This window comes from Streptococcus equinus, assembly GCF_049393735.1.
Classification (GTDB): domain Bacteria; phylum Bacillota; class Bacilli; order Lactobacillales; family Streptococcaceae; genus Streptococcus; species Streptococcus equinus_G.
In genome coordinates, this window is record NZ_CP185946.1 from 749,729 (window position 1) to 807,399 (window position 57,671).

Below are 57,671 nucleotides of genomic sequence, written 5' to 3' on the forward strand. Positions count from 1 at the left end.
ATTAGGCGAAGTTGTCGCTGTGACGGGAGACGGAGTCAACGATGCTCCTGCTCTTAAAAAAGCAGATATTGGTGTTGCTATGGGGATTACAGGTACGGATGTCGCAAAAGAATCTGCTGATATGATTTTAGCCGATGACCATTTTGCATCGATTGTTAAAGCAGTTGAAGAAGGTCGTGCAGTTTACCATAACATCAAGAAATTCTTGACTTACATTTTCAACTCAAACACTCCAGAAGCAGTACCGTCAGCTTTCTTCCTATTTTCTCGTGGTTTTATCCCACTTCCTTTGACTGTCATGCAAATTCTTGCAGTCGATTTGGGGACAGATATGATTCCAGCACTTGGTTTGGGGGTTGAACCACCTGAACCAGGTGTGATGAATCGACCACCTCGTAAATTAGCTGACCGTTTACTTGACAAAAGACTACTTATCAAAGCCTTTCTTTGGTATGGTTTGATTGAATCAGCTCTTGCTATGGGTGCATTCTTTATGACTTACCTTTTGCATAATGGCAATTTAGCAGTGCTTGAAAGTTCAGGTCAATTATACCAAGAAGCAACAACCATGACCTTGGGAGCTATCATTTTCTGTCAAATCGGTATGGTCATGAACAGCAGAACCTCAGACCAATCCATTCGTAAGTTACAATTATTCGGAAATCCTTTGATTAATATCGGGTTAGTTGTTGAATTAATTATTTTTGTGATTTTGGTTTATGTGCCAGTTTTTCATGATTTGTTCAACACAGCAAGCCTTGGTGTTTGGCACTGGCTTTACCTTATGCTCTGCCCATTTGTTATCGTAGGGCTTGAAGAATGGCGCAAGAGAGTTATGCGAAAATGAACCTTGCTTGTGTCTGTCTTTTCCTTGACACTTTCTGAAAATCTCTGTAAAATTCAAAAGAGTTAGGGGAGAATTATGGCGACAATTAATGACTATTTAGATTACAACAAAAATCGTTCTTTTGAAGAATTTGCCTTTAATGAAGCAGATATTCTGTGCTTGAATGAGCTCGGTTATTTCTGCTTTGAAGAGCTAGATGCGACAATTGATTTTTCAAAAGAAGTGAATCTTCATGAGGTCTTAATGCCTTATGTAACAGGTGAAAAAGTCTTTAATCCTAGTTTTTTGGTGACAAAAGCCCGAGTGGATTTGCTAAAAAGTGTTGTCACTTCACAGCGTTTTAAAAATCTTGTGCTGTCAGATTATATCAACGATGTAGATTCAGAGTACGAAAGACAATTTTCAGCAATGGTTTTTAGCTTACCTGAGCTTAATTACCGTCAGATTGTTTTTCGTGGGACAGATGATACCTTGATTGGCTGGAAAGAGGATTTCAAACTGACTTATGTTCAAGAAATTCCTGCTCACCGAGCAGCGGTAGCTTATCTTGAATCATATCTTGAAAAATACGCTGGTAAAGTGACCGTCAGTGGACATTCTAAAGGTGGCAATTTGGCGCTCTATGCTGTAGCACATGTTAATGACTTACTTCGTGCTCAGATAGAGAAAGTTTACATGCTAGATGCGCCAGGCTTGCAAGAAAAAGGACTAGATAGTGACGGTTATAAAACAATTCGTGAGCGAGTGACCGTCATTCGACCAGAAGAATCAATCGTCGGTATCATGCTCTATAATGACATTGCTCCAATAGTTGTTAAGAGTAACGCCACAGGTATCATGCAACATGCCATGACCTCGTGGCAACTTAATGAAGAAACTGGTGAGCTTATTTTAGCGGAATGTCAGACAGCTTTAAGTCAGAACCTTGAGAAGACGTTCAAGCAGTGGATAGCAGAATTATCTAGCCAAGAATTAAAAGTACTTTTTGATACTCTTTTTGATACCCTGATGTCAAGCGGTATTAATAGCATTAATGACGTGACCATTGATAGAAAATTTGCTGCAAAATTAGCCAAAAGTATCGCCTCATTCTACTCAGTCGGGACAGAAAAGAAAATGCTCCTTGCAAAATCCGCAAAGCTCTTCGTTGAAGCGTTTGTCGGACACAGTAAGTTTGGCAGTTTTGGAAAAGATAGTATTGCCTTTAGCTTACCAGACTTTAATAGTTTGCTAGCTAATTTGAATAATAGAAAATCAAAATAAAACATTTTGAGGTACCTGATTAAATAGTGATTTGAAATCAGGTATCTTTTTAAATATTAAAGGGAGGATAGATGTGTTAAGCCAAATTCGCTACTTTCAATCTGTTGTTGAAGAAAAATCATTTACTAAAGCAGCTGAATTACATTTTATCTCGCAATCAGCAATTTCTCAACAGATTAAGAACTTGGAAGAAAAACTTGGTGTGACACTGCTAGTTCGCAAAAATCGTGGTTTTGAATTGACAGCGGCAGGGCGTTATTTTTATGAAAAATCGTTAGCACTGGTTGCTGATTTTGATAAACTTTGTCAGGAAACGCAGTCGATTGCCAATCAGCAGTCAGCCAAGTTATCAATTGGTTATTTGTATTCTTATGAAGGCAGTGAGATTCAAGAAGCAATTTCAGGATTTGCAAGTCAGTTTCCTGATGTGGAGTTAACGGTTAAGACAGGAACACACGATCAGCTTTATGATGATTTACGGTTTGGCAGAATTGATTTAGTGGTTAACGATCAGAGAAGAGCTTTTTCAGATGACTATATGAATCTTGTTTTAGCCGATTTACCACTCGGTCTTGAGCTGGCAACGTTTAATTCCTTGGTTCAATCTGATAAGGTAACATTAGATGATATAGTAGAAAAACCTTTGATTTTGGTGGCTGATAGCCAGCAAGAAGAAACCGAACGTGCTTATTATCATGATTATTTAGGTTTTTCGAATGACTTGCATTTTGTCGCTAATCCGACAGATGCTAGGATGCTTGTTGTTGGTAATCGTGGCTACTTACCGATTGAAGTTGGTAAAGGGGTTAGCTTTCCGCCGACAGTGACATATAAATTACTCGATAAGCAAGATCAAAGAATCTTACGACGCATGTGTGCATTTTGGAAGAAAGATAATTCGGGTTATTATGTCGAAACAATGGCAGAGTTTCTAGTCAAAGCTTTTCAAGATAAATAGAAACAAAGAGGTATTTCAGATAAGTTTTACTTATCCGAAGTGCCTCTTTTTAAAATTGTTAAGCAAGAAGTGAGGCTTTATAATGGAGTCATAAGAAAGGTCAGAGTGAGTTAATTGAGATTTGCTCTGGGTGAATAATGATGAAAAATGATGTCATGTTGGTTGTCGGAGCAGGACAAATTTCAATGGCGATTGCACGTCGCATGGGATATGGTAAAAAAATTATTCTTGGTGACCGATTGCTTGATAATGCTAAGGCTATTGCTAAAACATTGACTGAAGCTGGATTTGATATCGAAACATTTGAGATGGATTTGTCATCACGTCAGTCAATTAAAGAAATGGTTACCTATGCGCAAACTTTTGGTGATATTAAGTATTTGGTTAATGGTGCAGGCGTTTCGCCATCGCAAGCTTCGATTGAAACAGTACTTAAAGTTGATCTTTATGGAACTGCAGTTTTACTGGAAGAAGTTGGCAAAGTCATCACAAAAGGCGGTGTTGGTGTTACTATTTCTAGCCAATCAGGTCATCGTATGCCTGCATTGACTACCGAGCAGGATCGAGCACTTGCTATGACGTCAACCGAAGAATTGTTGAAACTTGATTTTCTTCAAGAAGATAAGATTAAAAATACTCTTCATGCTTATCAACTTGCCAAACGTGCTAATGAAAAACGTACCATGTACGAAGCTGTTCGTTGGGGAGAACACGGCGCGAGATTGAATGCCATTGCACCAGGAATTATCGTAACACCTCTTGCGATTGATGAATTCAATGGCATTCGGGGAGATTTTTACAAAAATATGTTTGCCAAATCCCCAGCTGGTCGTCCAGGAACAGCAGACGAAGTGGCTGATGTTGCTGAATTACTCATGAGTGAACGTGCGCAGTTTATCACAGGTTCAACATTTTTGATTGACGGTGGCGCAACAGCTTCTTACTTTTATGGACCACTTAATCCAAATACAGAAACAGGTATGGCAGAAGGGAGAGGTTAAATGACAGAAAAAATCCTAAAACAACTATATCGTCAAGTTAACGATGCCATGGTTGCAAAAGATACAAAAAAACTAGCAGAACTTTTGGAACCAGATACCGTACTAATACATATGACAGGTTATGTTCAGCCAGTTACTGAGTGGTTAGAACAGATTGATACTGGAGACATGATTTACTATTCTTGGCAGGAAGATGCGATAAAAAATATCAAAATAAATGGAAATACAGCCAGTCTTGTCGGACAAAGTCGTGTTAAAGCACGAATTTGGGGAGCAGGTCCATCGACTTGGCGTCTGCAAATTAAAATGGAATTTGAAAATGTTGATGGTAAGTGGAAAATCATCAAACAGACAGCAAGCACTTATTAGAAAGAAGGAATTTTTATGACAAATGTAGCAATTATTGGAGCAACAGGCTCACTCGGAAGAAGTTTACGTGAGGAACTGAAAAACAACAAAAATTATAACGTGACTTTATTTTCACGTCACGTTGATAGATTATCACTTTATAGCAATGAAAAAGCTATCTCTGGCTCAGCGACGTCAAGCACAGACTTAGATCAGGCTCTTGCTAATCAAGATATTGTTTTTGTTGCTCTGTCAGGTGACTTACCAAAAATGGCATTTGAAATTGTGTCGAGTATGACATATAACAACGTTAAACGACTCATTTTTGTAACATCTATGGGAATTTATGGTGAAGTAGACGGCGAACCCAAAGGAGTTGTTGCGCCAATTTTACGTCCGTACCGTGAAGCAGCTGATATAGTTGAAAACTCAAATCTAGACTACACGATTTTACGTCCTGGCTGGTTTGATAATGGGCAGGATACAACTTGTCAAATTACACAAAAAGGTGAAACGTTCTATGGTCATGATGTTTCCCGCAAAGCCATTGTAACGCTTGTTAAACAAATCATTGATCAACCTGAGATGTACGTCAATACAAGTCTAGGACTGTATCGATAACGACAAAATCTCATTTCTTAATATCTTTTTTCTTGACTTAGAGTTAACTTCAAGGTATATACTGAAGTAAAGTTAGAAAGGAGATGACTTATGAATATCAAAAAAGTTAGTGAACAGACTGGTGTTTCTGCAGATACGATTCGCTACTATGAACGGATTGGATTGCTGCCGCGTGTACGTCGAAATAAATCAGGAATTCGTGATTTTTCTGAACAAGACATTGCAACACTTGAGTTTATTCGCTGTTTCAGACGAGCTGGAATGAGTGTTGAATCCTTGATTGAGTACATGAATTTGGTTGAACAAGGTGAAGGCACTGAAGAAGCTCGTATGCACCTCTTGCAAGAACAACGTGATAAACTGGACGCTCGTATTGATGAATTACTAGCAACTAGAAAACGCATGGATTATAAGATTAAAAATTATCAAAACATATTACTGGAAAAGGAAAATGTCCTTTTTGATGAGAAATCAGAGGAGTAAGGAGAGGAAAAATGGAATATAAAACACTTTCAAATGGAGTCAAAATGCCTATTTTAGGGTTTGGTGTCTACCAAGTGCCAGATTTAGCTGAGTGTGAACGTGTTGTGAGTGACGCCATTTCAGTTGGTTACCGCTCAATTGACACTGCGCAAGCTTATATGAACGAAGAAGCAGTTGGAAATGCTATTCGAAAATCTGGAATTGCGCGTGAGGAGTTTTTCATCACTACTAAGATCTGGATTAGCAATTATGGCTATGAAAAAGCTAAAGCCTCTCTTGATGCTTCTCTAGAGAAACTGCAAACAGATTATATTGATTTGGTGCTTCTTCATCAACCGTTTGGCGATTACTATGGTGCCTATCGTGCTATGGAAGAATATTATAAAGCAGGAAAAATTAAAGCGATTGGTATCAGTAATTTTGCTCCAGACCGTGTAGCAGATTTGGCTATTTTTTCTGATGTCACTCCAATGGTAAATCAAGTTGAAACGCATGTTTTCAATCAGCAAGTAAATGCTCGTAAAACCATGGATGAATACGGTGTTCAAATTGAATCTTGGGGACCATTTGCAGAAGGAAGTAATCATTTATTTACTAATGAAACTTTAGTTGCTATCGGTTCAAAATATCATAAAACAGCAGCACAAGTTGCTCTTCGTTACCTTATTCAACGTGATGTAGTTGTCATTCCTAAAACAGTTCACAAAAATCGTATGGAACAAAATTTTGATGTTTTCGATTTTGTTTTAACAGATGATGATATGGCAGAAATTTTGAAACTTGATACAGGAAAGAGTCTATTCTTCTCGCATACTGACCCTGAAACAGTTAAAGCATTAAGTTCTTTTAAAATTTAAGTATGCTCAAAAAGCATAACACTATATTTAAAATGAGTATTTGTTATTTTACTTAAGCAGGATTACAATAGCTTTAGAAAGAATTCTAGGTGTTGAAAGGAGTCAAAAATGACAATTAAACAAACTGCAGGTCGTGACCAATTGGGTGAATTTGCCCCTGATTTTGCGCATTTTAATGATGATATTCTCTTTGGTGAAAACTGGAACAATACTGACATTGATGTCAAAACTCGTTGCATTATCACCGTTGTTGCCCTCATGTCACAAGGCATCACAGATAGTTCACTTGTGTATCATTTGCAAAATGCCAAAGCTAACGGTGTTAGCAAAGAAGAAATTTCAGCTATCGTGACACACGTAGCATTTTACGCAGGATGGCCAAAAGCTTGGGCAGTATTTAACCTTGCAAAAGATGTTTGGAGCGAAGATTAAGCATACGAAAGAGAGGATAAAAGATGGTAGATAAAGAACTTTTTGATAAAGAAAATGTATTCGGACAAGGTCAGCCCAATGACGCTTTTGCCCAATATTTTGATGGGCAATCCTTCCTAAATCCTCTTGTCGGATCAGATTCAACACTATTTTTAGCAAATGTGACTTTTGAACCAGGTTGTCGTAATCATTGGCACGTTCACAATGCTAGCAAAGGTGGTGGACAAATTTTGATTTGTACAGCTGGTCAAGGTTGGTATCAAGAAGAAGGTAAAGAAGCAGTTAGTCTTGAACCAGGTAAAGTTATCGTGATTCCAGCAAATGTCAAACACTGGCACGGTGCTAAGAAAGATTCATGGTTTAGCCACATCTCAGTAGAAGTGCCAGGTGAAAATACTTCAAATACTTGGCTAGAAGCAGTTAGCGAAGTTGACTACAACGCACTTTAAGACATTTTTATTGTCATATATTTAAACAAAATTAATCTCTCATTCATTAGATACCCAGTAAAATCTGGGTATTTTTTGTGTCGTGACAATTTTATTTTGCCATGTTAAACTAGAAACTATGACGCAAGAAAAACATATTAGGCTAGTTAAGGCTGGGCCATTTCTTAATCTTTTTAAAAAAGATGCTCAGTATGCAACTCCGATTTTTAGAATAGACCAGAAACGAAAAAATTTACAATTTGTTATTGTTTTTAAATTGGATGAGTCGGCTGATTTTTATGTGCTTAATCGCTCGGAAAAAGGTTATAGCAAGGAATTAAAACGTATTAAGGTATTTACAACATCACAGCTTTATAATGCGATGGCAAAAGTCCCCATCAAAGCGCGTGAGACGATTCAGATTTTGCAAGTGCCAAGTGATAAAAAGCAGCTGAAAGATTTCATCACTTATTATGACAAAGCAAGCATTGATTGGTTGAGTTATGGTAAGACAGCAGTTCTTGACGATGTCTACAACCCTTTTCGTGATGCGCATTCATCGCTTTTTAACACAGATACCACTGACGGTGCGGTATCTTACGATGATTATCAAGGGATTCAAGACTTTCATCCTTTTTCTGTTTTGGACAATCAAGCGCAAGCTCTGTCATGTCGTTATCAAGACCCGATAAGGCAGAAGACAGTTTCGCTGCAACTGATGGGCTGGTATTTTCTTGGACAACAGTTGAAAATCAGTTGGAAACCCGACATTCAATACAATGCACGCTGGCGTTCGTCTGTTGTGGCGATTGACCGAAAGACTCGCCGTTATTTCTTTCAAGGAAATATTTATCAAGAAAAAGGAACTGACCCCGTCTTTTTAGAGAATCTTTCATTTGATAGTGATTTGAAAAATAGCAGAGCAGCAAAAGCAGAATTTGGCAGATTTATCCAAGAGATAAAAGAACAAGAGCGCGTGGCTTTGTTAAAGCTGCGCTGACAATCAAAGAGGATTTTGAGTCCTCTTTTTATTTGTGCTATAATATTTTCTGACTGAAAACAATATTAGAAAGTATGAAAATGACAGATATTGACATTGAACGTTATCATGAACTAGCTCAACAAAAACAAAAAGAACACCGCAAATTTTTAGCAACACTCAAGAAAAAAGCTCCTAAAAACCTTGATAAAATCACTCAAGAAATTCACACAGAAGTTTTTAACGAGATTGATTGCACAAAGTGTGCTAACTGCTGTAAAAGCTTGGGTCCTTTGTTTACAGAAGCAGACATTACACGCATTTCAAAAGTATTTCGCATGAAACTTGGCGTATTTGAAGACATGTACCTTCGTGTCGATGAAGATGGTGACAAAGTCTTTCAATCAATGCCTTGTCCATTTTTGGGCGATGACAACCTTTGTACCATTTACGACGTCCGACCAAAAGCATGCCGTGAATTTCCGCACACAGATCGCAAAAAAATTTATCAAATCAATAACCTAACCATCAAAAACACTCTTTTCTGCCCCGCAGCCTACCTCTTTGTCGAAAAACTCAAAGAACGATTGGAAGGGAAATAGAGAAGTTGTCTCCCCTCATTTTGAGGGGAGTTTTTCTATCTCTTGCTGTGCTTGCGTTTTCGTGAAAGCGGTAAAATTTGCAATCAAATAAATGTACTTTGTATGAAAATCATAGTAAGCTTACAGTAATCGAAATAGAGGAGGGCACTTATGTTTTTAGCCTGGAATGAAATAAAATACTCGAAGTTACGTTATGGATTGGTAGTAGGAGTAATCTTTTTAATTGCTTATCTAGTATTTTTCCTGACAAGTTTAGCTAATGGATTAGCACAGACTAATCGTTCAGCGGTTGATTCTTGGAAATCTGATGTCGTCATTTTAAATGAGCAAGCTAATAAAAATCTGCGCATGTCACGCTTTTCAATTGATTTAAAAAATGATGTTAAAGCTGATAAAGTAGCAGAATTGACACAAGCATCCGCAACAATTAAGGATGACGAAAAAAATAAAATTAATGTCAATTTATTCGCGATTAAGCAGGATGAATTTCTACGTCCGAAGTTGAGTGAAGGAAGGCTTTTCTCAAAAACAGGAGAAGTTGTCGCTGATAGTAGCTTAAAAAAATCCTATCAATTAAAGATTGGTGACAAAATTACTCTTGGAGATAGTACTAAAAAGCTGACTATTACTGGTTTTACGGATAATGCGAGCTTTAATGTTCAGCCAGTTCTTTATCTGACAAAAGAAACATTGGCAAGCGTCCTTGAGGACAATGCTCAAGCAAATACAATCAGTGCTCTGGTGATTCGTGGCAAAGTAAGTCAGGTTCCAAAAGGTCTTGAGAGTATGACAACATCAACGTTTATTGAAAATCTTCCAGGTTATAAGGCTCAGAATCTGACTTTTTCCTTTATGATTGGTTTTTTGATTGTGATAGCAGCGATTGTAATCGGAATTTTTATCTATATTTTGACTTTGCAGAAAAAAGCGATTTTTGGTGTTTTAAAAGCACAAGGAATTTCAAACTTTTATTTGTCAAAAATGGTTTTCTCACAAACCTTCATTTTAGCCATTTTAGCGGTTAGTCTTGGTTTAGCGTTAACCCTGCTCAGTGCCGTTTTTCTACCAACATCAGTTCCATTTCAGGTAAATCCACTCTTTTTTGCAGGAATCAGTGTGATAATGGTTCTTATCGCAGTCTTTGGCGCACTGTTCTCAGTGATTAGTATCGTTAAAGTTGACCCGCTGAAAGCAATCGGTTAGGAGAATTTATGACAGCAATTGAGTTAATAAAAATCAAAAAATATTTTAAAGATGGACCCGAACAAATTGAAGCTCTGAAAGAAACCAATTTGACTATTAATAAGGGAGAATTCGTAGCAGTTATTGGGCCATCTGGTTCTGGGAAAAGTACCTTTTTGACCATTATCGGTGGGCTACAATCACCCTCACAAGGTGAAGTCAGACTTAATGGTCAATCATTTAGCCAGAAAAAAGAAAAAGAACGCGCTAAAATGCGTTTTGACCAGATTGGTTTTATCCTGCAAGCTTCAAACTTAGTGCCATTTTTAAAAATCAAAGACCAGTTACGTTTGGTTGATAAGGTGGATAAGAAAAAGAAACGTGAATCGATTGATAGCCTTTTTGCTCAGCTTGGCATCGCTGATATCGCAGATAAATATCCTGAAGAGATTTCGGGTGGTCAAAGACAGCGTGTTGCTATCGCTAGGGCCTTGTACAATGACCCGACTATTATTCTTGCTGACGAGCCGACAGCAAGCTTAGATACTGAAAAAGCAATGGAAGTTGTCAAAATCTTAGCTGATGAAGCTAAAGAAAAAAATAAAGCGGTCTTGATGGTAACGCATGATAGACGTTTGGTTGCTTATTGTGACCGACTGTTAGTCATGGAAGATGGTGTTTTGCGTGAAGAGGAGATTAGTACATTCCAGCAATAAGACTCTGTGTGTGATATAATGAAGTCAAAACTGACTGAGTTTAAAACGGGTCGTTAGTAAAGGAGACGTCATGATTACTTTTTTCTTGCAAATGCGTCGGACCATTCGTGTCTTGTGGTCACTTCTAAAAGATGAAGAGACTCGAGGAATAGCAGGGGTTACTGCTGTAGTGCTTTTAAGCGGCACTCTCTTTTACGCCAATGTCGAGCATTTTTCTTATCTAGATGCTTTGTACTTTTCCTTTACGACCCTAACAACGATTGGCTATGGGGACATTTACCCAGTGACGGCAGTTGGTAAGATTTTCACCATGGCTTACTCTGTCATTGGTCTTGGAATCATGGCAAGCTTCTTGGCTGTTGTGGTTAAGAAATTCGAGAAAATGAGATTTAAAAAGTAGTCATATTTTTTGACAAACAAAAAGCCGAAAGTACTAAACTTTCGGTCTTTTAATATTCAATTTTACGGTCTTCTGCGATGAGTTTTGCCATTTGTTTTGGATTTGTGATGTGAATTTGGTGACCGCATTTATCAATCATATCTTCAGCGCGCAAAGCCTTAACCATTCGTGCAATGGTTACAGAGTGCATGCCAAGGTAGCAGGCAATTTCTTGATAAGTAAAGAAAGTGTCTAAGACAAGATCGCCTTTATCGCTTGCTTCGGCTTGATCGAGCAAGAAACGACAGAATTGAACCAAAGCAGGCTCATTTTTACTGCTGTGAAAATGCTCCATCAGATAAATATGATTTTCGGTCAAGGTATTCAACATCAGGCTAACAACTGATGGAAATCCAAGTAATTCTTGAAATTGTCGACTTGATATACGATAAGCAATACATGGTGTTTTAGCCACGATTGAAAATGATTTTTTCCCGTAGTAGTTCAAATGAACAGTGTTCATCAAAGGAACAAATCCAACGAATTGTTGTTTTTTAAAATAAAGGTAGGTTGTCTCTCTACCGTCAGAAGAAATAGAAGAAAGAGCACATATGCCTGAGCATAGGATATAAATATCACCGCTTGTTTCTCCAGCGACGGACTGCGCTAAATTTTCACCCTTTTGAAAAGCTACACGTTCGCCGTATTGATAAAGTTCTGTAATATCTAGTGTAGATTGCATAATTGCCCTTTCTAAAAATTAACATAGGCTATATAACTATATAGTTTACGAAAAAAAAGCGTTTTTATCAAGTTGATTTTTTAGAAAATTACTAAGAATGGAAAAATATTTTTATCTGAAAAGTTGATTTACAATACTTGCCTAGCACGATATAATGGGGAGCGTGAAAAGGAGTAATTATATTTTATGAAATCAATTCAAAATAAAGCAGCAGGAGTTGTTTTATGTGCTATTCTGGCACTGCCTGCATGGATTTTGGGACAATATTTTCCGCTAGTTGGCGCACCAGTTTTTGCCATTTTGTTAGGAATGATTGTCGGAAGTTTTTATCACAACCGCACGAAAACAGCAGCAGGTATTGCCTTTACTTCAAAATACATTTTGCAAACAGCAGTTGTTTTACTTGGTTTTGGACTTAATTTGATGCAAGTTGTCAAAGTTGGTGTACAGTCGTTGCCGATTATCATCTCGACAATCGCGACGTCTTTGATTGTAGCCTTTTGCTTGCAAAAATGGTTGAAGTTAGACGCTAATACAGCAACCTTGGTCGGTGTTGGCTCTTCTATCTGCGGTGGTTCAGCTATTGCGGCAACAGCACCAGTTATCAAAGCAAAAGACGAAGAAGTAGCTAAGAGTATCTCAGTTATCTTTCTTTTTAACATTCTTGCAGCACTGATTTTCCCAACTTTGGGAGACATGCTTGGCTTGACAAACCATGGTTTTGCCCTCTTTGCAGGAACTGCGGTTAACGATACTTCATCTGTAACGGCAACAGCAGCGGCTTGGGACGCGATTCATCATTCAAATACGCTTGATGGCGCAACAATCGTTAAATTGACTCGAACACTAGCGATTATCCCGATTACACTTGTTTTGTCATTTTACACAGCTTTCAAGGAAAGTAAAAATGGCGGAGCTTCTGAGAAGACATTCAATCTCAAAAAAGCATTTCCAATGTTTGTTTTGTACTTCTTGTTAGCTTCAATCGTGACAACAATCGTTAGTGGTTTAGGGATGTCTGTGGAACTCTTTGAACAACTCAAAGTTCTCTCAAAATTCTTCATTGTCATGGCAATGGGAGCGATTGGTCTGAATACAAATCCTATCAAGTTAGTCAAAACTGGCGGCCAAGCAATCGGTGTCGGTGCAGCTTGCTGGATTGCAATCACCTGCGTCAGCCTCTTGATGCAACACGTTTTGGGTATTTGGTAGGAAAAATTTAGACTAAAAATTCCTTAGAGAAATCTAGGGAATTTTTATTTGTAAACGTTATCAAAAAAATGGTATAATAGACTGGGTAAACTGAACGGTCATTTATTTCACGATTAACCCGCTCTCCTTTTATTAAAATCTTATACGAAAAAGTCGTCTACTGAGCTCTTAGACGGCTTTTTGATGCCCAAATCTCACATCAAGCAAAGCAAATTTCTTTTTGCTATAATAAAAACATGAATGAACTGATTAAACACAAATTGGAATTGCTTCCAGATAGCCCTGGTTGCTATATCCATAAAGATAAAAACGGCAAAATTATCTATGTCGGAAAGGCTAAGAATCTCAAAAATCGTGTGCGCAGCTATTTTCATGGTAGCCACAATACCAAGACGGAACTCTTGGTTTCTGAGATTGAAGATTTTGAATACATTGTCACTGGGTCAAATACAGAAGCTCTTCTTCTTGAAATCAATCTGATTCAGGAAAATATGCCAAAGTATAACATCAAGCTAAAAGATGACAAGTCTTACCCATTTATCAAAATCACGGTGAATGAACAGTACCCACGCTTGATGATTACCCGCCAAATCAAAAAAGATGGTGCCATGTATTTTGGACCTTACCCAGATTCTGGTGCTGCGACAGAAATCAAACGTCTGCTAGACCGTATTTTCCCATTTAAAAAATGTACAAATCCTGCTAACAAGGTTTGTTTTTATTACCATTTGGGGCAATGTAAAGCCCACACAATCTGTCATGTTGACCATGATTATTTTGTTGAAATGGCGCAAGATGTCAAGAATTTCCTTGATGGTAAGGACAATAAAATCGTCGATGGCTTGAAAGACAAAATGCAAAAAGCATCTGACATGATGGAATTTGAACGTGCGGCAGAATACCGTGACCTATTGCAAGCTATCTCAACACTTCGTACTAAACAACGTGTCATGAACCAAGATATGATGGACCGTGATATTTTTGGTTATTATGTCGACAAAGGTTGGATGTGTGTACAGGTCTTCTTTGTTCGCCAAGGAAAACTCATTCAACGTGATGTCAATATGTTCCCGTATTACAATGACCCAGAGGAGGATTTCCTGACCTATGTCGGACAATTTTACCGCGACAGCAAGCATTTTGTGCCAAAAGAAATCTTTATTCCTCAGGACATTGACGAAGAATTAGTTAAAGCAGTTGTTGATACCAAAGTCATCAAACCACAACGTGGTGAGAAGAAGCAGCTGGTAAATCTTGCGACAAAAAATGCGCGTGTCAGCCTGCAACAAAAATTTGACTTGCTAGAAAAAGATATCCGCAAAACACATGGTGCCATTGAAAATATCGGTGAATTGCTCAACATTCCAAAACCAGTGCGCATTGAGGCATTTGATAACTCAAATATTCAAGGAACAAGTCCAGTTGCGGGGATGGTTGTCTTTGTAAATGGAAAACCAAGTAAGAAAGATTACCGTAAATTCAAGATTAAAACTGTGGTTGGACCAGATGACTATGCCAGCATGCGTGAGGTCATTTATCGTAGATACAGTCGCGTGATGAAAGACGGATTGACTCCGCCAGATTTGATTATCATCGATGGTGGTCAAGGTCAGGTTAATGTTGCGCGTGATGTCATTGAAAATAAACTTGGACTTGATATTCCAATTGCCGGTCTGCAAAAAAATGACAAGCACCAAACACACGAGTTGCTTTTTGGTGACCCATTAGAAGTGGTCGAATTACCACGAAACTCTGAAGAATTCTTCCTCTTACAGCGTATTCAAGATGAAGTTCACCGATTTGCCATTACTTTCCACCGTCAACTACGGTCTAAAAATTCGTTCTCATCAAAACTCGATGGCATTGCTGGGCTTGGTCCAAAGCGCAAGCAATTACTCATGAAACACTTCAAGAGCTTGCCAAATATTCAAAAAGCTGACGTGGACGACATCGTCAACTGTGGCGTTCCACGAAACGTTGCCATTGCTGTGAAAGAAAAACTAGTTGAGGAGAAAGCAGATGTTAACCATTAAACCGATTACTGAAGAATTTGCAATCTGCCAAGTTGAGGATTATTCGCAAGTTAATCTGGAAAATCCATTTATTTTTACTGGGGCAACAGATGAGGAAAAATCACTTCGATTACGCTTATCCCTGAAAATGCTTTGGCAGTTGATAAACATTGCTCAGCTTTTCGTATTGAGGGTGTCTTAGACTTTTCTTTGATTGGCATTTTATCGAAAATATCAAGTCTTTTAGCAGAACATAATATTGGTATTTTCGCTATTTCAACTTATAACACAGACTACATTTTAACGAAAACAGCAGATTTTCAAAGAGCGTTGCAAGTGTTAAAAGAGGCAAAATACACGATTTTAGAGTCATAAATAGGGAATTTAAGGAGAGAAAAAATGAAAATTTTAGTTGTCGGTCTGGGAGTGATTGGGACAACGTATGCTTATCTTTTTGAGAAAGCTGGTCATGAAGTAGAACATTTTATCCGAGAAGGTAGTGATAAGAATAGTATTGAAATGTTAGATGTTGACTTACTTGATGGACGAACGGATAAGTACGGAAATCAAGTTAGAGATACTTATGATGTCAAGCGTAGTTCTCAAAAGGTTTATGATTTTATTTTTGTTAGTGTACCATCTGGTAGGATAGAGGATGTTATTGAAAGCCTTGATAATTCACAGATTAAAGGGACAATTATTCTTGCCTGTGGTATTTGGGAAAATAGAGAATCACTTGACACTCTTATGAGCGGACATGATTACCTGTTAGGTTATCCTGTTGCTGGTGGTAAGTGTTCTTCGACACATTTAGAAGCTTGTGTTTTTGACCATTTTATGATTGAAAAAGAGGAAAAAACTGAAATTCCGAATTATTCTGATATTGAAACATTATTTTCAGATTGTCAGATTTCATTAGAAAAGCCATATGATATGTTGGAATGGATTTGGCTTCACATGGCAATTAATGCAGCTGTAGTCTCTGTTGCAGGAAAATATGGAAATATTAATCAGCCAAGTGCTTCTGCGGAAAATTTAATGAATTCATCCGCTATTTTGAAACAAGCAGTGGTGGCTATTCGTGAAACGTCAGGCATTATCGCTGCACGTGGAGTTGCTTTAAAACACTATCGAAATGAATTATTAGCCTATTGGTTACCGACCTTTATCTCTGTTCCTTTAATGAAAAAAATGTTTGCCAAGAATGTTTTAACACGCAAAATAATGACACTACATGGAAATACAGAGGATTTATTATTTGTCTGTAAATCTGTTTATGATTGTGGACAAATAAGTCATGTAGAAGCTCCTATATTCTACGACTGTTATAATGCATTGCTACCAAAAATAGATTAATTAGTAATTAAATCGCAAATGCATGAACTGAAAACTTTCATGAAACTTTCTTTTTCTGATTGTAATCTATTTTAAACTGTGCTAACATGGATAGGGATTTTTAAGGAGATACGCATGTTTAAAAAAATGAAGCAAGGCCTCTCTCAGTTAAGTCAAAAGAGCACTTGGCTTCCAAGCATTGTGATTGTTTTGGTCGCCGTGTTACTCTTGCTTCCCCAATTAACGTCTCGTGGAGTGATTGCGGGTAGTGATTTCCTATTTCACTACAATCGTTTTTATGAGACGGCTATGCAAATTAAGACGGGTAACTTTAGTTATTTTATGTCACTGTATGGCTTTTACAGTTCAGGTCGAATTGTTAATGCTTTATATGGCCCGTATTTTGCTTATTTTCAAGGAATTTTGGTACTCATCAGCAAAAACTGGTATACCTATCAACTTTTGTCACGTTTCTTGTTGAGTGTGATTGCTGGCTTTTCGATGTATCGTTTGAATCGCAGAGCTTCTGTCAAACCGAAAATAGCTCTTGGAGTAGCAGTCTTTTACATGATGACCTTCTCGGTTCAATACTGGACGTTTAGACAAGGCTTTTCAAGCTGGGGCGCCGCTTTTATGCCGTGGTGCTTGATTCCAGCAGTTGATTTTGTCAGAACAAAAAGAGTTGGAGTACTTCGCCTAGCAGTATCGGTTGCTGTTATGATGCAAGTCCACATGCTTAGCTGTTTCTTGTTAATTTTGGCTTACTTGCCATTTTACTTGTACGGCTTTTTCAAATCTGATGAGAAAAAAGAAGTCTTTTTCAAAGGTGTTCAAGCAGTCTTGCTAAGCCTTTTATTAACAGCAAATGTCTGGGCAGCTTTGGTTGATGTCGGTAGAAGTAATAACCTGGTTGAACCTTTTGTCAATTCAAAACTTTACATTATGACGGTTAACCAGCGTAGCATTGAATGGCTACTAACGCCAAAAGCATTGGTTTTTGTAGTCTTGTATCAATTGTACTTCTCATTTAGACACTGGCGCCATTACGACACACTCTTGCGAGTAGTGACAGGGGCATTCTTTATCTTCTTGGTGTTATCAAGTAGCATTTTCCCATGGTACACGGTCAATAAATTGAATCTTCCTTTGGTAAATCTAATTCAATTTCCATTTAGATTCTTTGTGCCCGCAACGGTGCTATTGTTGTTAGCGGCAGCTATGATTTTAGACAAATACTTCGATAAAAAATGGTCAAAATTTGTAGCTATTGGGCTAATCTTGGTGAACATCTTGAGCTTTGTGCAGTTGTCGAAATTGCAAGAAGAAAAGATTGATGATTATTACAACACGAAACATCCTATTCAACGTAAAAAACATACTTTTATCTGGGGAGACCCTGCAGATGTCAGAGCAAGTTTTTATGATTCAGATAAATTCAAGCTACTAGATATCGTTTCAAAATCAACCCCAGATTATTTACCCACTGATAAGTCTAATAAAGATAATAAGTATGTCTTGTATGAGGAGTTTGTCCTTGGACACACGGATGCTTACAAAAAGACACAAGGCGACAACGAGCTGATATATACTTGGACAGCTGATGCGAGTGGTTGGGCAATCATTCCAGTTGCAAAATACGCTGATACTGAGCTGACGCTTAATGGTAAGAAACTTAGTCAAAAGGATTACACTTTATCAGGGATTGGCACGCCTACAGTTCAGCAAAAAGCTGGAAAAAATACCTTGAAAATTACTTATCGTATTCGTACTTGGTTTAAAGTTTTGATGGTGATTAACATCTTATCATGGCTTTCAGTTGTAATTTATCTTGGAATTAGAAAAATAAGTAGAGAAGACTAGGGAAAAAACCTAGTTTTTTCTTTTTGAACATTTGTGTATGCGTTTTCGTAGCAAATAGCTGTAAAGTCTTTTGAAAAATGATAAAATAAAAGAGCATAAAAATTTAAAAAGGAGGGTCGCTTAATGAAATTTCTAGAATTGAACAAAAAGCGCCATGCCGTCAAAACATTCAATAGTAAACCTGTAGAATATAAAGATTTACGCACTGCAATTGAAATTGCTACTTTAGCACCTAGTGCTAATAACATTCAACCATGGAAATTTGTCATCGTCGAAGATAAAAAAGCAGAACTTGCTAAAGATCTTCCAAGTTTGAACAAAAAACAAGTTGAAGAAGCTCAGTACGTTGTTGCACTTTTTACAGATACAGATTTGGTTCAACGTTCTCGTAAGATTGCTCGTATTGGTGTTAAATCATTAGATAATTCTAAACTTGGCTACTATATGGAAACATTGCCTGCTAGATATGCAGAATACGACGACAAGCGTAAAGGCGAATATCTTGCTTTAAACGCAGGACTTGTTGCGATGAATCTTGTTTTAGCCTTGACTGACCAAGATATTTCATCAAATATCATTCTTGGATTTGACAAGTCTTTGACAAATGATATTCTAGACATTGATAAACGTTTTCGTCCAGAGCTCTTGATTACTGTTGGCTACAGTGATGATAAACCTGAACCAAGTTATCGTTTACCAGTCGACGAAATCATTGAGCGACGTTAAGAGACTTTAGACGTTTATGCACCAAACTTAGTTAAGAATTTTCGCAAAACTAGGTTTACAAATCTTAAAATATGAGTTACTATGGGTTAGTTGACTCAAATGATAAACAATATAGTAGCTTTTCTGGTAAGGAAAGCTACCTTTATGGAGGAGTTATAAGAAATGACAGTAGACTTTAAAGCAGAAGTTGAAAAACGTAAAGATGCCATGATGGAAGATCTCTTTGCACTTTTACGTATCAACTCTGAACGTGATGACAGCAAAGCTGACAAAGAGCACCCATTTGGACCTGGCCCAGCAAAAGCTTTGGAACACTTCCTTGCAATGGCTGAGCGCGATGGTTACAAAGCACGTAACATCGACAACTACGCTGGTGATTTTGAATTTGGTGAAGGTGACGAAGTGCTTGGTATCTTTGCTCACTTAGACGTTGTACCAGCTGGTAGCGGTTGGGATACAGATCCTTACGAACCAGTTATCAAAGATGGACGTCTTTATGCGCGTGGATCATCAGATGATAAAGGTCCTACAATGGCATGTTACTACGCCCTAAAAATCATCAAAGAACTTGGACTTCCAGTATCTAAACGTGTTCGTTTCATCGTTGGTACTGACGAAGAATCAGGTTGGGGCGATATGGAATACTATTTCGCACACAACGGTTTGAAAGATCCTGATTTCGGATTCGCTCCAGATGCTGAATTCCCAATCATCAATGGTGAAAAAGGTAACATCACTGAATACCTTCACTTCGCAGGTGAAAACAACGGTGCATTCACTTTGAACACTTTCGAAGCTGGTCTTCGTGACAACATGGTTCCAGAATCAGCAACAGCAGTATTTACAGCAGAAAGCACATTAGCTGAACTTCAAGAAAAACTTGCTACATTTGCAGCTGCTGAAAACCTTAAAGCTGAGCTTGTTCAAGAAGGTGATGCTTTCCGTGCAACAGTTATCGGTAAATCAGCTCACGGTTCAACTCCAGAACTTGGACTTAACGCTGCAACATACCTTGCTAAATTCTTAGATCAATTTGCATTTGATGGTGCAGCCAAAGTTTACCTTGATACAACAGCTAACGTTCTTCACGAAGATTTCGCTGGTGAAAATCTTGGTGTTGCATACACTGATGCGAAAATGGGTGCACTTAGCATGAACGCTGGTGTCTTCAAATTTGACCGCAACTCAGATGACAACACAATCACACTTAACTTCCGTTACCCACAAGGTACTGATTCTCAAACAATCAAAGCTGAACTTGAAAAACTTAATGGTGTAACTCAAGTGACTCTTTCAGATCACGAACACACACCTCACTATGTTCCAGCTGATGATCCATTGGTATCAACACTTCTTTCAGTTTACGAAAAACAAACTGGTTTGAAAGGTTACGAACAAGTTATCGGTGGTGGTACATTCGGTCGTCTTCTTAAACGTGGTGTTGCCTTTGGTGCTATGTTCCCAGATTACGTGAACACAATGCACCAAGCAAATGAGTTCGCTGATGTTGAAGACCTTTACCGTGCAGCTGCTATCTATGCTGAAGCACTTTACGAATTGATCAAATAATAAATAATTAACCTTTGAAAAGAAGAGAATTTTTTGCGATTAATGTAAAAAATTCTTCTTTTTTTATACTTTTAAAAAAGATAATTTTAGGAGATTCTATGGCAAAAGCGAATTATTTACGCGTTGAGAAGATTTTACAATCAACCTTAATGCCAAATGAAGAGTTGGTAAGTTTGTATCAGAGTAGAAAGAGTAAGTCTGTCTATGCTTGTGTGTTAACTGATGAGATTTTTTATAAAGTCATTAGGGTTGGAGACCACAGAGCAATTACACCTTATTTTAGTCAGCCAACTTTTGATGTTTTTAAAAGTGATGCCGAACTAAAATCAGAAATCAGAGAATTCCTTTTTAAAAATTGCTGGTACAAATTTGACTATAAGGATTATTTTGCGCTGAAAGCAATCCAAGAGTCAGCAACAGTTAATTGCCATTTTTTCTTGGCAGACGATTACAAAATAACTAGAAAGAAAGCTAATTTTTATTTGTTGAAAGATAATGTTGCTAAAATCGATGCTGTTCAGTTGTCACCTGATTTTAATAAGGTTTTACGTAAGCTTTTTTCAGGTGGCTTGATTAGTATCTATCGTGAAAGTGAATTTGATAAATCCTTGTATGTATCGAGCTTTGCTATCCAATTATTAAAACGATTGGCAGAACTATTTGAGTTAGAGTGGCAAAGTGATTGTAAAAACATTAATTGGTACCATTTTGATTTGCCACAGCGCTATTTGCCAAAACATGATAAGGATGGTGCCGAGATTGAACGTGTTAGATTGTTTTACCGCCAGTCTGCCTTTCAGTCGGACATTGATTATCCGCTATATCCAGATCCAAGCTTTTATCAAAAAGCAAAACAACCACAGTCAGGTCTTAAAAAGCTTTTCTATAGTTTTTCAAAATGGCTGCGCAGCTTATTTTCAAAAATGAAAAAAACACAAGTGGTTGCTCCTTATCAAGAGGTAGAGCAGAAGGCAGGGGGAGTTACCAAGGAGAAAACAGCGCAAAAATGGTCAGCTAAGGAAAAACCAGACTTCAAGCCACAGCGCAGCAATGTGAAAATATCTGGAGTGGTCAATGAAGATACCTTGTCAGCACTTATGTCTTTAAAAGATGAACTTCCTAAAGGTTAAAATTATTTTCAGTATTAAAAAAGCTCGCTAGTATTACCAGCGGGCTTTTAGTTATTAATGATTTATTTTCCAAGACAGAATTGGGTGAAGAGTTGATTGATGAGTTCGTCTGGCGCAGCATCACCAGTGATTTCACCAAGAATTTCCCAACAACGTGTCAAATCAATTTGAAGAAGGTCAACAGGCATTCCCATTTCAAGCCCTTCATTAACTGATTGCAAGCTTTGAACAGCTTTTTCAATCAATGAAATGTGACGAGCATTTGAAAGGTAAGTTGCATCTTTTTCAACAATTCCTGCATTATCAAAGAAGAGTTGGTTGATACGTTCTTCAATCAAATCAATGTTTTCATTTTTAAGAACAGAAATGCGAATCACATCGTCAGGCAATTGATCAGCTTCAATTTTTTCTGACAAATCTGTTTTGTTAAGTAAAATAATGCGGTTGCTGTCTTTGCTGAGTTCAAGAAGTGCACGGTCTTGGTCAGTCAAAGGTTCAGAGCTATTGAGAACAAGAAGTACTAAATCAGCTTCCTCAAGGGCTTTTTTAGAGCGTTCAACACCGATTTTTTCAACCACATCATCAGTTTCACGGATACCAGCTGTATCGACTAGTTTTAAAGGCACACCTTTGATGTTGACGTATTCTTCGATAACGTCACGTGTTGTTCCTTCGATATCAGTAACGATAGCTTTATCTTCGCGAAGCAGATTATTCAAAAGACTTGATTTACCAACGTTTGGACGACCAATGATAGCAGTAGAAAGCCCTTCACGTAGGATTTTTCCACGACGTGCTGTGCGCAAGAGATTTTCCAAAAGTGATTGGAATTCTTGTGTTTTTTCACGAATTAGCGCTGTTGTCATTTCTTCGACATCGTCGTACTCTGGGTAATCAATGTTAACCTCAACTTGTGCAAGAGTGTTTAGGATTTCTTGGCGCGTGTCATTGATAAGTTTTGAAAGTGAACCATCAAGCTGTTTAACAGCGATGTTCATGGCTTTATCAGTTTTAGCACGGATAATATCCATGACAGCTTCAGCTTGAGTCAAGTCAACACGACCATTCAAGAAAGCACGTTTTGTAAATTCACCTGGCTCAGCAAGACGAGCACCATGTCGCAAGACAAGCTGCAAAATCTCGTTAGTGACAGCCACACCACCGTGTGTATTGATTTCGATGACATCTTCACGGGTAAATGTCTTTGGTGAAAGCATGACAGATACCATAACTTCGTCAAGAATTTCATCGTTGTCAGGGTCAACAATATGACCATAGTTGATAGTGTGAGAGTCGACTTTACTTAGGTCTTTACCGCGATAGACTTTTTTGGCAATAGCTAGCGCGTCAGTACCAGAGAGTCGGACAATTCCGATTGCCCCTTCACCAAGCGGTGTTGAAATTGCGGCAATCGTATCGAATTCTTTAGTAATCATTCGTATTCATTCCAATCTATTTCTTTAAGTATTATTTTCAAAAAATATCTTATTTAATTGTAACGCAAATAGAACATTCAAGCAATAGAAGAGGGTTGAAAGACGCCTGAAACTCTATAAATTTTGAGTAATTCAATCTAGCTAAAACACCCCAAGTCATGGTATAATGGTTAGTTGGAAATAGGTATATTTGTTTTACATATAAATTTAGGTGAGGTTGTTATGGAAAAACTTAAAAAAATGGCTGGGGTGACTGCTGCCCAGTATGTTAAAGATGGCATGGTTGTTGGACTTGGAACAGGTTCAACTGCATATTTCTTCGTTGAAGAAATCGGACGCCGTATGAAAGAAGAAGGGCTTAAAGTTGTTGGTGTCACAACTTCAAGTCAAACAACTGCTCAAGCAGAAGGACTTGGTATTCCTTTGAAAGCTGTCGATGACATCGATGTTATCGATGTAACTGTTGACGGTGCTGACGAAGTAGATAGCAACTTCAACGGTATCAAAGGTGGCGGCGGTGCCCTTCTTATGGAAAAAATCGTTGCTACACCAAGTAAAGAGTACATCTGGGTTGTTGACGAATCAAAACTAGTCGACAAGTTAGGTGCTTTCAAATTGCCAGTAGAAGTTGTACAATATGGTGCTGACCGCATTTTCCGTGAATTCGAGAAAAAAGGTTACAAACCATCATACCGTATGGCAGATGGCGAACGCTTTGTTACTGATATGAAAAACTACATCATCGACCTTGACCTTGGCGTGATTGAAAATCCAGTTGAATTTGGTAAAGAATTGAAAGCTATGGTTGGTGTCGTTGAACACGGCCTTTTCAACGGTATGGTTAACAAAGTTATCGTTGCTGGCAAAGACGGCGTTAAAATTCTAGAAGCTAAATAAGACAGTTTACAGGAGATGTTTTGACTGGTTCAGCCGATAGTCTCCTGTTTGCATGTTATCGTCATTATTATTTCTAATCGATTTGATTAGGAGGTTTTGGGTGCCAACCGTAACCACCCTAGAGTAGGAAAACTATGTCAACATTTAATCGTATTCATCTTGTCGTACTTGATTCTGTAGGAATCGGTGCTGCACCAGATGCTAACAACTTTGTCAACGCTGGTGTGCCAGACGGTGCATCAGACACACTTGGTCACATTTCAAAAACTGTAGGGCTTAACGTTCCAAATATGGCTAAAGTTGGTCTTGGAAATATTCCTCGTGAAACTCCTCTAAAAACAGTTCCAGCTGAAGCTCAACCAACAGGTTATGCAACTAAACTTGAAGAAGTTTCTCTTGGTAAAGACACAATGACTGGTCACTGGGAAATTATGGGTCTTAACATCACAGAACCATTTGATACATTCCTTGGTGGATTCCCAGAAGAAATCTTGACTAAAATCGAAGAATTTTCAGGACGTAAAGTCATTCGTGAAGCTAACAAACCTTACTCAGGTACAGCAGTTATCGATGACTTCGGCCCACGTCAAATGGAAACTGGTGAGTTAATCATCTACACATCAGCTGACCCAGTACTTCAAATCGCTGCTCACGAAGATGTTATCCCAGTAGAAGAACTTTACAAAATCTGCGAATACGCTCGTTCAATCACACTAGAGCGTCCAGCTCTTCTTGGTCGTATCATTGCACGTCCATACGTTGGTGATCCAGGTAACTTCACACGTACAGCAAACCGTCGTGACTATGCCTTGTCACCATTTGGTCCAACAGTTTTGAATAAATTGGCTGATGCTGGTATTCCAACATACGGTGTTGGTAAAATCAATGATATCTTCAATGGTTCAGGTATCACAAACGACATGGGACACAACAAATCAAACATGCATGGTGTTGATACTCTTCTTAAAACAATGCAATTGCCTGAATTCACAAAAGGCTTGTCATTTACAAACTTAGTTGACTTTGATGCCATGTACGGTCACCGTCGTAACGCTCAAGGTTACCGCGATTGCCTTGAAGACTTCGACAAACGTATGCCTGAAATCATGGAAAGCATGAAAGAAGATGACCTTCTTCTAATCACTGCTGACCACGGTAATGACCCAACTTACACTGGTACAGACCACACTCGTGAATACATTCCATTGTTGGCATACAGCCCAGCATTTAAAGGAAATGGTGTCTTGCCAGTTGGTCATTTCGCAGATATCTCAGCAACAATCGCTGAAAACTTTGGTGTTGAAAAAGCAATGATTGGTGAATCATTCTTAGATAAATTAGTATAAGAGGTAACTATGTCTACAATTATTGAAAAAATTGAAGAAGCACGTCAGTTCTTAGTGTCACAAGCGTGTGACGCTCCAGAATTTGGACTTATTCTTGGTTCAGGTCTTGGTGAATTGGCTGAAGAAATCGAAAACGCTGTTGTTATTCCTTACGAAAAAATCCCAAACTGGGGTAAATCAACAGTTGCTGGTCACGCAGGCCAATTGGTTTATGGTGACCTTGGTGGCCACAAAGTTCTTGCCCTTCAAGGACGTTTCCATTTCTACGAAGGAAATCCAATGGAATTAGTGACTTTCCCAGTGCGCGTGATGAAAGCTCTTGGTTGTAAAGGTCTTATCGTGACAAATGCTGCTGGTGGTATTGGCTTTGGTCCTGGTACATTGATGGCAATTTCTGACCACATCAACATGACTGGTCAAAACCCATTGATTGGTGCTAACCTTGATGACTTCGGACCTCGCTTCCCAGATATGTCAGATGCTTACACTGCTGAATACCGTGCTATCGCTCACAAAGTTGCTGAAAAAATTGGTATCAAACTTGACGAAGGTGTTTACCTTGGTGTGTCAGGTCCATGTTACGAAACACCTGCTGAAATTCGTGCCTTCCAAACTCTTGGCGCAGATGCTGTAGGTATGTCAACTGTTCCAGAAGTTATCGTTGCAGCTCACTCAGGCTTGAAAGTTCTTGGAATCTCAGCTATTACAAACCACGCTGCAGGTTTCCAAAGCTCACTTAACCACGAAGAAGTTGTCGCAGTTACACAACAAATCAAAGAAGACTTTAAAACACTTGTCAAATCAGTTTTGGCAGAACTATAATCTAGGAAAATTAACACTAAAACGTATTTAAAAAGTATTTTTTAGATGCATTTACAAAATAATCGATTTAAACATTTTAGCTATTGTTTACGTTTTGGAGGAGTGCTGATTTTAACAGCTTTAATAGCTGGTTTAGGTGGCATCTTACTTCATGAATTTTTAGACCTAATTGAGTACCTGGTTTTTGGTCATGGTGAGGCATCGGTCGCTCAAGCAGTTTCGACTAAGCAGTTCATTTTGATTGTCCTTGCTGGGATTATCTCGGCGATTATCTGGTATTTTTTACAACGAAAAAATCGTCAGATTATTTCTGTTAAATCTCAGATGAAAGCTGAAAATCCAGCATCGAGACAACCAATACTTTGGATTCATTTGACCAATATTTTCTTGCAAGTGGCCTCTGTCGGTGCAGGCTCACCAATCGGAAAAGAAGGAGCGCCCCGAGAACTTGGTGCGTTGGGAGCCGGACGTGTATCGGATTACTTGAAACTAACCTTACAAGATGGAAAGCTCGCAATCGCCTGTGGAGCCTCAGCTGGTCTTGCAGCAGTTTACCAAGTGCCAATTGCTAGCATCTTTTTTGCCTTTGAAACGCTTGGACTTGGTCTTTCAGTTCTTAATCTGATTTCTGTCTCAGTAACGACGATTTTGGCAAGCCTCGTAGCTGGAGTAATCATTTCAGATGCGCCACTTTATGAGGCTGTACAAGTAACATTGGATGTAAAGACTGCTCTTTTGGCAATTGTTCTTGCAGTTCTCATCTCACCAATAGCGCAGCTATTTCGCAGACTTACCCAAAAAGCACAAGCACAAAAAGTGACTGATTACACCATTTTATGGCGCTTACCACTGACTTTTCTACTATTAGCCAGTTTATCGCTTGTTTTTCCTGAGATTTTGGGAAATGGCGGAGCTATGGCGCAAGGTGTATTTGATGGTATGACTGTTCAGTATGCTGCTATGATTGTTGTCGTCAAGGCGTTTGTGGTCTTGCTGACGCTAAAAAACGGCGCTTACGGTGGAACCTTGACTCCCTCATTTTCAATGGGAGCAGTTCTGGGATTCCTTGGTGCTGCGCTTTGTAGCCAAATCTTTCCAACTATTTCACTAGCCTCAGCTATGCTAATCGGATCAAGTGTGTTCTTAGCTATTACCATGAATGCACCGCTCACAGCGGTTGGCTTAGTCGTCTCATTTACAGGTCAAAAACTTCAAGCTCTTCCAATTTTATTGATTGCAGTAGCGGTAGCTATTTTTATAAAACAACTCATTGAAAGGAATTCTTATGTCAATCCATATCGAAGCCAAACAAGGCGAAATCGCAGATAAAATCTTACTTCCAGGAGATCCACTCCGTGCAAAATTCATCGCAGAAAACTTCTTAGAAGATGCTGTATGTTTTAACAACGTTCGCGGAATGCTTGGTTTCACAGGAACTTACAAAGGTCACCGTGTCAGTGTTATGGGAACAGGTATGGGAATGCCTTCAATCTCAATCTACGCAACTGAACTTATCCAATCTTACGGCGTTAAAAAACTAATCCGTGTTGGTACAGCTGGTTCACTTAACAAAGACGTTCACGTGCGTGAACTTGTTCTTGCTCAAGCAGCAGCAACAACTTCAAGCATGATTAAAAACGAATGGCCACAATACGATTTCCCACAAATCGCTGACTTCACATTGCTTGATAAAGCTTACCATATTGCCCAAGATCTTGGTATGACAACTCACGTTGGTAGCGTTTTGTCAATCGATGCATTCTACTCAGACTTTGCTGAAAACAACATCAAACTTGGTCAACTTGGTATTAAAGCCGTTGAAATGGAAGCAGCAGCGCTTTACTATCTTGCTGCAAAATACGGTGTACAAGCGCTTGGTATCATGACAATTTCTGACAGCCTTGTTGCTGACGAAGACACAACAGCACAAGAACGCCAAACAACTTTCACAGACATGATGAAAGTCGGACTAGAAACACTTATCGCAGAATAATACAAAAAGGAACTGAAATATTTCAGTTCCTTTTTTGCTAATCTATTAATCAAATTGTACTTCTTCAAGGAGATAGTCGATGAAACGTTCTCCCATTTTTGAAAGGTTTGCTTTTTCATGGCGAATATAGATGATATCAATCATATCTTCGACATCAAGTGGAATTGAAACGATACCGTCTCCATTTAAGTTACTATTTAGGATACCAGTTGCAATTGTGTAACCATCAAGTCCAATCAAAAGATTGAAAAGCGTTGCGCGGTCGCTGACGACGATAGACTTTTTGTGAGGAATTTGTGAAAAAATCTCTTCAGAGAAGTAAAAGGAGTTGTGAATCCCTTGGTCGTAGCTTAGATAAGGAAAGTCCTCCAAATCTTCCATAGTTACCATTTTTTTCTTGGCTAATGGGTTATTTTTGCTGACAAAGATGTGTGGACGAGTTTTGAAAAGACTTGTATAGGTCAAATGATTGTCGTCGAACATCTTAGTCAAGACATCACGGTTATAGCTGTTTAAGAACAAAACGCCAATCTCAGAACGAAAATTTTTCACGTCATCAATGATTTCGTATGTTCGGGTTTCGCGAAGGAAAAGCTCATAACGTGTCATATCAGTCCCTTTTAATAAAGACACGAAAGCATTCACCACGAAAGCATAGTGTTGCGCTGAGACACTAAAAAGTTCACGGTTGGTGTTTTTGCTTTTATAGCGCTCTTCAAGAAGGGCTGTTTGCTCCAAAATCTGGCGAGCATAAGATAGAAATTCTACACCGTCTTTAGTTAATGTGATGCCTTTGGGGTTACGGATAAAAATCTCGATTCCCATTTCTCGCTCCAAATCTCGAACGGCATTAGATAGACTAGGTTGTGTGATAAAAAGCTGTTTTGCAGCTTCGTTCATGCTCCCTGTTTCAACGATTTTAACGATATAATGTAACTGTTGTATTCTCATAGCCTTAGTTTAGCCTAAAAAAGAAAATCCCGCAAGTAGCGGCTTTATTACAGATGTGAAAGCGATAAAAAAGTGAACATTACTTATCTAGTATCATTAAAAAAATCTAATGAATTTCGTTACACCACTTTAATACTTCTAAAAAAATCGTTTGGGAAATAATGTTAAAAATGGACAAAATATCGAAAAATGTACAAAAACGAGAGCAAAAAACGAATGATTTCGAAAATGAGACAATTTTACAGTTTTGTAACTGAAACGTAACTGTTATTTTAAAATGGCTTATTCTAGCGGAATAAAACGTTATCAACGATGTGTTTTATTAAAAGTAAACGAATTACTTTGTAAAGTTTCAGAAAAGTTTAGAATTGCATTACATTTTACAAAGTGATAAAATAGGAACGTTAACAAATTGTTTAGGAAGCGGAGATTTATTAAAATGCCGACTCATTCACATCATCATGGTAGTGAAATGCATCATCACCACCATCATCATCGTCACAGTCATCATGGTGGACATCACAAGAGTTCACGGCGGCGTTCTCGGTTTGCAGGACTAACCTATGTAAACTACGCACTCTTGGTTCTGTATGCTTTGCTTGCTGGAATTACGATGTACACAATGTATGCGCATCAGATTTTGGCATTCAGACATCTGAACGTCGTGTATACGATTGTATTAGTAGCTGTTTTTGCAGTTTGCTTGGCATTGGCGCTTCGTAAGAAAAAGAAAGTTTTAACAACATCGCTTTTGGTCATTTTCTCTACCATTGCTGCGATATCTTTATTTGCTTTCAAATCTTTAGTCGATGTAGCGCACAACATGAATGAAACTGCCTCATATTCAGAAATTGAGATGAGTGTCGTTGTTCCAAGAAACAGTACTGTAACAGACGTTACTGAGCTTTCAAGTGTTCAAGCGCCGACGGGAGCTGACGGTAGTAATATCGATACTCTTTTATCACACATTAAGTCTGATAAGGGCGTTGATTTAGCGACTGAAAAGGTAGACTCTTACCAAGAAGCTTATGAAAACTTGATCAATGGTTCAAGTAAAGCTATGGTCTTTAATAGTGCTTATTCAAGTTTGCTTGAAATGTCCTATGATAACTTCGAATCAAACTTTAAGACAATCTACTCTTACAAGATTAAGCAGAGCATCAAAGAGAACGAACAAGCATCAAATAGCAACGTTTTCAATATCTATATCAGTGGTATTGATACTTATGGTTCGATTTCAACCGTATCGCGTTCAGATGTCAACTTGATTTTGACGGTCAATATGAACACACATAAGATTTTGATGACAGAGACACCTCGTGACTCTTACGTTAAGATTCCTGATGGTGGTGCTGATCAGTATGATAAGTTAACCCACGCTGGTATCTACGGTGTTGAAACCTCAGAAAAGACACTTGAAAATCTTTACGGTATCAACATTGACTACTATGCACGACTTAACTTTGATTCATTCTTGAAGTTGATTGATGCCTTAGGTGGTATTACGGTTTACAATAGTCAAGCATTTACAAGTCTTCATGGTAATTATGAATTTCCAGTTGGAAACGTGATGCTTGACTCAGATAAAGCTCTTGGTTTTGTTCGTGAACGTTATAGCCTCGAACATGGTGATTATGACCGTGGTAATAACCAAATGAAAGTCATTCAAGCAATTTTAGATAAGATGACTTCATTAAATTCAGTTTCTAATTATTCAACGATTATTTCAAACGTTCAAGATTCAATCCAGACAGATATGAAACTTGATACAATGATGAAATTGGTCAACGGTCAATTGGATTCAGGTAAGAAGTTTACCGTTACATCACAAGAAGTGACGGGTACAGGTTCTACTGGTGAGTTGACTTCGTATGCAATGCCATCATCAAGTCTTTATATGATTAAGCTAGATGATGCTAGTGTGGCAAAAGCTTCTCAAGCCATTAAAGACGTTATGGAAGGAAAGTAAGTTAGATGATTGATATTCACTCGCATATCGTTTTTGACGTGGATGATGGACCATCTACTATTGAAGAAAGTTTAGCACTTATTGGTGAAAGTTATCGCCAAGGAGTGCGAACGATTGTTTCAACATCACACAGAAGACGAGATTTATTTAAGACATCAGAAGAAAAAATCTACGAGAACTTTAAACAGGTCAAAGAAGCAGCAGAGGCTAAGTTTGACGACTTAACTATCCTATATGGTGGAGAACTCTACTATAATAACAAGCTTCTTGACAAATTGAAAAATCACAAAGTTCCTTGTATGAATGATACACAGTTTGCTTTGATTGAGTTTAGTATGGCAACGCCATGGAAAGAAATTCATGACGGCTTATCACAAGTCATCATGCTTGGTGTGACTCCGATTATCGCTCACATTGAACGTTACAATGCGCTTGAAAATCATGAAGAGCGTGTGCGTGAGTTGATTAACATGGGCTGTTACACACAGATTAATAGCGAACATGTCTTAAAACCAAGACTTTTCGGAGATAAGCTTCGTAGATTTAAAAAACGAGCTCATTATTTCTTAGAAAAGAATTTAGTTCACATTGTGTCGAGTGATATGCATAATCTTGATAAACGCCCACCATATATGGATCAAGCGCGTGAGATTATTGAAGAATTATATGGCAGCAGCCGTGCTTATAATCTCTTTGAAGGAAATGCTAAAACTTTATTAGAAAATAAATATTTATAGGAGAATGTATGAATACAAATGATAATGCAAGCATCGAAATTGACGTTTTGTACTTGTTGAGAAAGTTATGGAGTAAAAAATTCTTTATCGTCTTTGTCGGATTGCTTGTGGGAACAATCGCTCTTTTAGGAAGTGTCTTCTTTATTAAGCCTAAATACTCATCTACAACACGTATTTATGTTGTGAATAAGACTTCTGATAATATTAGTAGTATGGATTTACAAGCAGGGTCATACTTGGTTAATGACTATAAAGAAGTCATTACATCAAGTGAAGTTTTAGCATCAGTTATTGATCAAGAAAAACTATCAATGTCAGCTGGTCAGCTTTCTGGTGAAATTTCAGTTAACATTCCAACTGATACTCGTGTGATTTCAATCTCAGTCACAGACACAGATGCTCAACGTGCTTGCGACATCGCAAACACAGTTCGTGAAGTGGCTGCTGAAAAGATTAAAGCAGTTACAAAAGTTGATGACGTTACAACACTTGAGTCTGCAACAAAACCTAGTCATCCTTCATCACCAAATGTTAAGAAAAACGCAGCAATTGGTTTCTTGGCTGGTGCCTTCGTAGCGATCATTGGTATTTTGGTTGCTGAAGTACTTGATGATCGTATTCGTCGCCCAGAAGACATCGAAGAAGTTCTTGGATTGACACTTCTTGGTGTTGTACCAGACGCTGATAAATTGTAAGGAGAGAAATTGTAATGCCAACATTAGAATTAGTAAAATCACAAGCTGAAATGATTAAAAAACTGGAAGAATATTACAATTCTATCCGTACTAATATCCAATTTAGTGGTCGTAATCTTAAAGTTATCGCATTGACTTCAGCGCAACCAAATGAAGGAAAATCAACAACATCTGTTAATCTTGCCATCTCATTTGCGCGTGCAGGCTTTCGTACACTATTGATTGATGCTGATACACGTAACTCTGTTATGTCTGGAACATTTAGATCAAAAGAATCTTATGATGGTTTGACTAGTTATTTATCAGGAAACGCCGAGTTGTCAGATGTCATTTGTAATACATCAGTTGATAACCTTATGGTCATCCCTTCTGGGAAGATTCCACCAAATCCAACATCTCTTATCCAAAATGATAATTACGAAAGAATGATTGAAACTGTACGTGATCTTTATGATTATGTCATTATCGATACACCACCACTTGGCCGTGTAGTTGATGCGGCAATTATCGCTCACAGTTCAGATGCAAGTCTTCTAGTTGCAAAACCAGGTATTGATAAACGCCGTACAATTACAAAACTAAAAGATCAATTGGAACAAAGTGGATCAGTTTTTCTTGGTGTTATTTTAAATAAATTTGACTTTAAAGCTGATAAATACGGTTATGGTTACGGATACGGCTATGGATACGGTTATGGCTATGGATACGGTAAGTATGGCAAGGATGAAAAATCATCAAAAGATGGTAAAAAGAAAAAGTAAGTAACAAGTAGTAATTGTAAAATAAAAAGTTTTAGAGTGGGACTGATTGGGGATTTAATCTTATGTATAGCGAAGATTCGAGAAAGAAAGTATTTTATCTCCTCTCTGACATCTTGGCACTTTTGTTAGCTTATGGAATATTAGCAAGTATTTATTCGTTTAGTTTTTTTTCGAGTAAATTTTTTGCGTTGCTTTTCATAGCATTTCAAGTGCTCATTGGTGTTTTGAGTGATGAGTATTCAAATGTTTTAAATAGAGGTTGTTTACAAGAGTTTAAGGCATCAATTCAAAACGGTGTTAAAACGGTTGTTCTTTTATCACTTATTTTGATTTTAGGGAAGTGTCGCTTTATTGCTGATATTTCCAGCATGTCTTATTACTTCCTACTTAATCTTTTTGGAGTGGTGGCAGCTTTAACGTTTCTTGGAAGAGTAATCGTTAAAAAAGGTATTCCGCCTAAGAAAGAAAATAGTAAAAAGATTTTACTAGTCACTGATTTTAGTGATGAGGATAAACTTGAAAAAGTTTTACTTAAAAATAATTATCAGATTCTAGCCTATGTTAGTCCTGAAAAAAAAGATACTGAGTTACCTATTCTTTGGCAGGTAGATGAGATTCGAGACTTTGTGGCTAATCATCAGGTAGATGAGATTTATGTCAATAAAGATTATCGTTCTGACTTCAGAGAAGTTGCTAGGTACATTCGTCTACTTGGCATTCCAACAACGGTCAAGATCGGTAATTACTCAGATTACTATGTTGCTGATAGCGTGATTAAAAAGTTAGATGATATTACTTTTGTGACAACCGCAACTAATATCGTCAAATGTCGTCAGCTTGTTTTGAAACGTATGATTGATATTCTTGGTGCGATTGTAGGTATTATCATAACAGGTATTGTAGCTGTTATTATTGCTCCAATTGTTAAGAAACAATCACCAGGACCGTTGATTTTCAAGCAAAAACGTGTCGGTAAAAATGGTAAAGTCTTTAATATTTACAAGTTCAGAAGCATGTATACAGATGCAGAAGAACGTAAAAAAGAACTGTTAGCGCAAAACGATTTGGATACTAATTTGATGTTTAAAATGGAGGATGACCCTCGAATCTTTCCATTTGGACACAAGCTTCGCGATTGGTCCCTTGATGAGCTACCACAGTTTATCAATGTGCTAAAAGGTGAGATGTCTGTTGTTGGGACTCGCCCACCAACGCTTGATGAGTATCGCCATTATGAATTACATCATTTCAAACGAATGACAACAAAACCTGGTATCACAGGACTTTGGCAAGTCAGTGGTCGTAGTGATATCACCGACTTTGAAGAAGTTGTTTCTCTTGATATGAAGTATATTCAAAACTGGAGTATCAGCGATGATATCAAAATTATTGTAAAAACAGTAAAAGTAGTATTGAAGAGAGAGGGGAGCAGATAAAATCTGCAACTCTCTTTTTTACCATATTATGAAGGAGAGATTAAAAAAGATGATTTGTGTTAGAAGGAAAGGTGCTTCAAAAAAAAAATTGTGTTTTGTTGCTTCTTCTGGGGGCCATTGGGAAGAATTAATGTGTTTGGATACTATTGCACAAAAAAACAGTTCTTTCTTTGTGACTGAGGATGGTGCACAGGCAGAGGGTTTTTGTCAGAAAAAAATCTATACACTTCCTCAGATAAATCGTCATGAAAAGTATTTCTTATTACATTTTCTAAAATTATTTACAAAAGCAGGCAAGATAATTTTTAATGAAAAGCCTGACGTTGTTATAACTACGGGTGCTTTGATAGCTTTTCCTTTTTGTCTTTTTGTGAAGTTGAGAGGAGGAAAAGTGGTTTATATTGAATCATTTGCTCGAGTTCATGATGCGTCGTTGACAGGAAAACTTGTATATAGATTTGCAGATTTGTTTATAGTTCAATGGGAAACAATGATTGATGTCTATCCTAGGGCAAAGTATGTAGGTGGTATATTTTAAAAGAAGGAAATTAAATGATATTTGTTACAGTTGGAACTCAAAAATTTCAATTTAATAGGTTGCTACAAGCAATTGATGCTTATTCAAAAAAAACTGATGAGGAAATATTTGGTCAAATTGGTAATTCTACCTATTTTCCTCAAAATTATGAATACAAACACTTTTTAGATAAAAATGAATTTAGACATAAAATGGAATCTAGTGATTTAATTATTACCCATAGTGGTGTTGCAACAATAATTGAAGCATTAAAGCTAAACAAACCAGTTATTGTGGTACCGAGATTGGAGATGTATGGGGAACATGTCGATAATCACCAAGTGCAGATTGCTGAATCTTTTGATGAAAGTAATTTAGTACTAAAATGTTTAGATTTGAATCAAATTAGTTTTTTGGTTGATAGAGCAAAAAAACAAAAATTTAAAAAATATGTATCTCAAAGAAATGGTGTAATAAATATTATTGAAGATTATTTAGAAAAAAATGTTTAGAAGGATGGATAGAATGCCAAAGGTTAGTATTATTGTGCCTGTTTACAATGTTGAAAAATATATAGGAAGATGTTTGAATTCGCTATTAAAACAGACTGAAAAAGATATTGAAATTATTGTCGTGAATGATGGCTCTGAGGATAATTCACAGCTTATTATTGATGAGTATGTGGTAAATAATCCTGGAAAAATTATTTCCCTGACAAAAGAAAATGGGGGGTTATCTGATGCGAGAAATTTTGGTATTCCATATGCTAGAGGAGAATATATTAGTTTCGTTGATAGTGATGATTATGTTGAAAAGAATATGTATGAAGAATTATTAAAGAAATCTGAATCGGGAAAAAAGAAAATTATCACTTGTGGTTACTTTATGGATTGGGAATCAAAAAGTATCGTAAAAATTGATAATAATTACAAAGATGTAGAAAGTTATATCTTATCTGGACTAGTAGTTGCGTGGAATAAATTATACAGACGTGATTGGTTACTTGAGACGCACCTGCGCTTTCCCAAAGGACTTCTTTATGAGGATTTGCAGTTTTTTTGTGAATTATTACTTAGTGTAGAATCAATGGATGAAGTATCGATTGTCAAAAAGCCATTAATACATTACATTCAACGAGATAATTCAATATCTTATTCGAATTCATCAAAAATTGATGATATTCAAATTATATCTAAAAATGTTATTGATTATTATAAAGCAAAACAAGTTAATCATCAATACATACAAGCTGTTGAATGCAAGTTTGTAAAAACATTATTAGGAAATTTTATGCTTAAGTATATGAGAATTTCTGATAAAAAAATAAAAAGGGCATCATTGAAAAAAAATTGGGATTTTTTAAATTCAATGTTTCCTGATTGGAAATCTAATATATATTTGATTGAAAATTGTAGCTTTTTAAAGCGATTATATTATAAAAATATGAATCACTTTACGTATTTGATAGTTACTTCAACGCCTATAAAATTGTTGGAGTTTTTTATATTAAGATAAAGGGCAAGTTTTATGAAATTTTTCGTTATGGCCGTAATTTTGGTCATTTTAATAATATTAGTTCTTACAAAAAGTAAGACTCATGTTCTACCTTTTTTATTGTTTGTGACAACTATAAATTTTACAAAAATTTTAAATATTGATTTAACTGTTTTCTTAAAAGTACTATTTTTGTTGGTTTATTTCTTCTACATACTGCAGTTAAATATTAAGTTACGTTATATGAGTAACATTTTTATTATTGCTTTAGTTATGGTAGTTAATGTCGTGTTTGCAAAGTTTGATAATAATTATACCTTTATGAGTTGGTTAACAGCCTTTATCCCTCTTATGACAGGCTTAACGGCATTAGTTATTAATTTTAGAGATATTCATAAAATTTGTGTCCTTAAAGCATTAGTGTACTTGCCATTTTTTTCAATAATTCTTGGCTTTTTATTGTGGCCTTTGGGGCTAGTGAATCCCTTGTCGCGTGGTGACTATATTGGTCTTGCAGGTGTTTCTGAATCAACTAATTTAGCCTTTTTTTGCTTAATTGGAATGATGTCAGGGCTGATCATATATAAAAGAACGGGCATTATGAAATATAGTTATTTGATGTATCTCGATTATTTATTTTTGATAGCAACATTGACCAGAGGAGGAATTTTAGCTGGAACAGTCATAGTATTATATGATTTCATACCATTTATCCGTAATTGCTTAAGAAATAGGAAGAGATTCTTTATTTTACTTGTATCAATAATAGTTTGTATTGTTCCTCTTAAGCTAGTTTTTACGCAATTGTCTGAAAGAATGTATGATGCAAATGGTGCAATAAATACTTCAGGAAGAACTGATGCATGGACTTATATAATTTCTTTGTGTCAGAATAAATATTTGGGTAATGGATATGGTTACCTAAAAACAAGGACAGATTACCAACTGACTTTTTTTTCTGCAGCTCACAATGAATATGTTCATTTGTACACAGAGCTCGGATGGATTGGATTGATTATTTTTTTCGTATCAGTTGCTGATGTTTTTTTAAAAAAGATTGTAGATGATCCTACAAAAATCATGTTATATATATTATTTTTGTTGTCATTCTTAATTTATTCTATTTTTGATAATACTTTAACAAATTATTGTTTTTGGCTTCCTTTTACACTATTATTAACAAGTATAGATTTTAGGGAAGTTAACAGCTTTAACTTGTAAGCAGTTGGAGGAATTTTAGTGAACTTAAAAAAAAATATAGCTTATCAAACTCTTTATCAAATAATAATTTTAGTAATACCACTTGCGTTATCAAAATATGTAACTCATATAATTTCGAAGGACACTTTGGGTATTTATTCCTATTCTTATTCGATTGGTGGCTATTTTGTCTTGTTTGCAATGCTTGGAATTCAAAAATATGGTACAAGAACAATTAGTCAAGTAAAAAAGAATATTTACTTATTGCGAAAAACTTTCTGGAGTTTATTTTATGTACATGCAATTGTATCTTTATTTTGTATAACAGCTTATTTCTTCTTCTGTTTTTTCTTTTCTGTTGAAGATAAAAATGTTTACTTTGTTCAGGGTTTATATGTTCTATCAGCTTTATTTGATATTACGTGGCTATTTTATGGACTTGAAAATTTTAAAAGTGTTGTAATAAAAAATTTACTAATCAAAATTGCTGAAGTTGTTTGTATTTTTACTTTAGTAAAGTCTAATAATGATCTGTTAATATACACATTTATAAAAGCAGGTTCAGTACTTGCTGGTCAAGTAGTTCTATTTCCAAGCGTCTTAAAGAATATTCCTTTTATAAAAGTTGACTATAGTGACATAAAGCCACATATAAAACCGTTATTTGTATTAAGTATTTCAGTTTTTTCAACAAGTATATATTCTATGTTAGATAAAGTTCTAGTTGGGGCACTTTCTCCATCGGGAAGTGGTGATGTGGCGCTGTATGATTATGCAGACAAAATAATAAAAATCCCTTTATCGATTATAGCAGCTATTGAAACAGTTATGCTACCACGTCTCTCTTATATTAATGCAACGGGAGATGAAGATAAGTTAAAGAATACAATTGGTAAGTCAATAATAATTGTTGGTCTTATATCAATGGGGGCTGCATTTGGTATAGCATCTATATCAAAAACGTTTGTTTCACTATGGTATGGATTGGATTATCAGTATTGTTCAGATTTGATTCAACTTCTTGCACCTGTAGTATTTATTATTTCCTTTGGAGATATAATAAGATCACAGTATCTTATTCCTAAAAGTAAAGATACTGAGTACACTATTTCAGTTGTTTTGGGTGCGTTTGTTAATTTGTGTGTCAACTTATTATTAATACCAAAGATGGGAATTAAAGGAGCGATAGTAAGTACCATAATTGCCGAATTTTTAATTTGTACAATTCAGCTATGGTTTACAAGGCATAAATTGCCAATTGTAAGATATTTAGTTGAAATGATTCCGTTTACTATTATTGGTGGAGTTATGCTTTGGGTTAATATTAATTTACAAAAAGCATTAGGTTTAAGTTACCTTTCGTTAATAATTCAAATATTATTAGGCGTTTCAACATATTTTATTTTTTCATTAATTTATCTATTTATATTCAAGAAAAAGTTAAAAATTGGGTACAATCCATTTTATGTTAAAGAGGGGTAAAAATGCACATATGATATATGTAGATATAAAGGGAAATCTTGGTAATCAGATGTTTATTTATGCTTGTGCTAGAAAATTACAGGCAGAGACAGGTCAAAAAATTCAATTGAATACATATTATCTGAAAAAAAGGTACAAAAACTATGAATATAGCCTTGGTATTTTTAAATTAAACCCAAATATTGAAGTTTGTGATAAGCGAAAGTTGCCATTCTATGCAACTAGTTCATCATTATTTTTTAGAGCACTAAAGAAGATATTTAGAAATACTTCAAAATTTAATAAGTGGTATTATAAACTACTTTCAAAATTTAATGTTTTTGTAAATGATAGTGATATCTATTCTCCAATAAAATTTAAAAATGGAAAGGATATATACTTATCAGGATTTTTTCAAAGTGAGCGGTATTTCGATGACATAAAAGAAATACTTTTTGATGAATTTTCAATAGAGGATTTAAAATTATCAAGCGAGAATAAAGAGTTTCTGGAAGAAATTAAAAAATCAAATAGTGTTTGTATTTCTGTAAGACGAGGGGACTATATCAATAATGAATTGTTTAAGAAAAAACATTTTGTATGTGACGACTTGTATTTTGAAAACGCAATATCTAAAATAGAAAAACAAGTATTAAATCCAACTTTAGTTTATTTTTCAGATGATCCAAATTGGGTTAGGGAAAATTATAAGACTTCGTTACCTTCTTTGTATGAAAAAGCTGGAAACACTCTTGAAGAGAAGATAGTCCTAATGAAAGCGTGTAAACATTTCATACTTTCAAATTCATCGTTTAGCTGGTGGATTGAATATTTAAGTGATGAAGATAATAAAATTGTTATAGCACCAGTAAAGTGGTATGCTGATGGACGAGAGGCCTCAATATTTCGTAAAGAATGGATATGTATTGAAGTTTGAAGGAGTAACTTATGATAAAGAAATGTATAAATAAATTACTTAAAGAATTTAATTTTTTTAAAATTAGATTGCTAAGTGGTGCAAAATTGGAGAATAGAGTATCTATTATTGGCCCAGAAACATTTCATTTTGGAAAAAATATTAGGATTGGAAAATATTATAAACTTCATAATTTCACTGAATATGAAGGAAAACAATATAAAGCTTCATTATATATTGGTGATGATTCATATATTGGAGATTTTTTTACAGTTAATAATGCTGATAAAATCCAGATTGGTAAAAACGCATTAATTGCGTCAAATGTTTTGCTAGTCACATTGAATCATGGTATTTCATTAAAAGATGGAAAACCTTTTTCTAAACAAGATCTCTCCACAGGTCCAATAGTTATTGGAGATAATTGTTGGATAGGGGAGAGAGTTATTGTCTTACCCAATGTTGCCATTGGAAATAACTGTGTAATAGGTGCTAACTCTGTTGTGACCAAGTCAATCCCAGATAATTCAATTGCTGTTGGTAATCCTGCTAAAGTGATAAAATGTTGGGATAAAGAAGAAAACAGTTGGAAAAGGATATAGGTGTATCATTATGATTAAAGAGAATAGAGATTTTATTTTTGTAGAGCCACAGAGTTCAAGAGTCAAATATTTATTTAAAAGAAGCTTAGGTTGGTGTGCTTCGATTTACTATAAAATGCTTTTGAATGCGAAAAAAGTAAAATTTAAGAAGAAAAAACATTATGCTTCTATATGTGGTATATTTAAAAATGAAGGATTGTACTTAAAAGAGTGGATTGATTACCATTTAAAAATAGGCATTGATCATTTTTATTTATATAATAACTTTTCAGATGATAATTATGAATCAGTGCTACGACCATATGTTCAAACAGGTATTGTAGATTTAATTAATTGGCCTGTAGAGCAAGGTCAATTAAGTGCATATGAAGATTGTATTTTTAAATTTAAAAGTGAATCTAGTTGGATAGGATTTATCGATATAGATGAATTTATTACGCCGTTAAATGGTGTGAATTTTATTAACGAATTAACTAAATTGGAAAATAGACCAGTAGTTAAGATTTACTGGAAAATATTTGGATCTAGTGGAATCCATGAAAGAGATACTAAACGACCAGTGACAGAAGATTTTGTCATGAGTTGGGATAAATTGATGAATTTTGGAAAGTGTTTTTTTAATACTTCGTATGATTTTGATTCAAAATTGAGGCAGAATAATGCATTCCATCATCATATGTGGGCAAAAAATGGACGAATTGCACTGCCACCTGTCAATGTAAATGATATTGTCAGCTTAGGAAGTTATGATTCTTTTGGAAATAAAACACCAAATATTCAAATTAACCATTATATAATAAAATCTAAGAGTGAATTCAGAAATAAAATGGCTAGAGGGGATGTTTTTTATAAGCTAAGTTCTGTCAATGAAGAATATTTTAAGAAGTATGATACTAGGGCTAATTTTGAAGATAATTCTGCCTTAGTGGTTACAGAAGAGGTTGATTAATTATGAATAAATTTTTGAAGATGCCTAAATTACTTGCTGCATATATTCTTTACCTTTTTACATTTGATAAAAAAGATAAAAGAATTATTTTAGTATCTGAAAAGAAAGATGAAGCTAGGGATAATGGATATTATTTTTTTAAATATGCAATGCAAAGACAAAATGAGAATGTCTTCTATATAATAGAGAAAAACAGTCCTGATTTAGTAAAATTATCTAACTACAATTCAAAAATTATTTTTTATGACTCTTTCAAACATTACTATTATTATTTTTTATCTGAAAAAATGGTTTCTTCGCAATCTTACCTATATCCAATTGCTAAGCGACTTTCGAGGACTATACTTAAGAATAAAAGAAAAAAACTATACTGGCTTCAGCACGGTGTAACAAAGGACTATGAAGCAAAAATGGATTATAGATATTCTGATAACGTTTCACTTGTTTGTTGTGCATCTGATAAGGAACGCAATTTTTTTGTTGAAAACTTAAATTATCCAAAACAGGTTGCACAAAATATTGGTTTTTGTAGATTTGATGGATTAAATGATTTATCAGATAGACAAAAACCACAAATTTTAGTTATGCCGACTTTTAGAAAATGGTTGATACCAGAAGATTATAATAATCCTACACCTAAAGAAATTCAAGATTTTAAAAATAGTGACTTTTATTCATTTTATAATGATATGATTAACTCTAAAGAATTAATCGAAATTTTAAAAAAAAATAATGCAAACATAGTTTTTTATCTACATTACGCTTTTCAACCTTATTCTTTTTTATTTGATAGTAAAGATAGCCATATTATAATTGGTAAAAAGGAAAATGATGATGTACAAAAGTTGATGAAAGAGTCTTCAATTATGGTAACTGATTTTTCTAGTGTTGCATTTGATTTTGCTTATATGGAAAAACCGGTTATATATGCTCACTTTGACTATGAAAAGTATAGGGAAAATCACTATGGGGAGGGTTATTTTTCTTATGAAAAAGATGGATTTGGCCCAGTAATAACAACTTTTGACGATTTTTTGAATTATATTCAACAGTATTTACGTTTAAATTGTTTGATTGAAGAGAAATATAGAAATAGGGTAACTGAATTTTTTGATAGAAAAGATGCTATGAATTGCGAACGAATATATAATTTCGTTATTAATAATTAACATGGTAATTTGTAATTCTTTATCTAATGAGGTAATTAGCTAGCAGGTTTTATCTTTATTTTTACACAGCTTTACATTATAACGCTATCAATCCCATATGATTTATCTAAAGTTTATAGTTTGGTCTCTTTAATCTTTAGTCATATGGGATTTTTTTGTGTTCATCTTGCTAAAGATTGGGTAATCTTCCTTTCAATTACTGCTTTTTCTGAAAAAATAGTGTAAAATAGTAGGGAATGATTTAAAAGGTTTACAGGCCTTTAGATATTAAAAAAACGAGGAGTGCTAAAATGATTTTAGTTACAGGTGCCAATGGGCAATTAGGAACAGAATTACGTTATCTTTTGGATGAACGTGGTGAGGAGTATGTAGCGGTTGACGTTGCAGAAATGGACATCACTAATGCTGAAAAAGTTGATGAAGTATTTGCACAAGTAAAACCAACACTTGTTTACCACTGTGCGGCATATACTGCGGTTGATGCGGCTGAAGATGAAGGTAAAGAACTTGATTATGCTATCAACGTGACAGGTACTGAAATCGTAGCTAAAGCTGCAGCAAAATATGGTGCAACTCTTGTTTACATTTCAACTGACTATGTTTTTGATGGTAAAAAACCAGTTGGTCAAGAATGGGAAGTTGATGATACACCAGATCCTCAAACTGAATACGGTCGTACAAAACGTTTGGGTGAAGAAGCAGTTGAAAAATACGCTAAAAACTTTTACATCATCCGTACTGCTTGGGTATTTGGTAACTACGGTAAAAACTTCGTCTTCACAATGCAAAATCTTGCCAAAACTCATGACACATTGACTGTTGTTAATGACCAACACGGTCGTCCAACTTGGACTCGTACTTTGGCAGAATTCATGACTTATTTGACAGAAAACCAAAAAGAATTTGGTTACTACCACTTGTCAAATGATGCTGATGAAGATACAACTTGGTATGACTTTGCGGTTGAAATCTTGAAAGATACTGATGTTGTCGTTAAACCAGTTGATTCAAGCCAATTCCCAGCAAAAGCAAAACGTCCACTTAACTCAACAATGAGTCTTAAAAAAGCTAAAGCTACTGGCTTTGTCATTCCAACATGGCAAGAAGCTTTGCAAGAGTTCTACAAACAAGACGTTAAAAAATAATGATTAATAACGAGGGTGTAAGCCCTCGTTTTTTTGTTTAATACTTAAAAAATAGGATGGTATTTCAAAATCATCTGCTATATGTAAATTTTTCTCATTTTCTACAATTTTTCCCTCGTTCGGTTTTTCTTTAATTTTTGAGTCTTCTTCCTTTTTTTCATTGTCCTTTTACCTATTATGTGATATATTAGTAGTAACGTACTGTAATAGAAATGTAATATAAATTGTAAGGTGAGTGTGGTGGTAGTGATGAAAGATACAAATTCAAATGGGCATCGTTTATTAATTCAAAAGTTACTCGTCAGCATTCATTACCTAACACTTTTCAGAGATGAGATTGTTTTGGTCGAAAAGACACCATCATTGCTTGGTGATTCTTTTTCACTTAATACTGTCCAATCAGAGTTAGGTGAAATTTTGTCTGCTGTGGATGCGCTTTCTAAGCAAGAAAAACTGATTAAATCAACTTTTTGGTATGACGAGCCTTCATTCAGATTGATGAATCATGCTTTGGATATTGTGGGTAGCTGGGTGCGTGGCATTGATCACGTTTTAGAGATTTGTGAGTCTAAGTCAGTTTTCCAAGCGATTTTAGGTGACAATCGTCAGCGTGTTTTCGGAGTTTTGATTGATGTGTTTACGTCTTTGCGAGTGACTAATATGTCAATCAAGGAAGAGTCTGAATACCCTGTTTTGATTGACCCTCTACAAGTTGTTGAGTATAAAAAAAGAGAGGTCAAAAAAGCTGAATTATTTGCTAAGATCGATGCTTTAGTTCCAAGAAAATCAGAGCAAGTTTACACTGAAAGCGAAGAAGATAAAGAAGAGTCGATTCCAGAATTGCTGGCAAAAGAATTGGCAAAGAGAGAAAACACTGTAAACCCAGAAAAAGTTCTTGGACCAACTGAGTTAGAAGAAGTTGCCCCTGAAGTTAGTGAAGAAGCTGATGAGGATACAGCTGAACCTGCTGTTTCTGAAGTGTCAGAGGAACCTGAATCAGTTGAAGAAAGCTCTTCTCAAGAAGAAGTGCCAGCTGAAGAAGAAAATGGCGCAACTGATGATGAGGTAGCAGTTCAGTCTGAGCCAGAAGATTCTGTTGAGGATGAGAAAGTTGCTCAAGAAGAACCAAGTCAATTTTCTGAAGAAAAATCAGAACAAGAAGATTCAGAGGATGAAGCACCTAAAGAAGTTTCTGTTGAAATTGCTGAGCAAGAAGTTGATGATGAACTTACTGAATCAGAAGAGTTAGGAACATCTGAAATTGATAATCAAGCAGAATCAACTGACTTTGATGAAAAAGTATCAACTAATGATAGCGAAGTATCTGATATTGAGGAAGAAGACAAAAAAGAGTCTGACTATCCAGAAATTACTCGTGAAGATGCCATTAAGCAATTCCGCAGATTTTTATTTGACCATAAAGGTCTGGTGTGTGTCTTGGATGCTAGAGATGATTTGAAGCATGAAATCAAGTTTTACAATGCTTTTGACCGCTTCTATGGAGCTTTTGATAATGTATCAGATTGCTTGATTCTTTTGGAAAATATTTTAGATGATATTCGAAAACGTCCAAAAGAAGTTTTTGATAAAGAAGGAAACTTGATTAGTGAGCCGACTGAACCAATCAATCTTTTGGTTTATGGAGGAGATATTTTGATGAAGGACAGCCGTTTTGAAACGCTAATGTCTGAATTATCACCATTTTATCATCGCTCAGATTTACATGTTTATTCTTATAAAGCTTATGAATAGTAAAAACGTCCTTTGGGCGTTTTTTTTGTAAATGAGTGTTGACAATCAAAAAAAATAGCGATATAATAATAAAAATTTGAAAACCTTTAATTAAGTCCAGAGAGACTTTCAAGGTTACTGTAAAAAAGAGTTTTATCTCTAATAAAAGGTGTGTGTATGCGTTTGTGTACACTGCTTATTTTGCTGTAACCTTGCCTTCTGGCGAGGTTTTTTTGTGTGAAAGGAAGACTATGACTTCTAAAGAAAAAGCATCTGTGCTAAAAGAAGATTTGTTGATTGTTAGTCAAAGAGAGATTGCACCTCGTATTTTTGAGATGAAACTTTCTGGTGAGATGGTTTTGGATATGGCTCCAGGGCAGTTCTTGCATCTTCGTGTTCCAGATCCAAGCAAGCTACTTCGTCGTCCAATTTCAATCTGTCAGATTGATAAGTTAAATAAAATTGCAACGATTGTTTATCGTGTTGAACGTGCTGGTACAGCAATTTTATCACAGCTAAAAGCAGGTGACCGTGTCGATGCTATGGGACCTCAGGGAAATGGTTTTGATCTGTCAGTAGTATCTGCTGGACAAACAGCTTTGCTTATCGGTGGAGGAATTGGGGTTCCACCATTGGTTGAAACAGCTAAGCAACTTGCTGCCAAAGGTGTAAAAGTGATTTCTGTACTTGGTTTTGCCAATAAAGACGCAGTGATTTTGGAAGATGAACTTTCAGCTTACGGTGAGGTATATGTGACAACTGATGATGGCTCATACGGGATTAAAGGTTATGTCTCAACGGTTGTTGATGAGTTGGTCGAAAAACACACCTTTGATGCAATTTATTCTTGTGGTGCGCCAGGCATGCTCAAATATGTTGACAAGAAATTTGAAAATCACCCACATGCCTTTTTGTCAATGGAATCTCGCATGGCTTGCGGTATGGGGGCTTGTTACGCTTGCGTTGTTCATCTGAAAAATGCTCAAGATGCAGCTAACAAACGTGTCTGTGAAGATGGTCCAGTCTTTGAAACTGGTAAAATCATTTTATAGGGAGGTAAGATGATGTCAGAAAATCGTTTAGCAGTTAGTCTTCCAGGACTTGATTTGAAAAATCCGATTATGCCAGCGTCTGGCTGTTTTGGTTTTGGGCAAGAATATGCCAAATACTATGATTTGGATAAACTTGGTTCTATCATGATTAAGGCAACGACACAGGAAGCGCGTTTTGGAAATCCTACGCCTCGAGTGGCAGAAACACCTTCAGGAATGTTGAACGCTATTGGTCTTCAAAATCCAGGTGTTGATGTGGTTTTGTCAGAAAAACTTCCGTGGTTAGCTGAGCATTTCCCAGAATTACCAATCATCGCAAATGTCGCTGGTTTTTCAAATGATGAATACGCTTATGTGTCAGAAAAAATCTCAAAAGCACCAAACGTCAAGGCTATCGAGCTTAACATCTCATGTCCAAACGTTGACCATGGAAATCATGGGCTTTTGATTGGTCAGGTGCCAGAATTAGCATACGCTGCTGTTAAGGCTAGTGTTGAGAATTCTGAGGTTCCTGTCTATGTGAAATTAACACCGAGTGTTGCTGATATTACAACGGTTGCTAAAGCAGTCGAAGAAGCTGGTGCGACAGGATTTACCATGATTAATACTTTGGTTGGTATGCGTTTTGATTTGAAGACTCGTAAACCCATTATTGCCAATGGTACAGGTGGGATGAGTGGTCCAGCAGTCTTTCCAGTTGCGCTTAAGCTCATTCGTCAAGTGGCTCAGAGTTCTGATTTACCGATTATCGGTATGGGTGGTGTTGATTCGGCAGAAGCTGCGCTTGAGATGATGATTGCTGGCGCGTCAGCTATTGGTGTTGGAACAGCCAACTTTGCTGATCCATATGCGTGTCCTAATATCATCGACCGTTTGCCTGAGGTCATGGATCAATATGGTATCACTGATCTTGAAACACTTCGTCGTGAAGTCAGACAAGAATTACGCGGCAAATAAGCTCAGCTATTTTATTAAAAAGTCAGTAAATTTTTGACTTTGAAATTCAAAAAAGCTATAATAATTACAATTGAATAACCTTTAATTGAGTCCAGAGAGGCGAGAAAGGTTCGTGAAAAAAATAAAAAGATATTTTCTTTGACTAATGGGTGTTTGCTACCCTAGTTTTCGTGTAACCTCGCCCTCGGGCGGGGTTTTCTTTATAGAAAAAGGAGAAAAAATGCACGAAAGTCGTCCGATTATTGCTCTTGATTTTCCATCATTTGATGATGTGAAATCATTTCTTGCTTTGTTTCCAGCTGATGAAAAGCTCTATGTCAAGATTGGTATGGAACTTTATTATGCTGAAGGACCAGAGGTTGTACGCTATGTCAAATCTCTTGGACATTCAGTTTTTCTAGATTTGAAGTTGCACGACATTCCAAATACTGTTAAATCAGCTATGCGTGTCCTTTCAAATCTGGGTGTGGATATGACTAATGTCCATGCAGCTGGTGGTGTTGAGATGATGAAAGCTGCGCGTGAAGGGCTTGGGCAAGGTCCAAAACTTATCGCTGTTACTCAGTTAACGTCAACATCTGATGAGCAAATGAAATCTGACCAAAATATCCAGACAAGTCTTGTTCAGTCAGTTCTGCATTATGCCAAGAAAACTCAAGAGGCTGGGCTTGACGGTGTCGTTTGCTCGGCAAATGAAGTAGCTGTAATCAAGGATGAAACATCAGATGATTTTATTTGCCTGACGCCTGGTATTCGACCAGCTGGATCAGCTGTTGGAGACCAAAAACGTGTTATGACGCCGAGTCAAGCAAGTGCAATTGGATCAAGCTATATTGTTGTTGGACGTCCAATTACAAAGGCAGAAGATCCGGTTGCAGCTTACAAAGCTATTTACGACGAATGGAACGCTTAGTATTTGAATACTAACGCTAAATATAATTTTTTTAAGTTTAGAAAAGAGGAATACTATGACTTTAGCATCTCAAATTGCATCAGATTTGCTTGATATTCAAGCTGTTTACTTGAAACCAAATGATCCATTTACTTGGGCTTCTGGTATTAAATCACCAATTTACACAGATAACCGCGTGACTTTGTCATACCCTGAAACACGTACCTTGATTGAAAATGGTTTTGTTGAAAAAATCAAAGAAGAGTTTCCAGAAGTTGAAGTCATCGCTGGTACTGCAACAGCAGGTATCCCACACGGTGCCATTATTGCTGACAAGATGAACCTTCCGTTTGCCTACATTCGTAGTAAACCAAAAGATCACGGTGCAGGTAACCAAATCGAAGGTCGTGTAAGAAAAGGTCAAAAAATGGTTGTCGTTGAAGACCTTATCTCAACTGGTGGTTCAGTGCTTGATGCGGTTGCTGCGGCAGAACGTGAAGGTGCTGATGTTATTGGTGTTGTAGCAATTTTCACTTATGAATTGCCAAAAGCAGCTGAAAACTTTGAAAAAGCAGGTGTTAAACTTGTAACACTTTCTAATTACACAGAATTAATCAAAGTTGCTAAAGTTCAAGGTTACATCACTGCAGATGATTTGAATTTATTGCGTAAATTTAAAGAAAATCAAGAAACTTGGCGTGACTAAAAAGTTAGTATTTGGCTACTAAGGTTAAAAAACTTTGGTGGCCTTCTTGGTTTAAAGGTTGAAAGGAGTTATAATGAAACTATCATCAACATTTAAAGATAATATTTTACCAGATGCTTATGCTAAAAAAGCAAGCGTTCAGGTGAGAGGAAATGCGGTAATTTCTTTTCCGTTCTCGATTGAGGATGTACCTGAAGGGACTAAAACATTTGCTTGGACATTTGTAGATTATGACTCGATTCCAGTTTGTGGCTTTGCTTACATTCATTGGGTAGTTGCTAATGTGCCAGCAGATATGACAGCAGTTCCTGAAGATTTCTCTCGTTTGGATGCTAAGCATACACATGGTAAAAACAGCTTAGTTAGCAAATTTTTAAATGAGGACAATTCTGATATTTATGATGGCTATATGGGGCCATATCCACCGGATAAAGACCATATTTATACCCTTACAGTCTACGCTTTAGATTGTGAATTACCATTGGAAAATGGATTTTACATGAATGATTTGCTACATGCTATGGATGGTCATGTCTTGGCAAAAGAAAAGCTGGATTTAGTAGGGAAATACTAAAACTAACGAGGAGTGAACATGCAACATTCAACTTGGCATGAGTTAATCAAACAGGAATTACCAGAGCATTATTTTGGACGAATTAATCAATTTATGGATAGTGTTTATCATCAGGAATTGGTTTATCCGCCACGTGAAAAAGTTTTTAATGCGATTCAGACAACTGCATTAGAAGATGTTAAAGTCGTTATCATTGGTCAGGATCCTTACCATGGTCCTAATCAAGCACAAGGACTATCATTTTCAGTGCCAGAAGATATTCCCGCTCCGCCATCTCTTCAAAATATTTTGAAAGAATTGGCTGAAGATTTAGGGCAACGTGATCATCATGATTTGACACCGTGGGCTCAACAAGGAGTGCTTCTATTAAATGCTTGTCTGACTGTTCCTGCGGGTCGAGCTAATGGGCATGCTGGCCAAATTTGGGAACCATTCACAGATGCTATTATCAAGGTGGTCAATCAAAAAGAAACGCCAGTTGTTTTCATCTTGTGGGGCGGATTTGCTCGTAAGAAAAAAGCTTTGATTACTAATCCGATTCACCATGTCATTGAAAGTGCGCATCCAAGTCCACTCTCAGCTTATCGAGGATTTTTTGGTAGTCATCCTTTCTCAAAAGCTAATGCTTACTTAACAGAGGATGGCCTTGAACCAATTGATTGGTTGAAATAATAGGAGTTTAACATGTTACTTATTAAAAATGGTCGTGTCGTTGATCCAAAATCTGGTTTTGATCAGGTAGCGGATGTTCTTGTTGATGGTAAAAAAGTCGTGAAAATTGCTGATTCTATTGAAGAAGCTAGCGCTGAAGTGATTAATGCGACAGGGCTTGTTGTGGCACCTGGTTTGGTGGATATTCACGTTCATTTTCGTGAACCTGGCCAAACACACAAAGAAGATATTCACACTGGTGCACTCGCAGCAGCTGCGGGAGGATTTACCTCAGTTGTCATGATGGCAAATACGACACCTACCATTTCTGATGTTAAAACATTGAAAGAAGTACTAGCTAGCGCTAGCAAAGAAAAAGTTCACGTTTATACAAATGCGACTGTCACTAAAAATTTCGATGGTCAAAATTTGACAGATTTCAAAGCATTACTTGAAAATGGAGCACTTAGCTTTTCTGATGATGGTATTCCGCTTCAAAGTTCAAAAATTTTAAAAGAAGCGCTTGATTTGGCAAAAGAAAATAATACGTTTGTTGCTGTGCACGAAGAAGATCCTGAGTTAAATGGTATTCTTGGATTTAATGAGCATATTGCACATGATAAATTTCATTTCTGTGGTGCTACAGGTGTGGCAGAATATAGCATGATTGCGCGTGATGTTATGATTGCTTACGACCGTGGTGCTCATTTACACATCCAACACTTATCAAAAGCTGAATCTGTGAAAGTGGTTGAATTTGCTCAACATTTAGGTGCTAATGTGACTGCAGAAGCAGCACCGCAGCATTTCTCAAAAACAGAGGATTTACTTTTGATTAAAGGTTCTGCAGCTAAGATGAATCCGCCACTTCGTACGGAAAAAGACCGCTTGGCTGTTATCGAAGGGTTGAAATCTGGAGTTATTTCAGTGATTGCGACAGACCATGCACCACATCACGCTGATGAAAAGAATGTCGAAGACATTACAAAAGCCCCATCAGGTATGACAGGACTTGAAACATCATTGTCACTCGGCTTGACCAACTTAGTAGCTACAGGTGATTTGACACTTTCAGAATTGTTGGCTAAGATGACTATCAATCCATCATCAATGTATGACTTTGATGCGGGTTATTTGGCTGAAAATGGCCCTGCAGACATCGTTATCTTCGCTGATAAGGAAGAACGCATCGTTTCTGATAAATTTGCTTCTAAGGCCTCAAATTCGCCATTTATCGGTGAAAAACTACAAGGTGTGGTCAAATACACTATCTGTGACGGTGAAGTTGTTTATCAAGCTTAATAAAGTGCAGAAGAAAAGGATTAGCTTAAAGCTAGTCCTTTTTAGTTTTTTCTTGATGACTTAGATTTAATCCCCAAGGAACCAAGTTTTCCTCGTGGTTTTGGATACGTGTAATATTATCTTTGTGTCGTACAATAATAATACTTGCAATAAGGATAATCAGCAAAGTAAATAACAAATCATAGTGTGGTAGCAAAAAGCCAAAGGCTGGGAAAATCAGAACGCTAAGCACTGCAACGCCAGCTGCAACAACACTTGATAATGAAATCATACTGAAAAGATAAAGAGTGATAACAAAGATTACAACAAGATAAAGAAGAAATAGCGGTGCAAATCCAAGAAGGACACCAGCACTTGTTGCAACAGCTTTACCACCTTTAAAGTTTGCAAAAATCGGGAAAGTGTGTCCGATAATAGCAAACAAACCAATCAAAACTGCAGATACCTCTGGAGTGCTAAAAATAACCGGTAGGAGAGCTGCTAGAGTCCCTTTTAGCATATCAATAATAAATGTAATGATACCTGCTTTAGCGCCTAGTACTCGGAAAGTATTGGTCGTTCCAGTGTTTCCGCTACCATGCTCTCTTAAGTTAGTGTGGTAGAAGTACTGACCAATCCAAAGTCCAGTTGGGATTGAGCCCAACAAGTAAGCAATCACAATCATAACTAAAATTTTCATGTTTTCATTATAACATAATAGACCGTTATGAAAAGGGAAAATTTGAAAAATAAATAACTTGAAAAATCAAAGCAAATTTGTGATAACGCTTTAAATTTGATATACTATTTCATGCAAAAATTGGTGATTTTCCTTGTAAAATCGTCATTGTTTTTGATTTTTTTTTGCAAAAATCTGAAAAAACTTGTAAGATAAAAAAGATGAATTATTTGGAGGTCGCTTTTGGCTAAAAAAGAAATTAACGTAAATAATTATAATGACGATGCCATTCAAGTATTAGAAGGACTGGATGCTGTACGCAAACGTCCCGGAATGTACATCGGTTCAACAGATGCGACAGGACTACATCACTTAGTTTGGGAGATTGTTGATAACGCCGTTGATGAGGCGCTTTCTGGTTTTGGTAATCAGATTGATGTCATTCTTAACCAAGATGGTAGTGTTACCGTAAAAGACCAAGGGCGCGGTATGCCAACTGGTAAGCACGCTATGGGGATTCCTACGGTAGAAGTTATCTTCACGGTGCTTCACGCTGGTGGTAAATTCGGTCAAGGAGGTTATAAGACTTCTGGGGGGCTACACGGTGTAGGTTCTTCGGTTGTTAATGCACTTTCAAGTTGGCTTGAAGTTGAAATCACTCGAGATGGTGCAGTTTACAAACAACGTTTTGAAAATGGTGGAAAACCTGTAACAACACTTAAAAAAATTGGTACAGCACCTAAATCAAAATCAGGGACAACTGTTACCTTTATGCCTGATGATAAGATTTTTTCAACGACAGATTTCAAGTTCAATACTATTGCTGAACGTTTGAAAGAATCAGCCTTCTTGCTTAAAGATGTCACATTGACATTAACAGACGAACGTCCAGAAGAAGCAGAACATTTGGAATTCCACTATGAAAATGGTGTTCAAGATTTTGTTGAGTATCTTAACGAAGACAAGGAAACATTGACACCAGTCATTTGGGTAACTGGTGAAGACCAAGGCTTCCAAGTTGAGGTTGCTCTTCAGTACAATGATGGTTTCTCTGATAATATTCTTTCTTTTGTTAATAATGTTCGTACAAAAGACGGTGGTACTCATGAGACTGGTCTGAAATCAGCTATTACTAAAGCAATGAACGACTATGCTCGTAAGTCAGGACTTTTGAAGGAAAAAGATAAGAATCTTGAAGGTTCAGATTATCGTGAAGGTCTTTCAGCTGTGCTTTCTATCCTTGTCCCAGAAGAACACTTGCAATTTGAAGGGCAAACGAAAGACAAACTCGGAAGCCCACTAGCTCGTCCGATTGTTGATAGTATTGTCTCTGAAAAATTGACTTTCTTCCTTTTGGAAAATGGTGAAGTAGCATCAAATCTTGTTCGCAAAGCGATTAAAGCGCGTGATGCGAGAGAAGCAGCACGTAAAGCGCGTGATGAATCTCGTAACGGCAAGAAGAGTAAGAAAGACAAAGGGCTACTTTCTGGTAAATTGACACCAGCGCAGTCTAAAAATCCTAAGAAAAATGAGCTTTATCTGGTCGAAGGGGATTCTGCCGGTGGTTCAGCTAAACAAGGACGAGATCGTAAGTTTCAAGCCATTTTACCATTGCGTGGTAAAGTCTTAAATACAGCAAAAGCTAAAATGTCTGATATCGTAAAAAATGAAGAAATCAATACCATGATTTATACGATTGGTGCAGGTGTCGGTGCAGATTTTAAAGTTGAGAATTCAAACTACGATAAGATTATTATCATGACCGATGCGGATACCGATGGTGCTCACATTCAGACACTTTTGTTAACATTCTTTTACCGATACATGCGCCCGCTTGTTGAAGCTGGACATGTTTATATTGCCCTTCCTCCTTTGTACAAAATGTCAAAAGGAAAAGGAAAAAAAGAGCAAGTTGAGTATGCTTGGACAGATGGTGAGCTAGAAGAACTTCGTCAAAAATTTGGTAAAGGGGCTCAATTGCAACGTTACAAAGGTCTTGGTGAAATGAACGCTGACCAGCTTTGGGAAACAACTATGAATCCTGAAACACGTACCTTGATTCGTGTAACGATTGAAGACTTGGCGCGTGCTGAACGCCGTGTCAATGTTCTTATGGGCGACAAAGTTGAGCCACGTCGTAAATGGATTGAAGACAACGTTAAATTCACTCTAGAAGAAAATACAGTGTTCTAAGCTCATAGTTCTCTGATTCTGGAGAAACTTTTTTAACGTTTAGTTGATCGAGTTTACATAAATATGTTTATGTAAAGCGTATTTTAGACAAAGCGACTCAAGTTTAATTATTTATTTGTGATAAAAAGGATAAGAAACATGTCAAATGTACAAAATATGTCTCTTGAAGACATTATGGGGGATCGTTTTGGACGATACTCCAAATATATTATTCAAGAGCGGGCTTTGCCAGATATTCGTGATGGTTTGAAGCCTGTTCAACGTCGTATCCTTTATTCGATGAATAAGGACGGCAATACTTTTGATAAAGGTTTCCGTAAATCGGCAAAATCTGTCGGTAACGTTATGGGTAATTTCCACCCACACGGTGATTCATCTATTTATGACGCTATGGTGCGCATGAGTCAGGATTGGAAAAATCGTGAAACCTTGATTGAAATGCATGGTAACAATGGTTCTATGGACGGTGATCCACCGGCAGCCATGCGTTACACTGAAGCACGTTTGTCAGAGATTGCTGGCTACTTACTTCACGATATTGATAAAAATACTGTTCCATTTGCTTGGAACTTTGATGATACCGAAAAAGAACCAACTGTTTTGCCAGCTGCCTTTCCAAACCTTTTGGTTAATGGTGCAACAGGTATTTCAGCTGGATATGCAACTGATATTCCGCCACACAACTTGGCTGAAGTGATTGATGCGGTTGTTTACCTTATCGACCATCCAAATGCCAAATTAGATAAATTGATGGAATTCTTGCCTGGGCCAGATTTCCCTACTGGGGCGATTATCCAAGGTAAGGATGGTATTCGTAAGGCTTACGAAACTGGTAAAGGACGTGTTGTTGTTCGTTCACGTACTGATATTGAGACTCTCCGTGGTGGCAAAAAACAAATTGTTGTCACAGAAATTCCTTACGAAGTCAATAAAGCAGTACTTGTTAAGAAGATTGATGATGTTCGTGTGAACAATAAAGTTCCTGGCATTGCGGAAGTTCGTGACGAATCAGACCGTGATGGTCTTCGCATTGCTATTGAACTTAAAAAAGATGCTGACGAACAAACTATTCTCAACTATCTTTTGAAATATACTGACTTGCAAGTTAACTATAATTTCAATATGGTTGCCATTGATAACTACACACCGCGTCAAGTTGGTATTATTCCGATGTTGACAAGTTACGTTGCACACCGTAAAGAAATTATCATTGCACGTTCAAAATTTGATAAAGAAAAAACTGAAAAACGTCTTCACATTGTCGAAGGTTTGATTCGTGTGATTTCGATTCTTGACGATGTTATTGCGCTTATTCGTGCGTCTGAAAATAAAGCTGATGCTAAGGAAAACCTAAAAGTCAGCTACGATTTTTCAGAAGAGCAAGCAGAAGCAATTGTTACCTTGCAATTGTATCGTTTGTCAAATACTGATATTGTTGCGCTTGAAAACGAAGAAGCAGAACTTCGTGAACGTATTACTATGCTTAAAGCTATTATCGGTGACGAGCGTACCATGTATAACGTCATGAAACGTGAGTTACGTGAAGTTAAGAAAAAATTTGCCAACCCACGTTTAACAGAATTGCAAGCAGAAGCTGAAACAATCGAAATTGATGTTACAAGCTTGATTGTGGAAGAAGACACGTTTGTCAGCGTGACAAAAGGTGGTTACATCAAACGTACAAGTCCACGTTCATTTAATGCTTCTACAGTTGAAGAAATTGGTAAACGTGATGATGATGAGCTAATTTTTGTCTCTCAAGCTAAGACGACACAGCATTTGCTGATTTTCACAAATCTTGGAAATGTGATTTATCGTCCAGTTCATGAGTTGACAGATATTCGTTGGAAAGATATTGGTGAACACTTATCACAAACAATTACTAATTTTGCAACGGATGAGTGTGTTCTTTATGCAGAAATCGTTGATGAGTTTGGACCACAAACTTATTTTGCTGCAACAAAACTAGGTCAAATCAAACGCTTTGAACGCAAGGAAATCTCGCCTTGGCGTACTTACAAATCAAAAGCGGTTAAATATGCTAAGTTGAAGAATGATGAGGACATGATTGTGACAATTTCACCAATTGCACTTGATGATGTTATGGTGATTACGCACAATGGTTATGCACTTCATTTCAATATTGATGAAGTGCCAGTTGTTGGTGCAAAAGCTGCAGGGGTCAAATCTATCAACCTTAAGGATGATGACTTTGTTGTGTCAACTTTCATCGCCAACACAGAAAGTTTCTTTATTTTGACACAGCGTGGTAGCTTAAAACGTATGTCAACTGAGTTGATTCCTGCTACAAGTCGCGCTAACCGTGGTTTGCAAGTGCTTCGTGAGCTTAAATCTAAACCACACCGCGTCTTTATGGCAGGAGCAGTACATGCTTCAAATGACGTGCAAAATATTGATTTATTCAGCGTTGAGCCACTCGACTCTGATAAGATTGAAACCTTAGAAGTTTATTCAAACAAAGGCAATATTTACAATGCTATCTTGGAGGATTTGACACTTTCAGAACGTACAAGTAATGGTTCGTTCATCTCAGATAAAATTTCTGATGAAGGTGTCTTTAGCGCAAGAATTAAATAGTTACAAGAAGAGGCTGAGACAAAAGTTTTCAGCTTCTTTTTCTATGTAGCTGTAATAAGCAAAATGCAGTGGTTTGGACTTCAACAATCTGGGAATAGATTGTCGAAGGTTGCTGTCAAGAAATAGTAAAACAGCGGTTACCAACTTTAGCCAACTTAGAGTTTCCCATGTACAATTGA

Annotated in this window: 56 protein-coding genes and 1 pseudogene (1 of these 57 cut by a window edge); 53 read left to right on the plus strand and 4 right to left on the minus strand. The window is 36.7% G+C overall.

Annotated elements, in window-relative coordinates; translation table 11 throughout:
• The 15 genes from ACNTMY_RS03765 to ACNTMY_RS03835 all read left to right on the plus strand — a co-directional run.
• Positions 1 to 847, plus strand: partial view of a cation-translocating P-type ATPase gene (locus ACNTMY_RS03765; RefSeq protein ID WP_423216704.1) — the final stretch only. It extends 1,943 nt beyond the left edge of the window; 847 of the gene's 2,790 nt are visible here — the last part of the coding sequence; its start codon lies beyond the left edge, outside the window; the stop codon is at positions 845 to 847.
• Between the two features lie 75 nt (positions 848 to 922).
• Positions 923 to 2,110 carry an Mbeg1-like protein gene (locus ACNTMY_RS03770; protein ID WP_423216705.1) on the plus strand — a complete coding sequence of 396 codons (1,188 nt, stop codon included), beginning with the start codon at positions 923 to 925 and terminating at the stop codon, positions 2,108 to 2,110.
• Between the two features lie 73 nt (positions 2,111 to 2,183).
• On the plus strand, positions 2,184 to 3,068 hold the full coding sequence (locus ACNTMY_RS03775; protein ID WP_134775130.1) for a LysR family transcriptional regulator: 885 nt from the start codon (positions 2,184 to 2,186) through the stop codon (positions 3,066 to 3,068).
• Positions 3,069 to 3,208: 140 nt separating this feature from the next.
• The gene (locus ACNTMY_RS03780; RefSeq protein WP_423216857.1) at positions 3,209 to 4,069 is read left to right on the plus strand and encodes an SDR family oxidoreductase; all 861 of its coding nucleotides are present in this window, start codon (positions 3,209 to 3,211) and stop codon (positions 4,067 to 4,069) included.
• Positions 4,070 to 4,438: a nuclear transport factor 2 family protein gene (locus ACNTMY_RS03785; RefSeq protein ID WP_423216706.1), complete on the plus strand. Its 369-nt coding sequence runs from the start codon at positions 4,070 to 4,072 to the stop codon at positions 4,436 to 4,438.
• A 15-nt stretch (positions 4,439 to 4,453) separates the two neighbouring features.
• Positions 4,454 to 5,038: an NAD(P)H-binding protein gene (locus ACNTMY_RS03790; RefSeq protein WP_045798031.1), complete on the plus strand. Its 585-nt coding sequence runs from the start codon at positions 4,454 to 4,456 to the stop codon at positions 5,036 to 5,038.
• A gap of 90 nt (positions 5,039 to 5,128) precedes the next feature.
• The gene (gene nmlR / locus ACNTMY_RS03795; RefSeq protein ID WP_423216707.1) at positions 5,129 to 5,521 is read left to right on the plus strand and encodes a stress response transcriptional regulator NmlR; all 393 of its coding nucleotides are present in this window, start codon (positions 5,129 to 5,131) and stop codon (positions 5,519 to 5,521) included.
• Positions 5,522 to 5,532: 11 nt separating this feature from the next.
• Positions 5,533 to 6,378: an aldo/keto reductase gene (locus ACNTMY_RS03800; protein WP_423216708.1), complete on the plus strand. Its 846-nt coding sequence runs from the start codon at positions 5,533 to 5,535 to the stop codon at positions 6,376 to 6,378.
• Positions 6,379 to 6,486: 108 nt separating this feature from the next.
• Entirely contained in the window at positions 6,487 to 6,810 is a 324-nt protein-coding gene (locus ACNTMY_RS03805; RefSeq protein ID WP_021142106.1) for a carboxymuconolactone decarboxylase family protein, read from the plus strand.
• A 23-nt stretch (positions 6,811 to 6,833) separates the two neighbouring features.
• Entirely contained in the window at positions 6,834 to 7,259 is a 426-nt protein-coding gene (locus tag ACNTMY_RS03810; protein ID WP_134775134.1) for a cupin domain-containing protein, read from the plus strand.
• A 118-nt stretch (positions 7,260 to 7,377) separates the two neighbouring features.
• Positions 7,378 to 8,238, plus strand: coding sequence for a hypothetical protein (locus tag ACNTMY_RS03815; RefSeq protein ID WP_423216709.1), 861 nt, complete (start codon positions 7,378 to 7,380; stop codon positions 8,236 to 8,238).
• 80 nt (positions 8,239 to 8,318) lie between these two features.
• Positions 8,319 to 8,819, plus strand: a complete 501-nt coding sequence (locus ACNTMY_RS03820) for a YkgJ family cysteine cluster protein (RefSeq protein WP_021142109.1) — start codon at positions 8,319 to 8,321, stop codon at positions 8,817 to 8,819.
• Positions 8,820 to 8,969: 150 nt separating this feature from the next.
• Entirely contained in the window at positions 8,970 to 10,022 is a 1,053-nt protein-coding gene (locus tag ACNTMY_RS03825) for an ABC transporter permease (RefSeq protein ID WP_423216710.1), read from the plus strand.
• Between the two features lie 8 nt (positions 10,023 to 10,030).
• Positions 10,031 to 10,717, plus strand: a complete 687-nt coding sequence (locus tag ACNTMY_RS03830; RefSeq protein WP_423216711.1) for an ABC transporter ATP-binding protein — start codon at positions 10,031 to 10,033, stop codon at positions 10,715 to 10,717.
• A gap of 70 nt (positions 10,718 to 10,787) precedes the next feature.
• Complete coding sequence (locus tag ACNTMY_RS03835) at positions 10,788 to 11,117, plus strand: potassium channel family protein (protein ID WP_287969691.1); 330 nt, start codon at positions 10,788 to 10,790, stop codon at positions 11,115 to 11,117.
• A 49-nt stretch (positions 11,118 to 11,166) separates the two neighbouring features.
• Here the strand turns inward: ACNTMY_RS03835 and ACNTMY_RS03840 are convergent, their stop codons facing one another.
• Positions 11,167 to 11,838, minus strand: coding sequence for a Crp/Fnr family transcriptional regulator (locus ACNTMY_RS03840; protein ID WP_423216712.1), 672 nt, complete (start codon positions 11,836 to 11,838; stop codon positions 11,167 to 11,169).
• Positions 11,839 to 12,024: 186 nt separating this feature from the next.
• Between ACNTMY_RS03840 and ACNTMY_RS03845 the strand changes: the two genes are divergently transcribed.
• From ACNTMY_RS03845 to ACNTMY_RS03880, 8 genes and pseudogenes are all read left to right on the plus strand, one after another.
• Positions 12,025 to 13,050, plus strand: coding sequence for a YeiH family protein (locus ACNTMY_RS03845; protein WP_423216713.1), 1,026 nt, complete (start codon positions 12,025 to 12,027; stop codon positions 13,048 to 13,050).
• Positions 13,051 to 13,286: 236 nt separating this feature from the next.
• Positions 13,287 to 15,083 (plus strand): excinuclease ABC subunit UvrC, encoded by a 1,797-nt coding sequence (gene uvrC, locus ACNTMY_RS03850; RefSeq protein ID WP_423216714.1) that lies wholly within the window; start codon positions 13,287 to 13,289, stop codon positions 15,081 to 15,083.
• Positions 15,070 to 15,437: pseudogene (locus tag ACNTMY_RS03855) on the plus strand (ACT domain-containing protein). The gene uvrC and the pseudogene ACNTMY_RS03855 overlap by 14 nt, the downstream one beginning before the upstream one ends.
• Before the next feature lie 24 nt (positions 15,438 to 15,461).
• A complete protein-coding gene (locus ACNTMY_RS03860) occupies positions 15,462 to 16,418 on the plus strand; it encodes a ketopantoate reductase family protein (RefSeq protein WP_423216715.1) in 957 nt (318 codons plus the stop codon).
• 114 nt (positions 16,419 to 16,532) lie between these two features.
• Complete coding sequence (locus ACNTMY_RS03865) at positions 16,533 to 18,257, plus strand: hypothetical protein (RefSeq protein WP_423216716.1); 1,725 nt, start codon at positions 16,533 to 16,535, stop codon at positions 18,255 to 18,257.
• Between the two features lie 123 nt (positions 18,258 to 18,380).
• Complete coding sequence (locus ACNTMY_RS03870; protein ID WP_021142121.1) at positions 18,381 to 18,983, plus strand: nitroreductase family protein; 603 nt, start codon at positions 18,381 to 18,383, stop codon at positions 18,981 to 18,983.
• A 162-nt stretch (positions 18,984 to 19,145) separates the two neighbouring features.
• Positions 19,146 to 20,552: a dipeptidase PepV gene (gene pepV / locus ACNTMY_RS03875; protein ID WP_423216717.1), complete on the plus strand. Its 1,407-nt coding sequence runs from the start codon at positions 19,146 to 19,148 to the stop codon at positions 20,550 to 20,552.
• A 98-nt stretch (positions 20,553 to 20,650) separates the two neighbouring features.
• A complete protein-coding gene (locus ACNTMY_RS03880) occupies positions 20,651 to 21,682 on the plus strand; it encodes a hypothetical protein (RefSeq protein ID WP_423216718.1) in 1,032 nt (343 codons plus the stop codon).
• Positions 21,683 to 21,744: 62 nt separating this feature from the next.
• Here the strand turns inward: ACNTMY_RS03880 and mnmE are convergent, their stop codons facing one another.
• Positions 21,745 to 23,118, minus strand: coding sequence for a tRNA uridine-5-carboxymethylaminomethyl(34) synthesis GTPase MnmE (gene mnmE / locus ACNTMY_RS03885; protein WP_423216719.1), 1,374 nt, complete (start codon positions 23,116 to 23,118; stop codon positions 21,745 to 21,747).
• Between the two features lie 222 nt (positions 23,119 to 23,340).
• Between mnmE and rpiA the strand changes: the two genes are divergently transcribed.
• From rpiA to deoD, 5 genes are all read left to right on the plus strand, one after another.
• On the plus strand, positions 23,341 to 24,015 hold the full coding sequence (gene rpiA / locus ACNTMY_RS03890; RefSeq protein WP_423216720.1) for a ribose-5-phosphate isomerase RpiA: 675 nt from the start codon (positions 23,341 to 23,343) through the stop codon (positions 24,013 to 24,015).
• A gap of 134 nt (positions 24,016 to 24,149) precedes the next feature.
• Positions 24,150 to 25,361 (plus strand): phosphopentomutase, encoded by a 1,212-nt coding sequence (locus ACNTMY_RS03895; RefSeq protein WP_423216721.1) that lies wholly within the window; start codon positions 24,150 to 24,152, stop codon positions 25,359 to 25,361.
• A 9-nt stretch (positions 25,362 to 25,370) separates the two neighbouring features.
• On the plus strand, positions 25,371 to 26,183 hold the full coding sequence (locus tag ACNTMY_RS03900) for a purine-nucleoside phosphorylase (RefSeq protein WP_004231324.1): 813 nt from the start codon (positions 25,371 to 25,373) through the stop codon (positions 26,181 to 26,183).
• Between the two features lie 102 nt (positions 26,184 to 26,285).
• The gene (locus ACNTMY_RS03905) at positions 26,286 to 27,512 is read left to right on the plus strand and encodes a chloride channel protein (RefSeq protein ID WP_423216722.1); all 1,227 of its coding nucleotides are present in this window, start codon (positions 26,286 to 26,288) and stop codon (positions 27,510 to 27,512) included.
• Complete coding sequence (deoD, locus tag ACNTMY_RS03910; protein WP_074451129.1) at positions 27,469 to 28,176, plus strand: purine-nucleoside phosphorylase; 708 nt, start codon at positions 27,469 to 27,471, stop codon at positions 28,174 to 28,176. Before ACNTMY_RS03905 ends, deoD begins: the two co-directional genes overlap by 44 nt.
• Positions 28,177 to 28,221: 45 nt before the next feature.
• Here the strand turns inward: deoD and ACNTMY_RS03915 are convergent, their stop codons facing one another.
• Entirely contained in the window at positions 28,222 to 29,127 is a 906-nt protein-coding gene (locus tag ACNTMY_RS03915) for a LysR family transcriptional regulator (protein WP_021142131.1), read from the minus strand.
• A 439-nt stretch (positions 29,128 to 29,566) separates the two neighbouring features.
• Between ACNTMY_RS03915 and ACNTMY_RS03920 the strand changes: the two genes are divergently transcribed.
• The 23 genes from ACNTMY_RS03920 to ACNTMY_RS04030 all read left to right on the plus strand — a co-directional run bounded on the left by ACNTMY_RS03920 (position 29,567) and on the right by ACNTMY_RS04030 (position 52,043).
• Positions 29,567 to 31,096, plus strand: coding sequence for an LCP family protein (locus tag ACNTMY_RS03920; RefSeq protein WP_423216723.1), 1,530 nt, complete (start codon positions 29,567 to 29,569; stop codon positions 31,094 to 31,096).
• A 5-nt stretch (positions 31,097 to 31,101) separates the two neighbouring features.
• Positions 31,102 to 31,833: a capsular polysaccharide biosynthesis protein Cps4B gene (gene cps4B / locus ACNTMY_RS03925; protein ID WP_423216724.1), complete on the plus strand. Its 732-nt coding sequence runs from the start codon at positions 31,102 to 31,104 to the stop codon at positions 31,831 to 31,833.
• 8 nt (positions 31,834 to 31,841) lie between these two features.
• Positions 31,842 to 32,528, plus strand: a complete 687-nt coding sequence (locus tag ACNTMY_RS03930) for a Wzz/FepE/Etk N-terminal domain-containing protein (protein WP_423216725.1) — start codon at positions 31,842 to 31,844, stop codon at positions 32,526 to 32,528.
• A gap of 14 nt (positions 32,529 to 32,542) precedes the next feature.
• On the plus strand, positions 32,543 to 33,289 hold the full coding sequence (locus ACNTMY_RS03935; protein WP_423216726.1) for a tyrosine-protein kinase: 747 nt from the start codon (positions 32,543 to 32,545) through the stop codon (positions 33,287 to 33,289).
• 62 nt (positions 33,290 to 33,351) lie between these two features.
• The gene (locus ACNTMY_RS03940; RefSeq protein WP_423216727.1) at positions 33,352 to 34,725 is read left to right on the plus strand and encodes a sugar transferase; all 1,374 of its coding nucleotides are present in this window, start codon (positions 33,352 to 33,354) and stop codon (positions 34,723 to 34,725) included.
• 49 nt (positions 34,726 to 34,774) lie between these two features.
• Positions 34,775 to 35,263, plus strand: coding sequence for a PssD/Cps14F family polysaccharide biosynthesis glycosyltransferase (pssD, locus tag ACNTMY_RS03945; RefSeq protein ID WP_423216728.1), 489 nt, complete (start codon positions 34,775 to 34,777; stop codon positions 35,261 to 35,263).
• A gap of 14 nt (positions 35,264 to 35,277) precedes the next feature.
• Entirely contained in the window at positions 35,278 to 35,754 is a 477-nt protein-coding gene (gene pssE / locus ACNTMY_RS03950) for a PssE/Cps14G family polysaccharide biosynthesis glycosyltransferase (RefSeq protein WP_423216729.1), read from the plus strand.
• 13 nt (positions 35,755 to 35,767) lie between these two features.
• Positions 35,768 to 36,757: a glycosyltransferase family 2 protein gene (locus tag ACNTMY_RS03955; RefSeq protein ID WP_423216730.1), complete on the plus strand. Its 990-nt coding sequence runs from the start codon at positions 35,768 to 35,770 to the stop codon at positions 36,755 to 36,757.
• Positions 36,758 to 36,784: 27 nt separating this feature from the next.
• Complete coding sequence (locus tag ACNTMY_RS03960) at positions 36,785 to 37,957, plus strand: O-antigen ligase family protein (protein WP_423216731.1); 1,173 nt, start codon at positions 36,785 to 36,787, stop codon at positions 37,955 to 37,957.
• 18 nt (positions 37,958 to 37,975) lie between these two features.
• Positions 37,976 to 39,418 carry a polysaccharide biosynthesis C-terminal domain-containing protein gene (locus ACNTMY_RS03965; protein ID WP_423216732.1) on the plus strand — a complete coding sequence of 481 codons (1,443 nt, stop codon included), beginning with the start codon at positions 37,976 to 37,978 and terminating at the stop codon, positions 39,416 to 39,418.
• Between the two features lie 10 nt (positions 39,419 to 39,428).
• Complete coding sequence (locus ACNTMY_RS03970) at positions 39,429 to 40,334, plus strand: alpha-1,2-fucosyltransferase (RefSeq protein ID WP_423216733.1); 906 nt, start codon at positions 39,429 to 39,431, stop codon at positions 40,332 to 40,334.
• An 11-nt stretch (positions 40,335 to 40,345) separates the two neighbouring features.
• Positions 40,346 to 40,915 carry an acyltransferase gene (locus ACNTMY_RS03975; protein WP_423216734.1) on the plus strand — a complete coding sequence of 190 codons (570 nt, stop codon included), beginning with the start codon at positions 40,346 to 40,348 and terminating at the stop codon, positions 40,913 to 40,915.
• Positions 40,916 to 40,925: 10 nt separating this feature from the next.
• On the plus strand, positions 40,926 to 41,864 hold the full coding sequence (locus tag ACNTMY_RS03980) for a glycosyltransferase family 92 protein (protein WP_423216735.1): 939 nt from the start codon (positions 40,926 to 40,928) through the stop codon (positions 41,862 to 41,864).
• Between the two features lie 2 nt (positions 41,865 to 41,866).
• Positions 41,867 to 43,033 carry a CDP-glycerol glycerophosphotransferase family protein gene (locus ACNTMY_RS03985; RefSeq protein ID WP_423216736.1) on the plus strand — a complete coding sequence of 389 codons (1,167 nt, stop codon included), beginning with the start codon at positions 41,867 to 41,869 and terminating at the stop codon, positions 43,031 to 43,033.
• Between the two features lie 290 nt (positions 43,034 to 43,323).
• Positions 43,324 to 44,178, plus strand: a complete 855-nt coding sequence (gene rfbD, locus ACNTMY_RS03990) for a dTDP-4-dehydrorhamnose reductase (RefSeq protein ID WP_024344189.1) — start codon at positions 43,324 to 43,326, stop codon at positions 44,176 to 44,178.
• 249 nt (positions 44,179 to 44,427) lie between these two features.
• On the plus strand, positions 44,428 to 45,930 hold the full coding sequence (locus ACNTMY_RS03995) for a hypothetical protein (RefSeq protein ID WP_423216737.1): 1,503 nt from the start codon (positions 44,428 to 44,430) through the stop codon (positions 45,928 to 45,930).
• Positions 45,931 to 46,160: 230 nt separating this feature from the next.
• A complete protein-coding gene (locus ACNTMY_RS04000) occupies positions 46,161 to 46,961 on the plus strand; it encodes a dihydroorotate dehydrogenase electron transfer subunit (protein ID WP_423216738.1) in 801 nt (266 codons plus the stop codon).
• 12 nt (positions 46,962 to 46,973) lie between these two features.
• The gene (locus tag ACNTMY_RS04005; protein WP_423216858.1) at positions 46,974 to 47,918 is read left to right on the plus strand and encodes a dihydroorotate dehydrogenase; all 945 of its coding nucleotides are present in this window, start codon (positions 46,974 to 46,976) and stop codon (positions 47,916 to 47,918) included.
• Positions 47,919 to 48,138: 220 nt separating this feature from the next.
• Complete coding sequence (gene pyrF / locus ACNTMY_RS04010; protein WP_027968779.1) at positions 48,139 to 48,831, plus strand: orotidine-5'-phosphate decarboxylase; 693 nt, start codon at positions 48,139 to 48,141, stop codon at positions 48,829 to 48,831.
• Between the two features lie 55 nt (positions 48,832 to 48,886).
• Complete coding sequence (gene pyrE / locus ACNTMY_RS04015) at positions 48,887 to 49,516, plus strand: orotate phosphoribosyltransferase (protein ID WP_423216739.1); 630 nt, start codon at positions 48,887 to 48,889, stop codon at positions 49,514 to 49,516.
• A 73-nt stretch (positions 49,517 to 49,589) separates the two neighbouring features.
• The gene (locus tag ACNTMY_RS04020) at positions 49,590 to 50,090 is read left to right on the plus strand and encodes a YbhB/YbcL family Raf kinase inhibitor-like protein (RefSeq protein WP_423216740.1); all 501 of its coding nucleotides are present in this window, start codon (positions 49,590 to 49,592) and stop codon (positions 50,088 to 50,090) included.
• 18 nt (positions 50,091 to 50,108) lie between these two features.
• Positions 50,109 to 50,762, plus strand: a complete 654-nt coding sequence (locus ACNTMY_RS04025; protein ID WP_423216741.1) for a uracil-DNA glycosylase — start codon at positions 50,109 to 50,111, stop codon at positions 50,760 to 50,762.
• 12 nt (positions 50,763 to 50,774) lie between these two features.
• The gene (locus tag ACNTMY_RS04030) at positions 50,775 to 52,043 is read left to right on the plus strand and encodes a dihydroorotase (RefSeq protein ID WP_423216742.1); all 1,269 of its coding nucleotides are present in this window, start codon (positions 50,775 to 50,777) and stop codon (positions 52,041 to 52,043) included.
• A 31-nt stretch (positions 52,044 to 52,074) separates the two neighbouring features.
• On the opposite strand, the gene plsY is transcribed toward ACNTMY_RS04030, so the two are convergent.
• Positions 52,075 to 52,722 (minus strand): glycerol-3-phosphate 1-O-acyltransferase PlsY, encoded by a 648-nt coding sequence (plsY, locus tag ACNTMY_RS04035; protein WP_024344181.1) that lies wholly within the window; start codon positions 52,720 to 52,722, stop codon positions 52,075 to 52,077.
• A 222-nt stretch (positions 52,723 to 52,944) separates the two neighbouring features.
• Between plsY and parE the strand changes: the two genes are divergently transcribed.
• Positions 52,945 to 54,894, plus strand: a complete 1,950-nt coding sequence (gene parE, locus ACNTMY_RS04040) for a DNA topoisomerase IV subunit B (RefSeq protein WP_423216743.1) — start codon at positions 52,945 to 52,947, stop codon at positions 54,892 to 54,894.
• A 138-nt stretch (positions 54,895 to 55,032) separates the two neighbouring features.
• Positions 55,033 to 57,492 (plus strand): DNA topoisomerase IV subunit A, encoded by a 2,460-nt coding sequence (gene parC / locus ACNTMY_RS04045; protein WP_423216744.1) that lies wholly within the window; start codon positions 55,033 to 55,035, stop codon positions 57,490 to 57,492.
• Positions 57,493 to 57,671: the final 179 nt, after the last annotated feature.

Excerpts from the sequence above, each read along its gene's own strand:
- ACNTMY_RS03770 (WP_423216705.1), top strand. The coding sequence starts at position 923 with ATGGCGACAATTAATGACTATTTAGATTACAACAAAAATCGTTCTTTT.
- ACNTMY_RS03780 (WP_423216857.1), top strand. The coding sequence starts at position 3,209 with ATGAAAAATGATGTCATGTTGGTTGTCGGAGCAGGACAAATTTCAATG.
- ACNTMY_RS03785 (WP_423216706.1), top strand. The coding sequence starts at position 4,070 with ATGACAGAAAAAATCCTAAAACAACTATATCGTCAAGTTAACGATGCC.
- ACNTMY_RS03790 (WP_045798031.1), top strand. The coding sequence starts at position 4,454 with ATGACAAATGTAGCAATTATTGGAGCAACAGGCTCACTCGGAAGAAGT.
- nmlR (WP_423216707.1), top strand. The coding sequence starts at position 5,129 with ATGAATATCAAAAAAGTTAGTGAACAGACTGGTGTTTCTGCAGATACG.
- ACNTMY_RS03800 (WP_423216708.1), top strand. The coding sequence starts at position 5,533 with ATGGAATATAAAACACTTTCAAATGGAGTCAAAATGCCTATTTTAGGG.
- ACNTMY_RS03805 (WP_021142106.1), top strand. The coding sequence starts at position 6,487 with ATGACAATTAAACAAACTGCAGGTCGTGACCAATTGGGTGAATTTGCC.
- ACNTMY_RS03810 (WP_134775134.1), top strand. The coding sequence starts at position 6,834 with ATGGTAGATAAAGAACTTTTTGATAAAGAAAATGTATTCGGACAAGGT.
- ACNTMY_RS03815 (WP_423216709.1), top strand. The coding sequence starts at position 7,378 with ATGACGCAAGAAAAACATATTAGGCTAGTTAAGGCTGGGCCATTTCTT.
- ACNTMY_RS03820 (WP_021142109.1), top strand. The coding sequence starts at position 8,319 with ATGACAGATATTGACATTGAACGTTATCATGAACTAGCTCAACAAAAA.
- ACNTMY_RS03825 (WP_423216710.1), top strand. The coding sequence starts at position 8,970 with ATGTTTTTAGCCTGGAATGAAATAAAATACTCGAAGTTACGTTATGGA.
- ACNTMY_RS03830 (WP_423216711.1), top strand. The coding sequence starts at position 10,031 with ATGACAGCAATTGAGTTAATAAAAATCAAAAAATATTTTAAAGATGGA.
- ACNTMY_RS03835 (WP_287969691.1), top strand. The coding sequence starts at position 10,788 with ATGATTACTTTTTTCTTGCAAATGCGTCGGACCATTCGTGTCTTGTGG.
- ACNTMY_RS03840 (WP_423216712.1), bottom strand. The coding sequence starts at position 11,838 with ATGCAATCTACACTAGATATTACAGAACTTTATCAATACGGCGAACGT.
- ACNTMY_RS03845 (WP_423216713.1), top strand. The coding sequence starts at position 12,025 with ATGAAATCAATTCAAAATAAAGCAGCAGGAGTTGTTTTATGTGCTATT.
- uvrC (WP_423216714.1), top strand. The coding sequence starts at position 13,287 with ATGAATGAACTGATTAAACACAAATTGGAATTGCTTCCAGATAGCCCT.
- ACNTMY_RS03860 (WP_423216715.1), top strand. The coding sequence starts at position 15,462 with ATGAAAATTTTAGTTGTCGGTCTGGGAGTGATTGGGACAACGTATGCT.
- ACNTMY_RS03865 (WP_423216716.1), top strand. The coding sequence starts at position 16,533 with ATGTTTAAAAAAATGAAGCAAGGCCTCTCTCAGTTAAGTCAAAAGAGC.
- ACNTMY_RS03870 (WP_021142121.1), top strand. The coding sequence starts at position 18,381 with ATGAAATTTCTAGAATTGAACAAAAAGCGCCATGCCGTCAAAACATTC.
- pepV (WP_423216717.1), top strand. The coding sequence starts at position 19,146 with ATGACAGTAGACTTTAAAGCAGAAGTTGAAAAACGTAAAGATGCCATG.
- ACNTMY_RS03880 (WP_423216718.1), top strand. The coding sequence starts at position 20,651 with ATGGCAAAAGCGAATTATTTACGCGTTGAGAAGATTTTACAATCAACC.
- mnmE (WP_423216719.1), bottom strand. The coding sequence starts at position 23,118 with ATGATTACTAAAGAATTCGATACGATTGCCGCAATTTCAACACCGCTT.
- rpiA (WP_423216720.1), top strand. The coding sequence starts at position 23,341 with ATGGAAAAACTTAAAAAAATGGCTGGGGTGACTGCTGCCCAGTATGTT.
- ACNTMY_RS03895 (WP_423216721.1), top strand. The coding sequence starts at position 24,150 with ATGTCAACATTTAATCGTATTCATCTTGTCGTACTTGATTCTGTAGGA.
- ACNTMY_RS03900 (WP_004231324.1), top strand. The coding sequence starts at position 25,371 with ATGTCTACAATTATTGAAAAAATTGAAGAAGCACGTCAGTTCTTAGTG.
- deoD (WP_074451129.1), top strand. The coding sequence starts at position 27,469 with ATGTCAATCCATATCGAAGCCAAACAAGGCGAAATCGCAGATAAAATC.
- ACNTMY_RS03915 (WP_021142131.1), bottom strand. The coding sequence starts at position 29,127 with ATGAGAATACAACAGTTACATTATATCGTTAAAATCGTTGAAACAGGG.
- ACNTMY_RS03920 (WP_423216723.1), top strand. The coding sequence starts at position 29,567 with ATGCCGACTCATTCACATCATCATGGTAGTGAAATGCATCATCACCAC.
- cps4B (WP_423216724.1), top strand. The coding sequence starts at position 31,102 with ATGATTGATATTCACTCGCATATCGTTTTTGACGTGGATGATGGACCA.
- ACNTMY_RS03930 (WP_423216725.1), top strand. The coding sequence starts at position 31,842 with ATGAATACAAATGATAATGCAAGCATCGAAATTGACGTTTTGTACTTG.
- ACNTMY_RS03935 (WP_423216726.1), top strand. The coding sequence starts at position 32,543 with ATGCCAACATTAGAATTAGTAAAATCACAAGCTGAAATGATTAAAAAA.
- ACNTMY_RS03940 (WP_423216727.1), top strand. The coding sequence starts at position 33,352 with ATGTATAGCGAAGATTCGAGAAAGAAAGTATTTTATCTCCTCTCTGAC.
- pssD (WP_423216728.1), top strand. The coding sequence starts at position 34,775 with ATGATTTGTGTTAGAAGGAAAGGTGCTTCAAAAAAAAAATTGTGTTTT.
- pssE (WP_423216729.1), top strand. The coding sequence starts at position 35,278 with ATGATATTTGTTACAGTTGGAACTCAAAAATTTCAATTTAATAGGTTG.
- ACNTMY_RS03955 (WP_423216730.1), top strand. The coding sequence starts at position 35,768 with ATGCCAAAGGTTAGTATTATTGTGCCTGTTTACAATGTTGAAAAATAT.
- ACNTMY_RS03960 (WP_423216731.1), top strand. The coding sequence starts at position 36,785 with ATGGCCGTAATTTTGGTCATTTTAATAATATTAGTTCTTACAAAAAGT.
- ACNTMY_RS03970 (WP_423216733.1), top strand. The coding sequence starts at position 39,429 with ATGATATATGTAGATATAAAGGGAAATCTTGGTAATCAGATGTTTATT.
- ACNTMY_RS03975 (WP_423216734.1), top strand. The coding sequence starts at position 40,346 with ATGATAAAGAAATGTATAAATAAATTACTTAAAGAATTTAATTTTTTT.
- ACNTMY_RS03980 (WP_423216735.1), top strand. The coding sequence starts at position 40,926 with ATGATTAAAGAGAATAGAGATTTTATTTTTGTAGAGCCACAGAGTTCA.
- ACNTMY_RS03985 (WP_423216736.1), top strand. The coding sequence starts at position 41,867 with ATGAATAAATTTTTGAAGATGCCTAAATTACTTGCTGCATATATTCTT.
- rfbD (WP_024344189.1), top strand. The coding sequence starts at position 43,324 with ATGATTTTAGTTACAGGTGCCAATGGGCAATTAGGAACAGAATTACGT.
- ACNTMY_RS03995 (WP_423216737.1), top strand. The coding sequence starts at position 44,428 with ATGAAAGATACAAATTCAAATGGGCATCGTTTATTAATTCAAAAGTTA.
- ACNTMY_RS04000 (WP_423216738.1), top strand. The coding sequence starts at position 46,161 with ATGACTTCTAAAGAAAAAGCATCTGTGCTAAAAGAAGATTTGTTGATT.
- ACNTMY_RS04005 (WP_423216858.1), top strand. The coding sequence starts at position 46,974 with ATGTCAGAAAATCGTTTAGCAGTTAGTCTTCCAGGACTTGATTTGAAA.
- pyrF (WP_027968779.1), top strand. The coding sequence starts at position 48,139 with ATGCACGAAAGTCGTCCGATTATTGCTCTTGATTTTCCATCATTTGAT.
- pyrE (WP_423216739.1), top strand. The coding sequence starts at position 48,887 with ATGACTTTAGCATCTCAAATTGCATCAGATTTGCTTGATATTCAAGCT.
- ACNTMY_RS04020 (WP_423216740.1), top strand. The coding sequence starts at position 49,590 with ATGAAACTATCATCAACATTTAAAGATAATATTTTACCAGATGCTTAT.
- ACNTMY_RS04025 (WP_423216741.1), top strand. The coding sequence starts at position 50,109 with ATGCAACATTCAACTTGGCATGAGTTAATCAAACAGGAATTACCAGAG.
- ACNTMY_RS04030 (WP_423216742.1), top strand. The coding sequence starts at position 50,775 with ATGTTACTTATTAAAAATGGTCGTGTCGTTGATCCAAAATCTGGTTTT.
- plsY (WP_024344181.1), bottom strand. The coding sequence starts at position 52,722 with ATGAAAATTTTAGTTATGATTGTGATTGCTTACTTGTTGGGCTCAATC.
- parC (WP_423216744.1), top strand. The coding sequence starts at position 55,033 with ATGTCAAATGTACAAAATATGTCTCTTGAAGACATTATGGGGGATCGT.